Source organism: Arthrobacter sp. CG_A4 (assembly GCF_035985125.1).
Taxonomy (GTDB): domain Bacteria; phylum Actinomycetota; class Actinomycetes; order Actinomycetales; family Micrococcaceae; genus Arthrobacter.
This window is the reverse complement of sequence record NZ_JAXCID010000009.1, coordinates 57,672-109,630: the sequence shown is the minus strand read 5'-3', so window position 1 is coordinate 109,630 and position 51,959 is coordinate 57,672. Positions and strand designations below refer to the sequence as shown.

The following is a 51,959-nucleotide window of genomic DNA, read 5'->3' as shown; positions in this document are numbered from 1 at the left end:
TTGCTGAATCCGGCCGAGCCGCCTGCGCTGCTGACGCAGCTGTTGCTGAATCCGGCCGAGCCGCCTGCGCTGCTGACGCAGCTGTTGCTGAATCCGGCCGAGCCGCCTGCGCTGCTGACGCAGCTGTTGCTGAATCCTGGCCGCGGGTTCCCGTCTCGGAGGTGGTCATAGGGCCGAATCTACACGATTGTTCCAAAGTTGAATCGTCAGATTGTTGAACAATCTGCCAATGTGATGCATCCTTGGATGGAGCAATCATGAGATGAGGATCACAAATGGCAACCATCGACCTCAACAGCGACGTCGGCGAGTCCTACGGCCGGTGGTCGTTAGGCGATGACACCGCAATGTTCCGCTCGGTGTCCAGCGCCAACGTCGCCTGCGGCTTCCACGCCGGCGACCCCAGCGTCATCCGCAACACGTGCCGCGGGGCCGTTGCGGCCGGCGTCGTAATCGGCGCCCACGTGGGCTACCGCGACCTCGCTGGTTTTGGCCGCCGGTTCCTGGACATCGATCCCCTCGAACTGGCGGACGACGTCGTCTACCAGATCGGCGCGCTGCAGGCGCTGGCCGCCGCAGAAGGCGGCACAGTCCGGTATGTGAAACCGCACGGCGGCCTCTACAACGCGATCGTGGCGCACACCGGCCAGGCCCAAGCCGTCGTCGACGCCGTCAAGTCCGTTGATCCGACCCTGCCCATCCTCGGCCTGCCTGGTTCGGAAGTGCTGCGCCTGGCCGAGGCCGCCGGACTCCGGGCCGTGACAGAAGCCTTCGCCGACCGTGCCTACAACCCGGACGGAACGCTAGTTTCCCGCACGCTCCCCGGAGCCGTCCTGCACGAGAACGCGGAGGTCACGGAGCACGTCCTTAGGATGGTCACCGATTCCGCCGTCCGCACCATCGACGGCTCCATCCTAAAGATCCGCGCAGAGAGCATCTGCGTCCACGGCGACACCCCGGGAGCCGTCACCATGGCCGCCGCGGTCCGCGAGGCCCTCACTGCCGCCGGCATCGCTACCGCGGCGTTCGTCTAGTCAGGCGTTTGCCTAGCCACCCGTTCGCCCGGCCAAGCATTTGCCCAGCCCGGCGTTTGCCCAACCGTGCAGGGCATCTCCCCGGTTCCGCCGGGACCAGCCGTACTCACACCAAGCGACGGGCAGCACCCGCGCACCTGGAGGAACACCATGACCGCACCGCACCGGGCCGCCCCGGACGCCACCAAGAAGGCCACAGAAAAGAAGTTGCCGCCCGGCGCCCTCAAGGCCTATGTCGCCAGCCTCACGGGCACCTCGCTGGAGTATTACGACTTCGCGATCTACTCCGTGGCCTCGGCCCTGGTGTTCCCCAAAATCTTCTTCCCGGGCAACGACGAATTCGTCGGCCTGTTGCTCTCTTTCTCCGCCTTCGCGGTGGGCTACCTCGCCCGCCCCATCGGCGGCGTGATCTTCGGCCGGCTTGGTGACAAGATCGGCCGCAAGCACGTCCTCGTCGTCACCCTGCTGCTGATCGGAATCGCCACGGTGCTGATCGGGTTGCTTCCGGACTACTCCATGATCGGCGTCGCCGCCCCGATCATCCTGGTGCTGCTGCGCCTGGCCCAGGGCATCGGCGTCGGCGGCGAATGGGGCGGTGCTGTCCTGCTCTCCAGCGAATTCGGCGACGCCAACAAGCGCGGCTTCTGGTCCTCCGCCGCGCAGATCGGCCCACCCGCCGGGAACCTGATGGCCAACGGCGTCCTGGCCCTGCTCGCCGCGACCCTCAGCAACGAAGCCTTCCTCTCCTGGGGCTGGCGGGTCGCCTTCCTCGCCTCCGCCCTTCTGGTGGTCTTCGGCCTCGTGATCCGGCTCAAGCTCGAGGAAACCCCCGTTTTTAAGGCCATCCAGGCCCACGGCGAGCAGCCGAAGGCCCCTATCAAAGAGGTCTTCACCAAGGAACCGCGCGCCCTCGTGGCCGCCGCCCTCTCCCGGGTCTGCCCCGACGTGCTTTATGCCCTGTTCACCGTCTTCGTGGCCGTCTACGCCACCAGGCAGCTGGGCATGACCACCGGCAACGTCCTCGGCGCGATCCTGATCGGCTCCGCTTTCCAGATCTTCCTGATCCCGGCGGCCGGCGCCCTCACCGACCGGTTCAACCGCCGCCTGGTCTACGGCATCGCCGCCGTCGGCACGGCCCTCTACATCCCGCTGTTCTTCCTTATGATTCAAGGCAAATCCGTCGCCATGCTCACCATCGGCGTCGTGATCGGCCTGGCCTTCCACGCCTTTATGTACGGCCCGCAGGCCGCCTACATCACGGAGCAGTTCCCGGCTCGGCTGCGCTACGCCGGCAGCTCGCTGGCCTACACCCTCGCCGGCGTGATCGGCGGCGCCGTCGCACCGCTGATCTTCACCGCCCTCTACCTGGCCACCGGCAACTGGTACCTGATCGCCGGCTACCTTGGCGTCGCCTCGCTCGTGACCGTCGTCGGACTGGCCCTGGGCCGCAACCCGCACACCGACGAGGAAGAGCGGCTCCTGCAGAAAGCGCACGCCTGAGCCGTGCGGACCCTTCCCGCCGGCAACAGGCATGATGAAAGCAACTGATGATCGAGACAGCAGGGGAAATCCCGGCAGGACAGCAGGCGGCAGCGCACAAAGTGAGTTCTGTGCGGGCGGTGGGAACCCGCGCGGTCCTCGCCGAGCTCTCCGGCCCCCAGGATGTGCTCGCCCTGCAGGTGCTGTTGCTCGAAAACCCGCTGCCGGGCCAGCTTGACGTCCTGGCCGCCGCCGAGACGGTCCTGGTCACCGCGGACTCGCCGGCTTCGGCCCGGCGGATCGCCGCCCGGCTGCTCCGTTTCGAGCTCACTGCCCCCGTTCAGCGGGACGGCGAGCTGGTGGTCATTGACACCGTGTACGACGGCGGGGACCTCGCCGAGGTGGGGGAGCTGACCGGACTCGGAACGGACGGGGTGATCGCAGCCCACACCGGGCAGATCTGGACCGTTGCCTTCGCCGGCTTCGCCCCGGGCTTCGGCTACATGGTGGGGGAGAACCAGGCGCTTGAGGTGCCGCGGCGCAGCTCCCCGCGCACCGCCGTCCCCTCCGGTTCGGTGGCGCTGGCCGGGAATTACTCAGCCGTGTACCCGCGACGTTCACCCGGCGGCTGGCAGCTGATCGGCCGCACCGGCGCGAAAATGTGGGACCTGGACCGGGAGCAGCCTGCCCTGGCTGCCCCCGGCCAACGCGTGCAGTTCCGCGCCGTCCGGGATGCCGTGGCGCTGGCGGAACCAGCCGCGGTTCCCGCGAAAGCTCCGTCGCCGGATGCTGGGGCGCCGAACGCTGCGTCGCCGAAAGCTGCGTCGCCGGATGCGGTGTCGCCGGAAAGGTCGACTCCGCAAGGTTCTTCCCCGGACATTGCCTCCGGTCTCCGGATCGTGTTCCCGGGCCTGCACAGCCTCATCCAGGATCTCGGCCGGCACGGCTATTCCGCCCTGGGCGTCTCCGCGGCGGGGGCACTGGACCGGGCTTCGCTCCGCCGGGCCAACCGCCTCGTCGGCAACGAACCCTCGGCGGCCGCGATCGAGACCGTCGCCGGGGGCCTGTTGATCCGGGCCGTCGGGGACCAGATTCTCGCCGTTGCCGGGGCGCCGTCGGAGCTGACCATCGGCCCGCCGCCGGAGGTCTATTCCGACGGGGAAGCCGTGCAAGCCGTGCAAGACGGGGAAGCCGGGCCAGCCGGGCAGCGGGCCGTCCCGATGGCCACCCCCTTCGCCCTGCTGGACGGCGAAATCCTGAGTATCGGCCAGCCCCGGACCGGCTTTCGCAGCTACGTGGCAATCCGCGGCGGCGTGGACGCCTTGCCGGTGCTGGGCAGCCGTTCCACCGACACCATGTCCGGCATCGGACCGCCCCCACTGGCCGCAGGCCAGCTCATCGCCGCCGGCGGCGAAGCCGAATCCGGCGTCGTGGGACACCCCGAACTGCAGCCGGACTACCCGGGCACCGGGGTGACTGTGTTCGACGTCGTCCCCGGCCCACGTGCCGACTGGTTCGATCAGGCCGCCCTGGATTCCTTGACCGGCCAGGACTGGGAGGTAAAGCCGCAGTCCAACCGGGTGGGCATGCGCTTGACTGGGACCCCGCTGGCGCGCAGCCGGAGCGGTGAACTTCCCAGCGAGGGCACTGTCGCCGGGGCCATCCAGATTCCGCCGGAAGGGCTGCCAGTGCTTTTCCTGGCCGACCACCCCGTCACCGGCGGCTACCCGGTGATCGCCGTCGTGGTGGACCACCAGCTCGACACCGCAGCCCAGGTCCCGATCGGCGGCAGGATTCGCTTCCGTTGGGCTCCCGGCCGGATGTCCCTCGAACAGATGTCTCCCGAACAGTCCGCCCCCAAACGAAAAGCGAACAACTGACGCGACAGGTCCTGATCGCTGAACGCGGAGAAAATAGCCATCCGGAGTGCCCGGGCCTTCGACGGCGCGCAGCCGGCCTCCGTTACTGCTGGAGCGGTGCTGGCCCTGATCGAGTAGCGGCTGATTGCTGCGCCTGTGACGGCAGTACCCCGGCCTCCTGCGTCTCCGGCTGCTGGGTCGCGGCCCAGCTGGCGAGCACCCGAACGGCGTCCTCGGTGGTCGAGCCGGGCTCGGCGGTATAAACGAGCAGCGACAGCCCGGCGTCGGCCGAGAGGTCCAGGGCCTCATACATGAGGTGGAGGTCACCGACCACAGGGTGCCGGAGATGCTTGAGCCCGGTGTAGTGCTGGCGCACGTTGTGGGCGGCCCACCGGGTACGGAACTCCTCGCTACGGGTGGACAGTTCCCCCACCAGGTCGGTCAGGCCGCGGTCGTACGGGTCCCGACCGGCCTCGGTGCGCAGGATGGCCACCGTGTCATTGGCGGCGCGGTCCCATTCCGGGTAGAGGCCGACCGAACGGTGGTCGAGGAAGATGAAACGGGCGTGGTTGGCCGGCCGGACGGGGCTGACGTACATCTCGGAATACAGGGCAAATCCGAGCTGGTTGGCGGCGAGGACGTCAAGGCGCCCGTTGTGAACGAACGCCGGTGCGTTGGTGATCGCGTCGAGCATGAGTTGCACGCCCGCGCGGACGGGCTGGGCGGTGGCGCGGCGGCGCGGCCGCTTGCGGGCGGTGCTCGCGGCCCGGGCCAGATCGAACAGGTGCGCCTGTTCCGCCTCATCCAGCTGCAGCGCCCTCGCCAGGGATTCCAGGATGCCCTCGGAGACGCCGGAGAGGTTTCCCCGTTCCAGCCGGGTGTAATACTCCACACTGACTCCGGCCAGCATGGCGACTTCCCCGCGCCGCAGTCCTGGTACCCGCCGGGTACCGCCGTAGGAGGGCAGTCCCGCCTGCTGGGGCGTGATTTTGGCCCGCCGGGTGGCCAGGAAGTCACGCGTCTCGCTCTGATTGTCCATGCCTTTAACGTTAGGGGGTGCGGCGCCGTGAGGGAGGCCCTGCCAGTACCCCTATCAGCAGGGCCTCCCTCACGGGCAGCCATTCGTGTTTGCTGGATACTGCCCCCGATGACGTCCGGGCCGAAAGGCCGCACCTGACCGGTGCCGAGCGCCGGGGCAAACCCCTGAACCATCCACATGCAGGAGATCCATGCTGACCGTTAACGCTTACGCCGCCACCTCGGCGACGGAACCCCTCGTTCCCACCACCATCGAGCGCCGGGACGTGGGCCCGAACGACGTCCTGATCGACATCAAGTTCGCCGGCATCTGCCACTCGGACATCCACACCGCCCGCGGCGACTGGGGACCGGCCAGCTACCCGCTGGTTCCTGGCCACGAAATCGCCGGCATCGTCAGCGAGGTCGGCCCGGCCGTCACCAGGCACGCCGTCGGCGACCGGGTGGGCGTCGGCTGCATGGTCAACTCCTGCCGCGAATGCGTCAACTGCCTGAAGGGCGAAGAGCAGTTCTGCGTGCAGGGCAACATCGGCACCTACGGCGTCGTGGACAGTGACGGCACCGTCACCCAGGGCGGCTACTCCACGCACGTTGTGGTCACCGAGGACTTCGTGGTGCGGATCCCGGAAGGCCTGGAGCTCGACGTCGCGGCGCCGCTGCTTTGCGCCGGCATCACCACGTTCTCGCCGCTGAACCACTGGGGTGCCGGCCCCGGCAAGAAGGTCGCGATCGTGGGGCTTGGCGGGCTGGGCCACGTCGGGGTCAAGATCGCGCCTGCGATGGGCGCCGAGGTCACGGTGCTGTCGCAGTCGCTGAAGAAGCAGGAGGACGGGCTGCGCCTGGGCGCGGACCACTACTTCGCCACCAACGATGAGTCCACGTTCGAGCAGCTGGCCGGCTCCTTCGACCTGATCCTGAACACGGTCAGCGCGAAGATCGACCTGAACGCCTACCTGTCCCTGCTTGCCGTTGACGGAGCTATGGTCAACGTCGGCGCTCCGGCGGAGCCGCTCTCCCTCAACGTGTTCTCGCTGATCGGCGGCCGGCGGTCGTTCGCCGGCTCGCTGATCGGCGGCATCCGGGAGACCCAGGAAATGCTCGACTTCTGCGCCGAGCACAAGCTGGGCGCCGAGATCGAGGTCATCCCGGCGGGGAAGATCAATGAGGCCTACGAGCGGGTGCTCGCCTCCGATGTGCGGTACCGCTTTGTGATTGATACCTCCACCCTGGTGTAGTCCACTCCATGAGAAGGGGGCCCGGCCGGTTCGAACCGGCCGGACCCCCTTTTGTTCTCCGCCGGGACGGACGTTGTTCCATGCCCGCGCCTGTTCGACGGTAACACTGCAGGACAGCGGCGGGGCGCGGATGCCGCCTGCGGAGCCCTGACTGCTGGCCTGTTGTCTCGATGCTTGATCTTGTATCTTTGCTCGTGTGGGGAAGGGTGGGACCATGCGGACAATGCACATTTCTCGGTCCATCACGCTGGCCGCGCTATTGGCTGCTGCAGCATGCACGGTGCCCAATAAGAACCCCACCGAGCCGTCGCCACCGGATGCTCCGGCTGAACAAAGCCTTCGATCTAATTTGAGTTGCCAGGACGCCTGGAGCGGGACTGTGCCCAGCGTCCCAGATGCCTCGACAGGGTCTGGAGTCTCATCGTCAGCGCGGCAGGGCAGTCCTCCCGGCTACGCATGGCCGATAGAAGACTCCACTGACGGGCCCCTATACGGCGAATGGCGGAACGAACTACGGGGGCTGGAAGGACACCCGTCGCAATTGACCCCGGAACTGGCACGCGGGCAATCAGCATCGAAAGTCCCGCGGATGCTGCCATCATCGTTGCCTCCGCAGGGGTCTGGGAAGCCAACGAAGCATTGCGCGAGGGACGGCTCCATCTGCCCGACTGTTACACCGTCACGGCGTGCTCTGACCGATCAGCTGTGTTTCCGGGAATGACTCTCGTCCGAAGGCCCGCCTGTGTCGTCATAAGGGTCGCCGACCCTGCTACGGGAGAATCATCGACAGCGTCGATGCCGATGTACGGGGCATCCTGCCCCTAAAATCCCTGCCCTTAAATCCCTGCCCCTAAATCCGTCAACGCCGGTGCAGTGAAGGGCGTGAACGCGCGGGCGTTTGCCGTGCTGACGTCTATCGTGTCAATGGCCAATGGACTGTGCCCACGGGAGGCCAGCAGAAATCTTCCAGTAGGGTGTGGCTGCCGAGTGGCGGGCCGGTCATGGCACCCGTCCTGATCCTCGGTTGGGGTTCCCGCACAGGAACGCTCCGATCGCTCGCTCAGCTCGTCGCCCTCCCCGTCCTCGTCTTTAGGGGGATCGGGTCAGACAGGGGCCTGGTTCGACCGGGGCTTGATGCTCTGCATGGGACAGACGGCTTCACCGCTTAGAATTCACAACCGCGCGGAACTGCGCAGTTAGCGAGCAGCAACGGGCACTCTCCGCCATTGCGCCGCGTGCACGACGACGAGCGCGAGCAGCACCACCTCGATGACGCTGCCGAAGACGTAGTACCCCCATTCGCCGATCGCGGCGCCGATGATGGTGACGCCGTAGAGCGCGGGGAGCACGATGTTCACGATTCGGTTGGCCCGGTGCGGCAGAACCAGGCTGAGATAGACCATCGAGGCGGGCACCGCAACGTAGACGGTGACGAGAAGCAGGAAGAGTTGACCGACGTCGAACACCGCGATGGTCCCCTGCTCCAGGCCGGCGCGCACGTCCGGGCGGTAGAGGGAGAACAAATCGACGTAGGCGAAGACGAGCATCGTGGCGGCCCAAAGCGCAGCGATCCGCAGGCGCACGTCGATCCGTGGCAGGCGGCCGGCGGCCTTGGATGCCGCGGCGGCATCGGGGGCGGTGGTGGTGGTTCTGGACATGATGGACCTCTCGGGGTTCGTCAAACACAAGACTTACGGGCGTAAGGGTCGATCACGAGTTTAGTCTTACGCCCGTAAGTGCGCAAGGATGGGACTATGTCGCCTCGCACACCCCTGAGCAGAGACCGGATCGTCAACGCCGCCGCCGCCGTCGCCGACCGCGCGGGTGTCCCCGCCGTGAGCATGCGCAGTGTCGCGAAAGTGCTCGGCGTGGAGGCGATGTCGCTCTACCACCACATCCCAAACAAAGAGGCGCTGCTTGATGACCTGGCCGACTGGGTGTTCGAGAGGATCGAGATGCCCGAGGTCGGCGACACCTGGCGGGAGGCGATGACGGCCCGGGCACGATCGGCGCGGTCGGTGCTCACCGCTCATCCGTGGGCGCTCGGGATGATGGAATCGCGCCCCAACCCGGGCCCGGCGCTGCTGCAGCACCACGACCGGCTGATTGGTGTGCTGATGACCGAGGGCTTCAGCGCCGCGCTCGCGACACACGCGTTCTCCGCGATCGACGCCTACGTGTACGGGTTCGCGCTGACCGAGACGAGCCTGCCGTTCGAACCGGGGGACGGCGCCGAGGGGGCGTTTGCCGCCAAGGTCGCGCCGTCGGCGGAGCTGTATCCGTACCTCGTGCGCTCGCTCGCCGAACTGCTGGGCGATGGCGGTTACGCGTTCGCGAACGAGTTCGACTACGGGTTGGAGTTGCTGCTGGAGGGCCTGGAGAGTCGGGTCGCCGACGCGAACTCCGGGCTGCGCGAGCATTAGCACAACCACCACAGGACCTCGCGCCGAAGCGGGGTGACCCCCAAGGCGGCGGAAACACCGCGCCTGATTCCGGGGTGCGCGGCCAGGCCGGGGCAGGATGAGCGGGTGACTTCCGATGATGAGCGACTCTTTCTGGGCCATATCCAAAGGAATCCGGTCAACCGGCAGATCCTTCAATTGGCGCCGCGGCTCGGTGTCGGGGACTGGTGGCTGACTGCCGGGGCGCTGTTCCAGACCGTTTGGAACGTACTGGACGGACGGGACCCCGGTGCCGGCATCCGGGACTACGATCTGTTCTATTTTGACGAGGACACCTCGTATGAGGCCGAAGACGCGGTGATCCGCCGGGCGCGACAACTTTTCAGGGACCTGGGCGCAGAGGTCGAAGTCCGCAACGAAGCCCGCGTGCATCTCTGGTACGAGGAGCATTTCGGGGTCCCCGCGGTGCCGTTCACCAGCACCGCCGACGCCATAGATCACTTCGCCGCGAAGACCTGTTGCTTCGCAGTCACGGCGGACGAAAACGGTGGTCTCACGACGTATGCGCCGCACGGTTACGATGACCTCTTTGCCCGCAAAGTGGTGCCGAACCCAGTGCTGGCGCCCAGGGACGTGTACTTGACCAAAACCAGGCGGTGGAGCACGGAATGGCCCTCGCTGACGGTCCTGCCGTGGCCCGCGGTACAGGTTTAGGAACGCGCCCGCCGCCCCGCCCGGCGCCCGCCGCCGCGCGACAGCTCTCTCCGTCTGGACGCGGCTCCGAAACCGTTCCAGGTTCCGCGAAGTGCATAGCAAGGCCGCCATTTCAGGCTGCGATTTAGCCGCCGCACAAAGTTCACAGTCATAGCCGGGCGTCCGAAGCGCGCTGTTGGTCAGCCCCATCGCGCTGACCTGCCGATCGTCTGCCGCCCACGGCCTGCATCAGGCCAGGTTCCGGCCCAGGAACGAGACGACATCCGGGCGGATGGATCGCCAGTAGCTGGTGTCGTGGCCGCCGTGCTGGAAACCTCCCGAGTGCTCACCCGGGAGGTCCTGCACATAGTCCTTCACGCTGAAGAGCAGGTTGTCGGCTGTGCCACAGTCAATTCTCTTCGGCAGTGCCGTCAGCTCCGGCCGCAGGGCAAAGATGTCGTTGGACGCAAAGTCCGCGGCGCTGTCAAAATTGTCGGACCGGCCGGCGTCGTACAGGCTCCAGACTGCTGGGCTCATGGCGGCCACGGCGCGGAGACCTGGGAGGCGGTGCTGGGCGGCAAGGAGCAGGGCGCCGAAACCGCCCATCGACAGGCCGAAAACTGCGAGCCTGCCGGTGTCGATTCCCTGGCCTGCCAGCAACGGGAGGAATTCTTCCATCAGCATGGACGGCGTGTCTGTGCCTGAGGCGCGGCGGTGCCACCAGCTTTCGCCTCCGTCCACAGCCGCGATCGCGAAAGGCGTCCCGCCGCGCGCTATATGCCGTGCCAGGACTCGGTCCGCGTCCAGGTCGTCGAAGACCATACGGTGGTCCGCGTGCGCGCCATGCAGGAAGAGAGCCACTGGCAGGGAGCCGGGGACGGCGCCACCGGTGGAGTCCGGCATTGCCACGGACCAACCCGTAAGTACCCGCGGGCGAAACCGTGACGTGAAACTGCCGGCGCGCAATGCTACGGGCGGGGCATTGCTGGACGAGGTCCCGCTGGCGCATCCTGCGACCGACGCGGCGGCCACGGCGCCGAGCCCCAGCAGACGCCGTCGGGGAATTCCGGACGATCCCAGGACGCCGGTCATAAGTCCGGCGCAGCGGTACGGCAGTCCTGGCCGTGCGGGAGAAAGCTCCACTGCGGGGCTGGACGCACGGTCACCAGAATTTCTGCACGCCGGACACGGCGTCGTGTAGCTGGGAACTGTCAAGGGAAATGGAGCACTCCGCCAGGCCGAAGTCTTTCCACTCTGCGACCAGCCGGAGTTTCCCGGCCGCTGGCAGCGGCCAGAGCCAGAGCGCGCCCGAGCCGGATAACTCGTCGTCGCCGCCGTTCCCGCCTCCGTTTCGCAACAGGAGGACCGGCGGAGCCGGCTCCTCGGTGCCTTCGAACCATCCGAACGGGTGCGAGCCGGTGCTCGATTTTGAACCGTCAGAGAAAGCCGCGCCGAACAGGAGCATCGAAGCCCCGCCGGAGCCGTTGCGGGCGCCCGGCCAGTGCCGGAAGAACACGGCGTTGAGATCTGCCCACTCCTCATCCGTCTGTTCACCCCGACGGATGGTCCAGGACAGGTCGAACGAACAACCCGTTGAGAAGACGTCCGCGCTCTTGACGGCCATCACCATCGTGGGGCTCCGGTGCAGGAACTGACCGATGTGAACTACGCCCGGGAGTTCATCAGGCGGGGCGCCGGCCCAGGCCGGCGGCACGTTCGTCTCTGCCCGCCCACGCGGGGGAACAGGCGGCACCGGGAAGTCCTGGAAAAAGGTCATGGAAGATCCTTTTGTTGGTGGACGGCCGCGGTCACTGCGGCCGTACTGGTAGGCGAAGGGTGATGGATTGTGTTGCCATGGGACCGCCGCATTCCTCCGAGCCGCCCACCCTGGTCCATTCCAGCCGGGACTGCTGCTCGGCGGTCAGCGTGCCGCCTGTGGTGAGCACGCGAGTTGTGACTTCGCCGGGCAAATGGCCACGGACGGTGAACAACCAGGAATTGACCGCCGTCCGGGATACGGTGAAGGGGGCCGTGGACGGCGAAGGGTCCACCGGAGCGCTGGGAACCGCCGATTTCGGTGAAGCGGGCTGAGGCAGGGCTGCGTCGGGAACCGAGCAGCCCTCCGCGGTGCACAGTTCAACGCGGTCGACGGCGGTGATGTCGCCTTCGAGCCGCACAGTGATGGTGCTGACCCATCCCGCTGCCGGACAAACGACGTCGGTCACGCCGCAGGCGGTCAGCGGCAGGCCGGCAACCATGACGACGGCGGCAGAGCGGAAGATCCCCCAATTCGACCTCATTGCGCCAGTCTAGACAGATTCCCGACGGACCGCTTGAGTCCGCGCAGCGGGACCAGCGGTCTTTCGTGGAACGAAGGTGGCGCCCCTGGGACCGGAGCAAACGCCTGGCCGGCAACCCCCGACTCCGGATCCGGACGCTGCACCGCCGCTTTGCCGCCGCTGTACCGTGGAGGCCGATGACTACTTCGAAACAGCTCCTCATGGCCTACGATCAGCAGCTCCGAACGGATGCGGAGACCCCCGGCGCGATGGCCGTCAAGCGGTTGGGTCCCCTGCGTCTTGTGACCTTTGCCGGCGGGCGGGGTTTTGTGACTTATCAGGACCTGGACGGAGCCAGCGCCGAAACGATCGCGCAGTGGGTGGTGGACGCGCTTGCGTTCTACCGTGAGGATCCGGCAATCGTGCGGGTCGAGTGGAAGACCCGCGGTCACGATCATGCGCCCGGGCTCACTGCGGCGCTGCTCAAGAACGGATTTATGCCTGAAGAGGCAGAGTCGATCATGATCGGCCCGGCCAGCGCGCTGGGTGTGGATGTCACCCTCCCGCCCGGTGTGAGCCTGCGGAGAGTGACCGAAGAACCGGATATCCGGGCCATGAGCGCCATGCAGGACAAGGTTTTCAGCAGTCCCGTCTCCGACGGCAATGCTGACGCCATCCTGCGTCGGGTGGCCCACGACGACGGGATGGAATTGTGGGTGGCCGAATATCGGGGGCTGATTGTCAGTGCGGGCCGCCTGGAACCGGTTCCGGATACGGAATTCGCGGGCATCTGGGGCGGGGCTACACGCGAAGAATGGCGCGGCCGGGGGATTTACCGCGCCGTCACCGCGGCCCGGGCTCGAGCCGCCTTGTCGCTGGGCAAAAGGTTCATCCACAGCGATTCAACGGAATATTCGCGGCCGATTCTGGAACGCTACGGCCTGCTCCGAGTGTCAACGACGACGCCGTTCTGCTGGCGCCGCTGAGTCCCGCAGTTCGCCGGATTCCCGGACGCCCGGGTGACGAGGTATGACAGGGCCCGAGCGGTCCGCACGGTCACCGGACAAGGCTGGCTGCCAGGTGCGGTGCCCCAGCCCGCGTTGGTCCTGCCCGGCTATCACCGGATGCCGGGCCATGACAGACTGCGACCATGAGTATCGAGCAATGGTGGCCGAAGCTGCGGCCCTCGACGCGGGAACGGCTGATTGATAACAACGGCGACGCAGTTCCGGCGGAGACTCTTGTTGAGATCGCGAATGCCGGCGGCTCTGTCGCACTCGACGCCTGGTGGGTGGGGGAGATCGGGCCCTCTGGCTTTCATTTCTCGGACGAGGCCGTCGACTGGATTGAGGCCGTCGGAAACGGCGAAGCACCCGGCGATCGCTGAGGCAGCCTCAATTCACCAGCGGCAGGGGCTACCCTCGGGAGCATGACGCGGACGTGGGAGGCGGGGACGGAGGGAGTCCTCGAACTTCCCTCCGGCCGCCTCATCCGCGGCCGCGGCCTGCGCAGGCCGCTTCCGGCCGGCCCGCACCCCGGCTTTGGGCTCTACCTGCTGGGCAAAGCTCCGGAGCCGCCCGGCTGGGACTCCCGATGGGTCCGGTGGCGGGATCTCCGGCTGCCAGCCGACGACGCCGACACCCTTGTTGCGCTGACGGACGCCTGGCGCCGTGCCGCGGACGAGCGGGTTGAGGTCGCATGCCTGGGCGGCCGCGGGCGAACCGGTACCGCCCTCGCCTGTATCGCCATCCTGGACGGAGTGCCGGCAGCGGACGCGGTAGCCTTCGTCCGCCGGAACTACCTCCCGGGTGCTGTGGAGACACCCTGGCAGCGGCTGTACGTTGCGAGGTTCCGGGGCCCGGAGACATGACGCACGAACCCTCCCGCGACGCGCGAACCACCCCGCGACGCGCGAAATTCCTGGCGCGGCTTGAATTCCGGTAGCGCCAGGAATTTCGCGCGTCGAAGACGCGATCGGGCCGCGCCGGCCGCCGGCCCGTCACCCTCCGCGGGCCGGTCAGGACTGGGTCAGGGCCGGTGAGCACCGGAGAGGACCGCCCCGGCACCCCCGACAAATTAGCTCACACAATTGGGTCTTTTTGATTGCGCAGACCGGGCCTACCGTGGACTTAAGGAGCCGCCCAGCCCGGGTGGCCAGACCATGGAGGACCTTCCAATGAGCACTCACGTAGCCGACTGCAGCGTTAGCAATTGCTCTTTCAACGATCACTCTTCGTGCAACGCCGCCGCCATCACGGTGGGCGGTGCTGAAAATCACGCCTCCTGCGCCACATTCATCGATATCGGCGTCCACGGCGGCCTACCCAAGGTGCTGGCCGACGTCGGAGCTTGCCAACGCTCCGAATGTGCCAACAACGACCACTTGATGTGCAATGCCGCCGAGGTGCACGTCGGGCCCGGGGCGGACAATGCCGACTGCCTCACCTACGCCCACAGATAGGGCCGAGCACAGCGCCCGGAGGAATTAAGTCATACAAACTTGACGTTAAGGCCTGCCTAAGTAAGGGTTGGCTAAGTACTGACAACGTCAACCGAAGGATTCCTCTGTGACGCCTCGAACTCCTGTGCCCAATCACGCATCCCCGCCCGGGCCGGCGACCCTGTGCGACTCCCGGACGGAGCTGGTGAAATCGGCCACCGCCCACCTTTTCAATGCCCGCAACGCGGCCCGGTACTCGGCCCAGGTGCTGCAGGGTGTGGAGGCTGCGGCCGCCAAGGTATCGCGCTGCACGCGTCCGTTCACCGGTGTCACGCCCGGCGAGATGAAGTCCCGGGTCGACAGCGTGGATCTCGACACCCCGCTGCCCGACACTGCGGCTGCCCTCGAGGAACTGGAGGAGGTCTACCTCCGGGATGCCGTCTACTTCCACGACGCCAAGTACGCGGCCCACCTGAACTGTCCCGTCGTCATCCCGGCCCTCGTTGCCGAGGCTGTCCTGTCTGCGGTGAACTCCTCGATGGACACCTGGGATCAAAGCGCCGGTGCAACACTGATCGAGCGCAGGCTCATCGCCTGGGCCGCGGCGCAGCTTGGGCTGGGAGCAGCCGCGGACGGCGTCTTCACCTCGGGCGGGAGCCAGTCCAATTTCCAGGCCCTGCTGCTGGCCCGGAACCAGGCCGTGGAATGGCAGAGGCTGGATCCGGAAAATGACGGGTTCAGACTGCCGTCGCTCCTGGAGAAGCTGCGCATCTTCACGTCGGCGGACAGCCACTTCAGCATCGAGAAATCCGCGTCGATGCTGGGGCTGGGGTACGACGCCGTCGTGCCGGTGCCGTGCGGGCCGGACCACCGGATGGATCCCCGTGCCCTGACCGGCAAACTGGCCCGGGCCCGGGACGAGGGACTGGTGCCGATGGCGATTGTGGCCACGGCCGGCACCACCGACTTCGGCGCGATTGATCCCCTCGCGGAGCTGGCTGCAGCGGCGCGCGGGTCCGGCGCCTGGTTCCACGTGGATGCGGCGTACGGCGGCGGATTGATGGTGTCCGGCCGGCACCGGCACCTGCTGGACGGGATCCACCGGGCCGATTCCGTCACCGTCGACTTCCACAAAACGTTCTTCCAGCCGGTCAGTTCCAGTGCCCTCCTGGTCCGCGACGCGGCCACGCTCCGGCATGTGAGATACCACGCCGACTACCTGAACCCGGCCGCCGCCGTCGACCGCCCCAACCAGGTGGACAAGAGCATTCAGACCACCCGCCGTTTCGACGCCCTGAAACTCTGGCTGACGCTGCGGATCATGGGAGCCGGCCAGCTCGGCGCGCTCTTTGACCAGGCCATTGACCTGGCGTCGGGCGTGGGGGAGGTGCTGGCCTCGGACCCCGACTTTGAACTCGCCGCACCGCCGCAACTGAGCACCCTGGTGTTCCGCTTCCGGCCGCTTCACCCGGACGGCAGCCGCGTGTCCGACGAGGCCGCGGACGGCCTTAACCAGGACATCCGCTCCGCCGTCTTTGCCTCCGGCGAGGCCGTCGTGGCAGGTACAAAGGTGGCGGACCGGCACTACCTGAAGTTCACCTTGCTCAATGCCGAGGCGACGTTGGAGGACATCCGCGGCATCCTCGAGCTGCTGCGGTCCACCGGGGCATCGCTGCTCGCCCGGCCGGAGGCGAGGGCATGAGCGCCCGCAGCGCACAGGCGCCGCAGCGCGTCCACGACTTTGCCGCCGTCGGCGTCGGGCCCTTCAACCTCGGCCTCGCGGCGCTGAGCGAGCCCGTCGACGGGCTGGACGGCATCTTCCTGGAACGCCGGGAATCCTTCGACTGGCACCCCGGCATGATGCTGGAACCGGCCCACCTGCAGGTCCCCTTCCTGGCCGACCTCGTGACCCTCGCCGACCCGACGTCGCCCTTTTCCTTCCTGAACTTCCTGAAGCAGACGGGACGGCTCTACCGCTTCTACATCCGCGAAAGCTTCTACCCCCTGCGCGCCGAGTACAACCAGTACTGCCAGTGGGTGGCCGGCCAGCTGGAGTCCGTCCGCTTCGGCACGGACGTCCGGGGGATAACGCACGACGGCGGCGTGTACCGGCTGGCGGTGGACGGCCCGGACGGGCCGGAGGTGCTGCACGCTCGGCGGCTGGTGCTGGGCACCGGAACCTCGCCGTTGGTTCCGGCGGCCTGTGACGGCATCATCGACGGCGGCGGGCTGGTCCTCCACAACGCCGGGTACCTGCCCCGGAAGAGTGAACTCCAGCGCCAGCGGAGCATCACGATCGTGGGCAGCGGGCAAAGTGCCGCGGAAATCTACTACGAGCTGCTGCAGGAGATCGACGTCCATAACTACCAGCTGAACTGGGTCACCCGGTCCGGCCGGTTCTTCCCGCTCGAATACACCAAGCTGACGCTCGAGATGACGTCGCCGGAGTACGTGGACTACTTCCATACTCTCCCGCAGGAGCAGCGCGACGGCCTCATCAAGAGCCAGAAAAACCTCTACAAGGGCATTAATTCCGGGCTCATCGACGCCATCTACGACCTCCTGTACACCAAGAGCCTTTCCGGGATGGTGGATACCCGGCTGCTCACCCACTCGGAACTCACCGGAGCCTCCTGGGATGCGGCGGCGGGACTGCACACGCTGCGGCTGCGGCATGCGGAGACCGGCGCCGGCTACGCCTTGGAGACCGGGGCCGTGGTGCTCGCCACCGGCTACGCATACCGGGAACCGGCGTTCCTGGCGGGGGTACAGGACCGGATCGCGCGGGACAGTAACGGAAGGTTCGCCGTGGAGCGCAACTACAGCACCGGCGTTGAACCCGGCGAGATATTCGTCCAGAACGCAGAACTGCACACCCACGGCTTCGTCACGCCGGACCTGGGTATGGCCGCCTACCGCAACTCCTGCATCCTGCGCGAGATTACGGGCCGCGAGATCTATCCGGTGGAGCGCAGCATCGCGTTCCAGCACTTCGGCCCGCCGCCGCAGCCAGGATCCCCGGCGGGCTTCCCCGAAACAGCGGACGTTTCGGCATGAGCTTCACGTTCCGCTGCCTGGACCCAGTGGCCGACGCGCCGCTCCTCCACAGCTGGGTGACACGGGAGTACGCCGGTTTCTGGGGCATGCTCGGCTGCACCGTTGACGACGTCGTGGCGGAGTACTCAAGAATCCGGTCGAGCGGTCACCACCACGCGTTGCTGGGGCTCGACGACGGTGTCCCCGCCTTCCTGCTGGAGGAATACCGTCCGGCGCTGTCGCCGCTTGCCCCTGTGTACTCCGTCCAACCGGGGGATCTCGGGATGCACCTCCTGGTCGCCCCGCCGGCCGGCCCGGTCCGGACGGGCTTCACCGCCGCCGTCATGGAAGCCGCCCTGGAACGGCTTTTTGCCGCCACGGAGGTGGAGCGCGTTGTGGTGGAACCCGACGCCCGCAACACGAAAATCCACATTCTTAACGCACGGCTGGGCTTCGAGCCCGCCGGATTCGTGGAGCTACCCGGCAAGCGGGCGCTGCTCAGCTTCTGCACCCGGGAAGCCTTCCACTCGGCCCGCACCGGGCTTCACCTGTCCCCGACCCGCCAGGGAGCACCACTATGACCACCGCCGCACGTGAATCCGTTCTGACCTCCAGTACCGCCGCAGCCCATCTGACGCCGGAACGCTGGGCCGCCGCCAACCGGCATCTCATCCGCAAGGCACTCGCCGAGTTCTCGCACGAACGGATCCTGGTGCCGGAACTCGTGGTGCCGGAGGGGTGTGGAGCTGAAGGGTTCGGGCCTGGCGAACCTGGGCCGGTCGAATCCGGCCAGAACGTCCTGGGGGTTGCGCAGAAAGCGGCCGACTACCGCATCATCAGCGACGACGGCGCCGTGGAGTACCGCTTTACGGCCCGGAGACTGGAGCTCGACCATTGGTCCATCGCGGACATGTCCATCCGCCGCCTCGACGCGGGGGCATGTTCCGATCTGCCAGGTTCGGGGGCCGAAGAATGGGCATGTCCCGCGGAGGAGGGGCTTGAGCTCGATGCCCTGCGCTTCATCACGGAATTCCGGGGCACCCTGGGAATCCGCGAGGAGATGCTCCCGGTCTATCTCGAAGAAATCAGCAGCACGCTTGCCAGCCACGCGTACAAGCAGTGGAGGGGCCAGCCGTCTGCCGAGGAGCTGGCAGCCGGCGTGACCGGCGGGGCCAACGCCGCCGTCGACTTCCAGGCCATCGAGCGGAGCATGACCGAAGGCCACCCCTGCTTCGTGGCCAACAACGGACGGCTGGGCTTCGGTATTGCCGACTTCCGCGCCTTTGCGCCCGAGGCCGCAGCCCCCGTGCAGCTGGAGTGGATCGCGGTGCACCGGAGCAAGGCCGTCTTCACCGCCAGCGGGGGGCTCGGCTACCGGAACCACCTCGACGCGGAACTGGGGACGTCCGCCGTCGCGTACTTCACCGCAGAGCTCGGCGCCCGGGGCCTTGATCCGGCGGAGTACTTCCTGATGCCGGTCCACCCCTGGCAATGGGATAACAAGCTCACCGTGACCTTCGCCGCCGAATTAGCGCAGCGGCACATCGTCCATCTGGGGACCGGTGCGGACCGTTACCAGGCCCAGCAATCCATCCGCACGTTTTTCAACACGGTGTCGCCGGAGAAGTGCTACGTGAAGACGGCCATGTCCGTGCTGAACATGGGCTTCATGCGGGGCCTGTCGCCGCAGTACATGAAAGCCACGCCGGCCATCAACGACTGGCTCCACGGGCTGATCCACAGTGACGCCGCGCTGCAGAAGCGCGGCCTGAAAGTGATCCGGGAAGTGGCTGCCATCGGTTATCACAACGGCTACTACGAGGCGGCAACCGCCAAGGATTCGCCGTACCGGAAGATGCTCTCCGCGCTGTGGCGGGAGAGTCCGCTGCCGCTGCTGGAACAGGGGCAGCAACTGACCACCATGGCCGCCCTCCTTCACGTTGACGCCGCGGGCAAGCCGATGGTTTCCGCGCTGATCGAGCGTTCCGGCCTGGAACCCGCGGAGTGGCTGCGCCGATACTTCGAGGTTTATCTTGTGCCGCTGGCTCACTGCCTCTATTCCTACGAGCTGGCCTTTATGCCGCACGGCGAGAACGTCATCCTGATCCTGGAAAACGGCGTCCCCGTCAGTGCCGTCATGAAGGACATCGCCGAGGAGATCGTGGTCATGGGTGACCGGCTGGATCTGCCCGAAGACGTGGCACGGATTAAGGTGGAGATCCCCGACGAGGAGATGGTCCTCGCCATCTTCACCGACGTCTTCGACTGCATCTTCCGGTTCCTCAGCGCCCAGCTGGAGGAAGATGGCAAGCTCAGCGGCGACGAGTTCTGGCGGGCCGCCGCGGCCGTCCTCCGGAGCTACCAGGGCGAGCACCCCGAGCTCGCGGAGCAGTTTGCCCGGCATGAACTGTTCGCGGAGGACTTCGAATTGTCCTGCCTGAACCGTCTGCAGCTGCGCAACAACCTGCAGATGCTGGACCTCACCGACCCATCCGGTGGCCTGCAGAAATCCGGCCGGCTGCGGAACCCCCTGGCGCGCTTCGCCTGACCCCGACGCGCAACCCGCCCGGCGACGCGCAACCCGCCCGGCGACGCGCAAATAACCCGGCGCTACCGGAATTCCGGTAGCGCCGGGGGATTTGCGCATCGAAAAAGCCCGGGAGGCCCGGCCGCCTGTACGCTCGACTCCACCACCGCACTTCCCCGACCAAGGAGGACCCAGCTATGGCTGCCGAAAGCCCGACAATTCTTGCGACCTCCGGTGGCTACAAACCTGGGGCGCGGACACGGCTGCAATTCAACAAGCTGGTCCATCACGCGGTGGACTTGTCCGGTGCCACCGGCCGGGCGCCCAAAGTTGCCCACGTCGGCACCGCCAGCGGGGATCAGCGGTGGGGTGTCGGCCGGTTCGATCTGCTGGTTCGACGGCGGGACCACCGATTCGTTCGGACCCGAGCTTCGCGCTGTGGGCAACGGGCTGGGGCTGCTGCCGTACGACAACGGGGTCCACTACGACTCCGAAGCTGCACGCCGTCCCCTCGTGCACCGTCTGGTGGCGGACGGGACGTTAGGCGAGACCCACTGCACCGATGACGGCGTGGGCTTGCTCTACCGCGGGACCGAACTCGTCGAAGCGCTCACTGAAGTGCCAGACAAAGCCGCCTACCGGGTGCGGCTGGAAAAGTCCGGGGGCCCAACCGCTGAAGTGCTCGAGGAACGGCTGGAGCCAACCGCGCTCTAGGATCAGCGCGTTCCCTACCCCTGCGTCAGCCGGTACCGCTCAATCTGCTTCAGCCGCCGCAGGAGGCTGTCGCGCCGCGGGTGCGGGACGGCGTCGGCCGGTTCAGCGGTGAGTTCGATGTGTTTGGTGCCGTACTGCCAGAGCAGCAGGTCATCCAGCAGCCGGTCCGGGCCGGGAGAGTAGCGGTGGTCCAGGGCCTTGCGGACCTCGGTGATCCGGTTGGCTCTGAGCAGCCCGGCGAGCTGCATGGTCTGGTTGAGCCCGTGCGCCGCCATGAGTTCGGCGGCCCAGCCCCAGTCGTCGTCGACCTTCCGGTCCACGTGCGGCAGCAGCGTCCGCCACACGTCGCGGATCCGGTTCGGGGTGAGCGGCGCGGCCCCTTCGCCGTCCATGTCCCAGTAGCTGCGGACCTCCTCGTAGCGCTCGTGCAGGTCAGCGAACGCCCCTTCCACGGTTTCGAGCATGGCGGCCGTGGCGGTGAACTGGCGGTCGAAGTGCGGGGTCCAGGCACGCGGGTCCTCGGCCTTGAAACGGATGTCGTGTTCGATCTCGCTCCAGGCATGCGCGAACACGGTGCGGATCTGGCATTCGAAGAAGTAGCTGCCGTTCGGCTGGACATCAGGGTTGACAGCCTGCTGATACTCCTTGACGGCCTCGTTCTGGATGGTCCGCAGGATCAGGTGCCGGCTGGAGTAGCCGTAAGTCCCCGACTCGATGGAGCCGATGTCCTTTTCGCGGTCCCCGCGGCAGTCGAAGAGCTGACGCTGGCGCTTGATCAGGTTGGCCACCACCGCGTTTTCCGCCGGCAGTTTGGTGATCACGCGGATGCCCACCATGTCATTCAGGGTCCGGAACGGGTCGGGGAACTTAAGTACCGGAGGGCCGCCGGGCTCCAGCGGCTCCTCGGTGCGGGAGATCTTCTCGCGGAAGGATTCCACGGTCTTGGTGCGGCCGGTGACGAACAGCGGGGTCACCTCGGTGCCCTTCAGCATGGACCGCAGCGTCAGCAGGACCTCGCGGGTCACCAGTTTCAGGGCAGGACGGACCCGCTCGTAGAGTTCCACGTTGTCCTGCACGGATTCGCGCAGGCTCGGTTCCAGCCGGTCCCAGTTACTCGCCATGCGTCCAGCTTACGGCGGAGGTACGACGACGGCGCCGCCTTACGCACCGCCGCGCGGCACCCAAGGTAGGCTCTCCCCATGGCTGATGTGCGGCGTCGGGCTTTGATCGCGGCCGCAGCGGCCGCGACTCTGGGGGCAGTCTCCGCCGCCTGTTCAGCAGGCCCTGAGGAGGACACTGTGAAGCGGCACAAGTACAGCTACGGCGATGACTCCAGCCAGTGGGGGGAGCTCTTCCTGCCGGATCTTGCCGTGCCCAAGGGCGTGGTGGTGGTCATCCACGGCGGCTACTGGCGCTCGCAGTACGGTGCCGAACTCGGCGAACCCCTCGCTAAGGACCTTGCGGCGCACGGAATGGCCGCCTGGAACCTGGAGTACCGCCGCGCCGGCAACGGCGGCGGCTGGCCGAACACCTTTTCCGATGTGCTGGCCGGGATCGACAAACTGCGTGACGTAGCGGCTGACCACGGACTCGGACTTGACAGCGTGGTGGCCCTGGGCCACTCCGCCGGCGGCCACCTGGCCCTCTGGGCGGCCGGACGAAGCCGGCTCGGGCAGCTCGGTGCCCCGGACGCGGACCGCCAACTGCTGCGCAAGGACGACGACGGCGAGGTGAACCTCACGGGCGTCGTTAGTCAGTCAGGAGTGCTGAATCTGGCCGAGGCGGAAAGGCTGAACCTCAGCAACGGCGCGGTCAGCAACCTACTGGGCGGCTCCTCGGAAAAATACCCCAAACGGCATAAATACGTGGACCCCATGAGTGCGCTGCCGCTGGGCATCCCCGTATATGCCGTCCACGGCACAGAAGACGACACGGTTCCGGTGAGCCAGTCTGAGTCCTATGCCGCAGCGGCCAAGGCTGCCGGCGCCCCGGTCCAGCTGCTCAAGGTGCCGGGGGACCACTTCGCCCTGATTGACCCAAAGGCCGCCGCCTACCGGAAGTGCCGGGAACTTGTGCAGCAACTGCTGAGCAGAACCCCATCCGGTGCAGCCCCCGCCCGGTGGTAGCGTGACCCCTATGCAAGCTGAAGTTCCCGCGTTCCTGCACGCCCTGGCAACGGGCGTCACCAAGTTCGTCCGGTCCTTCGCGCCGCGCCACCCTGCCCAGGTGATCGTCCTCGGCTTCGCCGGTGCAGTGGCCGCCGGCACCGTACTGCTCCTGCTCCCGGTGGCCAAGGCAGGCGAGGGTGGGGCGACGTTTCTGCAAGCGCTGTTCACTGCCACCTCCTCGATCTGCGTCACCGGCCTGATTACCGTGGACACGCCGGTCTTCTGGACCGGATTCGGCCAGGTGGTCATCCTCGTCCTGATCCAGATCGGCGGTTTTGGTGTTATGTCGTTTGGCACGCTGCTGGGCGTCCTGACCGCCCGCAGGCTGGGGCTGAAGTCCCGGATATCCGCTGCCACGGAAACGAAGAGCAGCGGCTTCGGCGACGTCCGCCGCGTGCTGGTCGGCGTGCTGCTCATCAGCCTCGCCGTGGAAGCGGCCCTGGCGCTGATTCTCAGCATCCGGTTTATGGCCGGGTACGGCTATCCGCTGGGCAAGGCGGCCTGGCACGGGGTCTTCCACTCAATTTCGTCCTTCAACAACGCCGGCTTTGCCCTGTACTCGGACAACCTGATGGGGTTCGTCGGCGACCCCTGGATCTGCCTGCCGATAGCCGCCGCGGTGATCATCGGCGGACTCGGATTCCCGGTCCTCTTCGAACTGGGCCGACATTACCGGCGTCCGATCCACTGGAGCATGAACACGAAGCTCGTCCTCGTCGGTTCAGCCATCCTCCTGGTAGGCGGCACCGTGTTCCTCACCGCCGTCGAATGGGCGAATCCGGCAACCCTCGGCGGACTCCATCCTGCCGAGCGGGTGCTGGCCGGCTTCTTCCAGTCCGTCATTACCCGCACCGCGGGCTTCAACAGCGTCGATATAGCCCAGATGAATCCGGTTTCCTGGCTGGGCATGGACATCCTCATGTTCATCGGCGGCGGCCCGGCCGGTACTGCCGGAGGCCTGAAGATCACCACCTTCGCTGTGCTGTTCTTCATCCTCAGCACCGAACTGCGGGGTGGAACGGCCGTGAACATTTTCGGCAAGCGGCTGTCCCGCGCCGTCCACCGCCAGGCCATCACCGTGGTGCTCCTGGCGATCGCCCTGGTCACGGGATCCACGATGTTCCTGATGCTGATCACCGACTTCGGGCAGGAGCGGATTCTTTTCGAGGTCATCTCGGCCTTCGCCACGGTGGGGCTGTCCACCGGCATCACCGCCGCAATCCCTCCCGCGGGCCAGCTCGTCCTGATCCTGCTGATGTTTGTCGGGAGGCTGGGTCCGGTGACGCTCGGCGCGGCGCTGGCCCTGCGCGAACGACCCACACTCTACGAGTACCCCAAGGAAAGGCCCCTCATTGGCTAGGAATATCTTTTCGTCCCACTCCGCCGCCAGCGACAAGGCATCCTCGGTGGTGGTGATCGGCCTCGGCCGTTTTGGCGGTTCGCTGGCCCTGGAACTGGAGGCGCAGGGTACCGAAGTGCTCGGCATCGACTCCAACGAAGAAATCGTTCAGTCCTTTAATCGACGCCTCACGCATGTGGTCAGGGCCGATTCCACCAAGGAGGAGGTGCTGCGCCAGCTCTCCGTCCACGAATTCGACCGGGCGGTGGTCGGGATCGGCTCGGATATCGAAGCCAGCATCCTGACGACCTCCCGGATCCTGAAATTCCAGCATCCCCAGATCTGGGCCAAGGCCATCAGTGAACCGCACGCCGAGATCCTGGGCCAGCTCGGCGTCGAGCACGTCATCCGGCCGGAGCACGACATGGGCAAGCGCGTCGCGCACCTGGTCCTCGGCTCGATTCTTGACTATGTGGAATTCGAGGACGATTTCGTGATGATCCGGACCAGCCCGCCCGCCGGCGTACGCGACCGGCCGCTGGGAGTACTGGGCCTCCGGGACAAGTACGGCATCACCATCGTGGCAGTCAAACGTCCCGGCGGGATCTGGGGCCACACGACCGCGCAGACGGTGCTCTACGACGACGACCAGATCATCGTCCAGGGCAGCAAGGCCAAAGCCGAACGCTTCAGCACCCTGGCCTGACCCACTAGACTGGGGTGCAGGTGCGCCGGGAAGTCTGGTCGGCATAGTTCTGTCGACCCAACTTTTAGGACTCCCGTATGAGCCCCACACCTCCCCCCCGCCCCCGCCTCACCACAGTCCTGGGCCGCGGAAGCTACGCCGAATTCCTCCGGATCGGCGAGATCCTCCGCAAGGAGACGGTCGGCGGCGCCTTGCTCGTCGCAGCCGCCGTGATCGCCCTCATCTGGGCCAACTCGCCGGTTTCGGAGAGCTACTTCGCCCTGCGCGACTTCAAGATCGGCTACGAGCCGTGGCATCTTGAACTGAGCCTCGGCACGTGGGCCGCCGACGGGCTGCTCGCCATCTTCTTCTTCCTGGTGGGCCTTGAACTTAAACGCGAGTTCATTGCCGGGGACCTGCGGCAGCTGAGCAAGTCGATTGTGCCGGTCGCTGCGGCAGTGGGCGGCGTCATCATCCCGGCGGTTATCTACGCCGTCGTCAACCTCGCGAGCCCGGAGACCCTGCGGGGCTGGGCGATTCCCACTGCCACGGACATCGCGTTCGCCGTCGCCGTGCTGGCCATCATCGGCTCGCATCTGCCCAGCGCCCTGCGCATCTTCCTGCTCACTCTGGCTGTGGTGGACGACCTGATCGCCATCACCATCATCGCCATCTTCTACTCCAGTGACATCCAGGCCCTGCCGCTGCTGTGGGCGCTCATTCCGCTGGCCCTTTACACCTTCCTGGCCCAGAAGTACCGGCGGTTCTTCGGCGTCAACGCACAAGCCGCCTGGATCATCCTGCTGCCGCTGGGCCTCGCTACCTGGGTCCTGGTGCACGCCTCCGGGATCCACGCCACCGTGGCCGGCGTCCTGCTGGGGTTCGCCATCCCGGTGCTGCGGTCACAGGCGAGCGGCGGGCCGGACGCCGGACCCGGCCTGGCCGAAATCTTCGAACACCGCTCCCGCCCGATCTCCGCCGGAATCGCCGTCCCGATCTTTGCGTTCTTCTCCGCCGGAGTGGCCGTGGGTGGCTGGGAAGGACTCGGCTCGGCCCTGACTGACCCTGTGGCCGTTGGTATCATTCTGGCCCTCGTCCTGGGCAAACCAATCGGGATCCTGGGCACCACCTGGCTGCTGACCAAAGCCACCCGGGCAACGCTGGACAGCTCGCTTAAGTGGATCGACATCTTCGGCGTGGCACTTCTGGCCGGGATTGGTTTCACGGTTTCCCTGCTGGTGGCCGAGCTGAGCTTCGGGCACGGCAACATCCACGATGACCACGCCAAGGTGGGGATCCTCGCGGCCTCGGTGCTGGCCGCCCTGCTGGCCACCGCCGTGCTGCGCACCCGGAACCGCCACTACCGGAAGGCGGAGGAGGAAGAGAAGATCGACTCCGACCACGACGGCATTCCGGATGTCTACCAGCAGGGCGGCTCCGAACGATAGCCCGTCCAGCGGGGCCCCCGGGACTACCCCGGAAACGGCGCAGGAACTTTCGGGCGCCGGCAACATTGGCTTCGGCGAGACCGGCCGCTGGCGACATTGGCTTCGGCGATACTGACGCCCCGGGTCGGGGTTTTCTGGCAGAGTATGAGCATGCTCACAGTTATTGGCGAGGGCCTTGTTGATGTGGTCCAGCGTTCCACCGGTACCCAGGCCCACGTCGGCGGAAGCCCCCTCAATGTGGCGGTGGGGCTTGCGAGGCTGGACCATCCGGTGCAGTTCATCGGCCGCTACGGCCGCGACGCCTACGGTGAATCTGTTGCGGCGCACCTGAAGAGCAGTTCCGTGCTGTCCCCGATGGGGCCGGACGGGCTGCCGACGTCCGTGGCCACCGCCCTGATCGACGACGACGGCGCTGCCAGCTACACCTTCGACCTCGCCTGGGAGCTGCCCGGCCTCGCGGACCGGCTGCCGTTCCTGCTGCAGGGCACAACGCTGCTGCACACCGGCTCGATCGCCACCATGCTGGCGCCCGGCGCCGCCGAGGTGCTCGCCGCCGTCGAGCATGCCCATTCTTTGGCGACGATCAGCTTTGATCCGAACTGCCGGCCCAGCATCATCACGGACGTTGCCTACGCGCGCCGGCAGGCCGAAAAATTCGTTGCGCTGGCCGACGTGGTCAAGGCTTCCGACGAGGACCTTGAATGGCTGTATCCGGGTGCGGATCCGCTGGATTCGGCTCGCCGCTGGCTCTCACCCGCCGGTTCCGAAGGCCCGGCCATGGTGGTGGTAACCCGCGGTGCCAAAGGGCCCTGGGGCGTCACCGCTTCCGGCGAAACGCACTTCCCCGCGCCTTCCGTGACCGTGGCGGATACGGTCGGGGCCGGGGATTCCTTCATGGCGGCGTTGCTGTCCGGCGTGGTGGATCTGGGCCTGGTCGGGGCGCAGAACCGCAAGAACCTCCGTGGGATTTCCGCCGGCAGCCTCCGAAAACTCCTGGCCCGTGCCGCCTTCGCGGCAGCCGTGACGGTGTCCCGGGCCGGCGCCAACCCGCCCAGCCGCGCGGAACTGAACCGGATGGAGCAAAGGGCGCAGGCCCCGGACGGCACCGGCACCTAACAGGCCCGTTTCGACGGTTCCGTGCGCACTCGACGTAAACAAGCGTCGAGCGCGCACGGAACCGTCGAAATGGCGCCCGCAGGACGGTGGGCCCCCCATGCGCCAGGCTGCGCGGAATGGGAACCCGCCCCGGCCCGCCGACGTAGACTGGCGGTATGCGGCTGGTAGCAAGTGATATTGACGGAACGATCCTCGGCCACGATGGCAGAATCAGTGACCGGACGGTCCGGGCGTTCCATGCCTGCCGCGATGCCGGAGTGGAACTCGTCTTCGTCACCGGACGTCCGCCACGCTGGCTCCACCCCCTGCAGGACCGGCTGGGCCACACCGGAACCGTCATCTGCTCCAACGGCGCGGTGGTCTGGGACCTGGCGGCGGACCGGATGGTGTCGGCCCGGGGCCTACAGCTCGACGCCGTCTTCGAGGCCCGCCGGATCATCCAGCGCCTGCGCCCCGCGGCGTTGTTCGCGGCCGAAACGCTGACCGGCTTCCACCTCGAGCCGGGGTTCCTCGAGAACGGCTCAAGCAGGCTGCTCGCCGAATTCACCCCCGCGCCGCTGCACAGCACCCTCTCGGCGGACGACTCCGTGGTGAAGTTCCTCGCTATCGTCCGGGAGGGCAGCGCCGATGAATTCCTGGCCGAGGTGACGCCCGCCGTCGCGCATCTGGCTGCGGCCACCCACTCTGCGCCGAACATGGCACTCCTGGAACTCTCCCTCCCCGGGGTCAACAAGGCCGTCACCCTCGCAGAATACGCTGCCGGACTGGGTATCGGATCAAATGACGTGGTGGCATTCGGGGACATGCCCAACGACATTGAGATGCTGCGCTGGGCCGGTGACGGCTACGCGATGGCCAGTGGGCACCCGGAGGCCATCCGCGCCGCTGGCCAGCAGGCCCCGCATTTCGACGACGACGGTGTTGCCCAGATCCTCGAGGCCAAGCTCGCAGCCCTGGGCGTCCGGCTGCCCTGAGCCGGGATCGGCGGCCCGCGGCCCCCGCGGCCCGCGGCCCCCGCGGCCCCCGGCCCCCGCGGCCCCCGCGGCCCGCCGGCCGCCGCGGCCCGCCGGCCGCCGCGCCGCACCGCACCCGCGGCACCGACTCACGGCTTTCGGTCAACTGGCGTTCATCTTCGCCTCCTACGCTGAAGATTCGCGACAGATTATTCACTGATGGTGGGGAATTATGGCCAAGTACCGCACACACAACCTGCACGAACAGCCCCTGCGCCGGGTGGATCCGGATGCCCGGTGGCGGAGCCTTCGGCAGGGTGACCGCATCCGCGTGCGCCTGGCGCCGGGCTATGAAACGGGCGGCCAGGTACATGCCGTCACTTCGGATCACACCGCCGTCTGGGTAGACCTCGACGGCGGACGCGGCCGCACGCTGCTGCACTGCAGCGATGGCGTCGAAATCCTCCCGCACGCTTCCTGATCCGGACACCCGGGCGGACTGCTCCGGTACGCTTCAGGGGTGACGAACCCGCATCCCTTTTTCGCCCCCGGCGGCCCGGGCGACGACGGTGATGCCGTGCCGGGAGTACCCCTCGCCATGGCTCACCGCGGTTTTTCCCGGGACGGCTTGGAAAACTCCATGGCCGCGTTCCGCGCCGCCGTCGAACTGGGGTACCGGCACCTGGAAACCGATGTCCACACCACCGCCGACGGCGTCCTGCTGTTGTTCCACGACGACACCCTGGACCGTGTCACGGACGGCAGCGGCCGGATCTCGGAGCTTTCCGCCGAGACTGTTGCCCGCGCCAGGATCAGCGGGGCCGAGCCCATCCCGCTTTTCGAGGAACTCGTCACTGCCTTTCCGGAGGTCCGACTAAATCTCGACGTCAAGGACTGGAGGTCGGTGGACGCCCTGGCTGCGGCGATCGAACGTTACGGACTGCATGACCGCGTGCTGATTGCCAGCTTCTCGGACCGCCGACGCCGTGCCGTGCTGAAACAGCTGAGCCGGCCCGCCGCGGGCTCGGCCGGAATCGTGTCCAATGCCTTGTTTGTCCTGCTCGGCCCGGTGCTGCCGGATCCCTTCCTGCGCCTCGTGGCGGCACGCGCGCTCCGCGGCGTCCACGCCCTGCAGGTCCCCGTCAGTTACGGCGCCGTAACTGTGGTGACGCCAGGATTCGTCCGGCGGGCCCACCGGCACGGCCTGCACGTGCATGTCTGGACCGTCAATGATCCCGCCGAAATGCACCGGCTCCTGAACCTCGGCGTTGACGGGATCGTCACGGACCGCGCCGACCTGCTCAAGGAAGTCCTGCAGGAACGCGGCAGCTGGCGGCCCTAACGGCCGGGCGCCTGACGCCTGGCGCCTGGCGCACACCGGACGACGGCCGGCCGGGCAGCCGCTGTCTGCGGCTGCTGGCAGGATAGAGCCATGCGTATCCTCATCGCCCCGGACAAGTTCAAGGGCTCCCTCACCGCCGCCGAAGCCGCCGCAGCCATCGCCGAAGGCGCCCTGCGCGTCTACCCCGACGCCGAGGCTCTCCAGTTTCCGGTCGCCGACGGCGGCGAAGGGACGCTTGACGCGGCTATCGCCGCCGGATACGAAGAGCGGATTAACGCCGTCGTCGGCCCGATCCTGGCGCCCGTCGGCGCCGCGTGGGCCCTCCGCCAGGACGCCTTTGGCGGCGGCACCGCAGTGATCGAAACCGCGCAGGCTTCCGGACTGGCGCACATGGACCCGACTCCGGCCAATGCCCTGCGCGCCCACAGCTACGGCTGCGGCCAGCTTATCGCCGCGGCACTGGACGCCGGCGCCACCGAGATTGTGCTGGGCTTGGGCGGCTCGGCCATGAGCGACGGCGGAAGCGGCGCCCTCCGCGCGCTGGGACTCAAGCCGCTCGACGCCGCCGGCAACGTGGTCCCGCTGGGCGGCGGTTTCCTCGCGGACGTGGTCTCGGTGGATACCAGCGGCCTCGACCCGCGGCTGACCGCCGTGCGGTTCCGGATCGCCGTCGACGTCCGGAACCCGCTGTTCGGCAGTGACGGAGCCGCCCATGTCTTCGCCCCGCAGAAGGGTGCGGACGGGGATGCCGTGGAACTGCTTGACGCAGGTCTGCGGAACTGGGCCTCGGTGCTGCGCGGTGCGACCGGCCGGGACGTCAACGTTCCGGGCGCCGGTGCGGCCGGCGGCTTCCCGGCGTCGTTCATGGCCTTTGGCAACGCGGCGCTGGAAGGCGGCTTCGAGCTGGTCGCCGGACTCACCGGCCTCGCCGGGAAGCTCGCCCGGGCGGACCTCGTGATCACCGGTGAGGGTTCGCTGGACTCCCAGTCGCTCACCGGCAAGGCACCGATTGCGCTGGCCGACGCAGCGCAGAAACTGGGGATCCCGGTGATCGTGGTGGCCGGGCGGATCTTGGTCACTCCGGAGGACCTCGCCAGACACGGCGTGGTAGCCGCCGTGCAACTGCTGGACCTCGCCGGAAGCCCGGCCGACGCCGTCGCCAATGCCGCGAAGTACCTCACCCGGGCTACCAGCCAGGCACTCGAAGGGGCCTGATGCAGGCCGCGGCGCGCGAGGGACCCCGGGACCCCGAATGATTCGAGCCAGTACTAAGGTTGCTGATTATGTTTCGGATAGGGTGGAACTGTTGACTACGAAGGAAAAGATCCGAGCGGCCGGTTTGCGCCGGTCGCCGGGGAAACTCCCTCGAAAACCGACACCTTGGGCAGGCGGACAATGTGTGATGGAGGATCGAAATGACTCAGGACAACCAGCATGAGCCCCTCGAAGAGACCGGCGGCTATGGAACGCCGACGGCAGAACAGGAATTGCCCGGCGGAGATGCGAAGAACTTCGCCCAGCCCCGTGAGGAAGAGGCCTTCGACGCCGCCGGACTCAGCCAGGACAGCCCGGACGGGGAGACCTACCCGGCCGGTGCCCCGGACCTGAGCCAGTTCGGCGCCGAAGACCAGGACAGTGCAGGAGAACCCGGGGCAGGACGCTTCGGAGGAACGGAGGACCAAATGAGTTCAGAGAACGCCAGCACAACTCCCGGCTACGACGCCGACGCTTCGGAGAATTCCGAGGTGGCCATGCCGTCAGCGGAGGCCGAGATGGATGACTCCAACACCGAAGAGCCCGACGCCGGGCGGCCGTTCTCCTCGGAGCCCGGCCAGGACGCCGCGGGACTGCCCGACGGCTCCGGGACGGACCAGCCGGAGAGTGAGACTCCGAACGACGCCAGTGACGAAGAGGCACCGTTCGACGCCGGCTAACCCGCTCGGCGGCTGGGGGCCGGCACCCTGCCAGCATCCGGTGGCAGGACGCCGGCCTGTCCGCTGGGTCCGGGAGCGCTTAGCGCCGTTTCTTGGGCGCACGCTTCGCCGCAGCGTTGGCGGCGGCTTTCGACGCAGCCACAGCAGCGGGCTCCTCGGTTTCCGGCTCCGCGACCGTGCCGCGGGCTTTCGCGATGGCCTTCATACCGTGGTAGATCACCAGCGCCGCGGCAGAACCCAGTGCGATACCGGTGAACTTCAGGTCCCCGATGGTCCAGGTGTAGTCCGCGATGCCGACGATCAGCGCTACGGCGGCCGTGGTCAGGTTGATGGGATTGGAGAAGTTCACTTTGTTCTGCACCCAGATCTTCACGCCCAGGACCCCGATCATGCCGTACAGCATGGTGGCCGCACCGCCCAGCACGCCGGCCGGGACGGTGGCGATGAGTTCGCCGAACTTCGGCGAGAAGCTCAGGACTACGGCGAAGACGCCGGCCACCCAGTAGGCCGCCGTCGAATACACCTTGGTGGCGGCCATCACGCCGATGTTTTCCGCGTAGGTGGTGGTGCCCGATCCGCCGCCCAGGCCTGCCAGTACGGTGGCGGCGCCGTCGGCCATCAGCGCACGTCCGGAGACGCCGTCGAGGTTCTGGCCGGTCATGGCCGCAACGGATTTCACATGGCCGATGTTCTCGGCCACAAGTACCAGCACCACCGGTACGAATAGGCCGATGACGCCGGGGTGGAACTCGGGGGTCTGGAAGTGCGGCAGCCCCACCCACGCCGCTGCGTCGATCTTCGAGAAATCCACTTCGCCGCGGAGCATCGCCACAAGGTAGCCCACCACGACGCCTACCAGGATGCTCAGCCGGCCCACGATGCCGCGGAAGAACACACTCACCAGGATGATCGTGGCCAGCGTGATCAGGGCCGTGATCGGGGCGGCGTCGAAATTGTTCTTCGCGGCGGGGGCGAGGTTGAGGCCGATCAGCCCCACGATGGCGCCGGTGACGATCGGCGGCATCAGCCGGTTGATCCACCCCGCGCCGAACTTCTGCACCACTGCACCGATGATCGCCAGCGCGACGCCGGCCAGCACCACGCCGCCGAGCGCACCGGCGACGCCGTACTGCTGCTGTGAGGCCATGATCGGGGCGATAAAAGCGAAACTGGAGCCCAGGTAGCTGGGCACGCGGCCTCTGGTGATGACCAGGAACAGCAGCGTTCCGATGCCCGAGAAGAACAAGGTGGTGGCCGGAGGCATGCCCGTGATGATCGGGACCAGGAAGGTGGCGCCGAACATAGCGACAACGTGCTGCATCCCCACGCCGATGGTCAGCGGCCAGGCAAGGCGCTCATCCGGTTTGACGACCTCGCCGGGGCGGATGGACTTGCCGTCGCCGTGGAGCTTCCATTTGGTACCGAGCATGCTCATGGCGGGCCTTTCAAAGAATCAGCGGCGGGGCGGGATGGAATCGTCCGGAGCAACTTTACCGTGCCCGGGTTTCCCGGGAATCCCCAACCCGTCAGGTGCCTCCGGCGGGACCTGACGCGGAGGTGCCCCCGGCACCATGGGGGACAGGCCGGAGGCACTCGGGACGCAATTCTGCGGTTGAGCGCAAGGCCGCATCCGGGGCCGCTTTCCAGTTTAGTCCGGATCCGGGCCTTATCTAGAGGGTAGGCGGTCCGGCTGCGCCAGCTCCGTGGCAGACTTTTTCCCATGCGGAACCTGATTGTTGTGGCCTTTCTGGAGCCCGTTGCCGAGGGGTTCGAATTCCTCCGTGATGACTGGCCGATGCACATCACGCTGGTCAGGTTCGACGTCGCCGATCAGCCACCCGCACCCGCACCCGCACCCGCACCCGCGGGCGAAGCGGACCGGGTGCCGGCCGCCGGCGACCCTCTCGCAGAACGAATTGCCGGACGCCTGACGGAACCGGTCGCGGTGGCGCTCGGCAGCCGGATCACGGCCGGGGGTGAATCAGGTTTCGGCCGGTCCGGGGTCGTCCCGGTCACCCTGATCGCACCGAGCTTGCCGCTGCAGGAACTGCACGAGGCGCTGGTGGCGGTCGTGGCGGAGCTGTCCGGCCGGATCCCCACCCCCGGGTACACGCTGGCGGGATACCGCCCGCATGTGTCCCACCGGGGAGGCGACAGGGTCAGCGAGGGCGACGAACTGGTCCTGAGCTGGATCGCGCTCCTGGACATGGCGCCCGACGGCGGCCACACGACCCGCCGGATCCTCAAGCTCTGGAGCGCCTAAGCAGGGTGTCGTAACAAGCCGCAAAAACAGGCCGTCCGAACTCGGCGGGCGGCCACCGGGCCCAACAGCCTCCGGTGAGGGTCTTGCGGAACTTTTCGGGCGATATGCATGGTTCATTGGCCGGGGTGCGATACTGATGGAAATCGCGGCGCTGGTCGAAACGATCTTGTGTCAACTACGCGCGGACCGGGGGCCTCGATATGGTACTGGACACCTCGACCGTTCGTGTCGTGTTCGCTGTTGTGGCGCTGACGCTGCTGCTGCTGTTCTACTTCCTCAGTTTCCGCCGGACGCGTGCCGCCTACAGCGGCTGGTGGTGTGCGTCGCTGATCCTGCTCCTCACCGGGTCCGCCGCATACCTGCCGGATGGCACGGCGCATCAAGTCTGGGCCAACCCGCTGGGGAACGTGCTGCTGGTCGCCGGCGCCGCGAGTGTGTGGGCCGGTGCCCGTTCACTTCGGACAGCCGCACCCAGGATTTCTTCCCTTGCGGCCGGGCCCGTCGTGGTTGCCGTGGCCTCCGTGCTGGAAAACCCGGCCACCAACAACTGGGCTGGTGGTGCCGTGCTTCTCGGTCTCATGAGCCTGTTGATCGGGCTGTCATCCCGGGAACTCTTCCTGCTGGACTCCACGTACTCCCGGGTGCACCGCACGCTGGCCGTGGGCACGGGCGTCCTGTCCGTCTACTACCTCGGCCGTCTGCTGGCCTTCCTCGTGGAAGGGCGCAACGGTCCGGCGTTCACGACCGTTTTCGGATCCGCGGCCACCACCATCTTCGCCGCCGTGCTGCTGGTGGTGGCATCGTTCACTATGGCCGAACTCAGCTTTGAACAGCAGACCCGGGATCTCCGTGCCCGCGCCACCCTGGATGGGCTGACTGGGCTGTTGAACCGCTCGGCTTTCCTGGACCTTGCCGAGGATGAACTGCGCCGCCTCGACCGCGCCAGAACCACGGCGTCGCTGATCCTGGCCGACCTGGACCATTTCAAGGCCATCAACGACGAGTTCGGGCATTCAGCGGGGGACACGGCACTGCAGGCGTTTGCTGATGCCTGCACCTCCACGGTGCGCTCCTCGGACCTCGTGGGCAGGTACGGCGGAGAGGAATTCATCATCCTGCTGCCGGGCGTGACACCCGACCGGGCCGGGGAAATTGCGGCGGATATCAGTCGCCGGCTCCGGGCCTCCCCGTCAAAACTGATCCCCCGCCTGCCAACCTCAAGCTACGGGATCGCGTCGACGGCGCCGGGCCGGGTGGATCTCGAAGCGATGATCGCCGCTGCGGACGCCGCCCTCTACGAGGCCAAGGCGCTGGGCCGGGACCGCGCGGTGCTGGCCGGCAGCCTCCCGGAGGGTAAATCAGCCTGACTGCCGGTGCCGGCGGCCGCGGTGCGTGGAGGAACGATCCTAGGAAATGACGCCGTCCACCAGTGCCTTTGCCTCGGCCTGGACCTGCTTGAGGTGCTCGGCTCCCTTGAAGGACTCGGCGTAGATCTTGTAGACGTCCTCGGTGCCGGAGGGGCGGGCCGCGAACCAGGCGTTCTCGGTGACCACCTTGAGCCCGCCGATCGCGGCGCCGTTGCCCGGTGCTTCGGTGAGCTTCGCAGTGATGGTCTCGCCGGCGAGTTCCGTGGCGGTGACGTCCGACGCCGAGAGCTTACCCAGCGCTGCCTTCTGCTCCCGGGTGGCCGCGGCATCGATCCTTGCGTACACGGGGTCGCCGAACTGGTCAGTGAGGCCCTTGTAGAGCTGGGACGGCGACTTCCCTGTCACGGCGGTGATTTCCGAGGCCAGCAGGGCCAGCAGGATGCCGTCCTTGTCCGTGGTCCAGACGCTGCCGTCTTTTCTGTTGAAGGACGCGCCGGCGGATTCCTCGCCGCCGAAAGCACCCTCGCCGGAGAGCAGCCCGGGAACGAACCACTTGAAGCCGACCGGGACCTCCACGAGCTTCCGGCCCAGGCTGGCGGCTACACGGTCGATGATCGAGGAAGACACCAGGGTCTTTCCGATCACGGATTGCGGGTTCCAGCCGGTCCGGTGCCGGTAAAGGTAATCGATCGCGACGGCGAGGTAGTGGTTCGGGTTCATCAGCCCGCCGTGTCCATCAACAAAAGGTGTGACGATACCGTGGCGGTCGGCGTCGGCGTCGTTGCCGGTGGCGACGTCAAACGCCGTCTTGCCGGGACCGGCCTCTGACATCCGGTTGATGAGGGAGGCCATCGCTGACGGCGAGGAGCAGTCCATCCTGATCTTTTCGTCCCAGTCGAGGGTCATAAAGGCCCACTGCGGGTCGACAGTGGGGTTGACCACGGTGAGATCCAGGTGGTGTCGTTCGCCGATCTCGCCCCAGTAGTCCACCGAGGCGCCGCCCATCGGGTCGGCGCCGATCCGGACGCCGGCTTCGCGGATCGCGTTGAGGTCCAGGACCGACGGGAGATCATCCACATAGCTGCTGAGGAAGTCGAACTTGCCGGTGGTGCCGGCGCCGAGGGCTTCGGCGAGGGGGGTGCGCTTCACCCCGCGCAGCCCGTTCTCGAGCAATTCGTTGGCGCGGTTGGCGATCCAGCCCGTGGCGTCCGAGTCTGCGGGCCCGCCGTGCGGGGGGTTGTACTTGAAGCCGCCGTCTCCGGGCGGGTTGTGGCTCGGCGTGACAACGATACCGTCGGCCTGCGGAGCCCCGGCGGGGGAATTGTTGTTGTGCGTGAGGATCGCATGGCTCAGCGACGGCGTGGGCGTGTAGCCGTGGCGGGCATCGATCAGCACGTTGACGCCATTCGCCGCGAGCACTTCCAGGGCGGAATTCTGCGCCGGTTCGCTCAGCGCATGGGTGTCCTTGGCCAGGTAAAGCGGGCCGGTGATGCCCTGGCCTGCCCGGTATTCCACGATCGCCTGCGTAATGGCGAGGATGTGCGGTTCGTTGAAGGAGGCTTTCAGACTTGAGCCCCGGTGGCCGGAAGTCCCAAAAACCACCCGCTGGCCCGGGTCCGTCAGATCCGGGGTCACGTCGTAGTACGCATCCAGGAGTGCAGTGAGATCAACAAGGTCTTGGGGTTGGGCAACAGTGCCCGCGCGGCTAGCCATTGCACCAGCATGCCAGACGACGACGGGCCGCAACACGGTTTAGCCGCATTCCGGCCCCTATGACGCAATCATCAGGATCTTTTGAGCGGCGCGGCGGTACCCTGAAGTCAGACACTTCAAAAGGGGAAAACCATGACTGACCAGCCGAAACAGGGCAACGACGGGACACCGGAGGGCTACCAGCCGCCGTCGGACAGTCCGCCTCAGGGGTCCGGCGAGCAGTACACCCAGCCGGCGCCTGAGTACACCCAGCCCGCGGATCCTTTCGGCGCGACGGGCAGCACAGCACCGCAGCAGCCCTACGGTGCCTGGAGCGGGCAGCCGTCTGGCCAGGAGCAGTACAGTGCGCCGGCACAGTATGGCCAGCCGGGCAGCCCGTTCAACGCTTACGGCCAGCCGGCCTACTACGGGCTGCCGCCGGAACCAAAGAGCCTGAGCATCGCCAGCCTGTGCTGCGGCATCGCCGTCTTTGTGGGGCCGGGCTTCTTCCTCCTGCCGCAGCTTGCTGCGGTCATCCTCGGGCACATGGCGCTCAGGCGAGAGCCGGCGGGCAGGGGCATGGCCAGTGCCGGCCTGGTCCTGGGGTATGTGGGGATCGCGCTGACCGTAATGGTGATCGTGCTCATCGCGTTGGTGCTGGCCATGGGGGCTTCCGGCGGCACGGCCTACAGGGCATAAGACCGCCAAACCATCGGTCTTCCGCTCCGGTCAGATGGTGTAGGCATTCTCCAAGCTTGCCGACAAAGAGAAGCCAGCTCCGGCCAGGGCACAGTTGTATGATATGTTCCTGAATGCAAAGCCTTTGGGGGGGCTCATGTCTGCTTGGCAGATGCATGATCGACAATTTGCCCTCAAAGAATAGTCCTGAAATTCTCTGAGAGGAATTTAGTTGTCCAATCTGCATTTTGCCCCGGGCGAGTCCAACGTCCACACCACGAAGTTCAGCCCGTCCGTCATCCTGTTCTGGATCAAGACCGAGATGGGCGTGACGAACACCCGCGTTGTGTCGCGGCGTGCGAACACCCTCCTGGGTGCGATTCCCTTGGGATACGCAGAGGAGACCTTCCCCCTGGCCAACACGGCCGCGACTGCCGTGGACGTCAAATTTTCTTTGGGTCGGGCAGTCTTCGGGCTCATCTTCTTCCTGGTCAGCTTCCAGATGCTCAACAATGTTTTCGGCTGGATCTTGCTGCTCCTGGGCATTTCCATGCTCTTGAACGCACTCAGCGCCCGCCTCAAAATAACCAACAACGGCGGCGGAAGCACATTTCTCCAGGTGTCAATTCTTGAAAAAGCCAAAATGGAGCAGTTCCGCAATGAGATCAATGCGCGCCTTTTCGCAGATCATCAGGGACTCCGGCACGAGGAGACCATGGATATGCATACCAAGAATCTCCTCAACCAGCAGGCCCAGATCAACCTGCAGCAGCAGCTGAATTCCAACTTGGCTGGAAACACTCAGGCAGGCGTTCCGCCGGTCCCTGATTCCCTGCCCAACCGCTAGATTCTGCCACCGGGCCGAATAGCAGCTGCCGCTTCAACGTGAGGCCGGGACCTCCCGGGGACAGGCTGGTCCGCGGGGGTCTCGTTCCTGGCGCGGCTGGTGCGGACGTCGGATCATTCCGCCCGCCCGGCCACACCACGCCGGCGGTGACAAACACCACGCCGGCGGTGAGATGGCCCGCCCGCTTGAGTTCGACGTCGGACGCCTCACCTGTCGCCCCGCCGGCTGCGGGGACGTAACTGCCGGACTCAACCGGCGGCGGGCGCCTTGAACTCAGTGGCTCAGCGAACGCCGCCCATGAGCTTCTTGATCGCCGGCGAGGCCGCAGCCAGGCCGACGGCCAGCAGCATAGCGGTGCCGCCGATGCCGATGAAGTACGGCAGTTCGTCCGTCGGGTTGTACAGGCCGGACAGGATGCCGGCCAGTGTGGTGCCCAGGGACACCGAGAGGAAAAACAGCGCCACCATCTGGGTGCGGAAGGCCTCCGGAGCCAGCTTGGTGGTCACGGACAAGCCGATAGGGGAGAGGAACAGCTCCGCGAGGGTGAACAGGAGCAGGATCCCCACCAGCGCCAGCAGCGGCGTCTTGCCCTCACCTGCCAGCGGGATGAACGCCAGGAACGCCAGGCCCATCGTGAACAGGCCGATCGAGAACTTCAGCGCCGAGCCCGGCTGCTTGCGGCCCAAGCGGGTCCACAAAGCGGCCAGGACGCCGGCGAAGATGATAATGAACACCGGGTTGATGGACTGCACCCAGGCCGCCGGCATTTCCCAGCCGAACAGGAAGCGGTCCAGCTTTTCCTCCGAGTACACTGCGATGAAGGTGAACTGCTGTTGGAACAGGGCCCAGAACGCTGCGGAAGCGATATACAGCGGGATGAAGGCCGCCACTCGGCGGCGTTCGGTGCCATTGACTTTTTTGCTGCTGAAAATCAGGGCGAAGTACAGAACGGACGCGGCGATGGCCGCGTACGCCATGGACATGGCCAGGTTCCCGGCGTTCACGATGCCGGTGGCGAGCAGCACGGCGATCGCGGCGGCGATACCGGCGAACCGGAGGCCGTACTTGGTGCGCTCGGCGGCGGGCAGCGGGTTATGCACCCGGTGCGCCTCCGCGGGCAGCTTTTTGCGGCCGAACGCATAGATGCCCAGCCCCACGGCCATGCCGACGGCGGCGGCACCGAAGCCCCAGTGGAACCCCCGGCTTTCCTGCAGCCAGCCGGTCACCAGCGGACCGATCAGGGCGCCGGCGTTGATGCCCATGTAGAAGATGGAGAAGCCGGCGTCCCGGCGTTCGTCCTTCTCGCGGTACAGGCTGCCCACCAGCGCCGTGGCGTTGGCCTTGAGCCCGCCGGAGCCGACGCCCACCAGCACCAGGCCGGTAATCAGGCCGGGGATGCCTGGAAGCAGGGCCAGCGCGATGTGGCCGGCCATGATCATGACGGCCGAGCCGAACAGTACGCGCTCGGATCCGAAGAGCCGGTCCGCGAGCCACGCGCCGAGGATGGTGGAGAGGTAGACGCCGCCACCGTAGGCGCCGATAAGGCCGGCGGCCAGGCCCTTCTCAATCTCCAGGCCACCCTCAGCGGCGGAGAAGTACATGTAGTAGAGGAGGATGCCCTGCATTCCGTAAAAGGAGAAGCGCTCCCACATTTCTACGGTGAAGAGGCTGGCCAGCATCTTTGGGTGGCCAAAAAAGGAGGTATCGCCCTGCGTGGTAGCGGGGGGCTTTGGTAAATGAGTAGTGCTCATTTACTTAATGCTGACAGTGTTACGCGCGATTGTCACATTCACAGCCGCCCTGGGCAAGCCGCCCGGGGCAAGTCACACGCGCACTCCGCCCCACTCCGCCCGTTGACCTATCAGTAGATGTCGCTCTGGACCAGGGATAGCACCTGCAAGTGATAGCGCAACCCGGATGCGGGGCTACCCGGCGTCGAACATGATGACCTGGCGGACGGCTTTCCCGTCGGCGAGCTGGTCCATCGCCTGGTTGATGTCCGCCAGCGCGATGCGGGCGGAAATCAGCTCCTCGACCGGCAGGTTCCCTTCCCGCCAAAGCTGGGCGTACTTGGGGATGTCCCGGGCCGGTACCGCGGAGCCGAGGTAGCTGCCGACGATTGTCCGTGCCTCGGCGGTGATGGTCAGCGGGGAGATCCGGGCGCGGGCATCCGGGTGCGGCAGGCCGGCGGTGATCGTGGTCCCGCCGACGGCGGTGGCGGCGAAGGCGGTCTCAAAGGCGCGCGGGTTGCCGGCGCATTCGATCACGTACTTCGCCTTGACCCCCTGTTCGATGACCTGCTGCGGGGTGTAAGTCTCGTGGGCGCCCAGCCGGCCGGCGTGTTCGAGTTTTTCATCCAGGGTGTCCACGGCGACGATCCGGGAGACGTTCTGGGAGACGGCCGTGATCAGGGCCGCCATGCCGACGCCGCCGAGCCCCACGACCATGATGCTGTCCTCCGGCCGGGGCCGGGCCGCGTTGAGGACGGCCCCGCCTCCGGTGAGCACGGCGCAGCCGAGGACGGCGGCGATGTCGGCGGGGATGTCGTCGTCGACCGGCACAGCCGAGGCCCGGTCCACAACGGCGTGCGTGGCGAAGCCCGAAACACCGAGGTGGTGGTAAACCTTCTCACCGGCCCGGCTGAGGTGCATCGAGCCGTGCAGCAGTGTCCCCTCGCCGTTGCTCCTCGAGCCTGCGGTGCAGGGGAGCCGGCCGTCCTCGGCGCAGTTCTCGCACTGTTCGCAGCGCGGCAGGAAGGACATCACCACACGCTGCCCCGGCTGCAGGTCCGTGACGTCCGGGCCGACCTCGACGACGCGTCCGGCGGCCTCGTGCCCCAGCAGCATCGGGACGGGGCGCAGGCGGTTGCCGTCAACGACGCTCAGGTCCGAGTGGCAGATTCCGGCGGCTTCGATTCGGACCAGGATCTCGGTGGGTCCGGGACGGGCCAGCTCCAGTTCGGAGATGGTGATGGGCCTGGAGTCCGCGAACGGGCGCGGGCGGCCGGCTTCTTCAAGTACTGCACCGGTGATCTTCATCGATCCCTCTCGTGTTTCAGCTCGTGTCGCTTCACGTTCGTGTCGCCTCAAGTTCGTGTCGCCTCAAGGCGTCGCCTCAAGGCGTCGCGATGCCATCACGCAGCCCTGCTAAACCGTAGCGGTTCCCGGCCGGGAATTCGCCGTGCCCCACCGGCCGGCTGCTAGAACCCCAGCTGCGCCGCCACCTGCAGCAGCAGCGCCTCGGATCCCATCGGACCGATCAGTTGGATACCCAGCGGCAATCCGGACCCTTGGGCCCCGCCGGTCCAGTGCACCGGAATGCTGATGGCGGGCAGCCCGCACACATTCACCATCGAGGACCAGGGCGCGTACTCGCACTGCTTGCGGTAGTCGCCGTCGGCGTCTCCCGCCCACTCGGCCGCCGGCCAGTAGCCGTCACCGTGGGCCGCGCCGGTGAACCAGCCCACCGGGCGCGGGGTCTGGGCCAGCGCCGGCATCAGGATGAGGTCCCAGGCGGCGTACTGGGCGATGGTGTCGTACTGGAACTGCCGCAGGAAGCCGAGGGACTCGTTAAGCCTGGCCGGGCTGCGCTGCTGGGCGCGGCGCCGGAACGTCCGGGTCAGCGGGGTCAGGAGCGCCTCGCGCTGCGGGATAATCCGGGCGCTTCCGACGCCGGCGGTCCAGGCCGTGGTGAACGCATCGGGGTAGCGGTTGTCATAGCGGATCACGGCTTCGCTGGTTTCGTGGCCGGCCGCCTCCAGCAGCCTGACCCCTGCGGCCAGGGCATCAAGGGCCTCGGGCTCCGGTACGAAAGGAAAGATGGTCTGCCACGGGCTGTCCAGGCTCACGCCGATCCTCAGCCTGCGCGGCTCGTGGGCGGCGAGTTCGAGGTAGCCCGGTGCGGAACCGCCCTGCGTCCCTTGCGTCCCCTGTGGGCGGGGGACCAGCGCATCGAGCAGCAGCGCGGCATCCGTGGCCGAGCGCGCCAGCGGCCCGGTGACCACCAGGCCGGCGGGATCCCCGGTGCTTTCCCCCGCGGGGACGAGCCCCCGGCCAGGTTTGAGTCCGACGAGTCCGCACGCCGCGGCCGGAATGCGGACGGAGCCGCCGCCGTCGGACCCGGGAGCGAAGGGCACCAGCCTGGCGGCCACAGCGGCTGCGCTGCCTCCGGAGGAGCCGCCCGAGCTGCGGCTGGGCGCGTGCGGGTTACGCGACGGCGGCGCGATCCGGTTCTCGCTGTACGCCGTGAGTCCAAACTCCGGAACCTGCGTCTTGCCCAGTGAGATGACGCCGGCACTTTTGAGCGTGGCGGCCAGGGCGCCGTCAAGCAATGCGGGCTTGTGCTCCAGGGCGGCACTGCCATGCGTCGTGATGACACCCGCGACGTCCGTCAGGTCCTTGAAGGCCACCGGCATGCCATGCAGCAGCGGAAGCCCGGTCCCATCGCGGGTGGAGCGGGCGTGGATCCCGTCCGACGCGGCCGCGTCCCTGAGGGCCTGCTCCGCGGTGACGGTGATGAACGCGCCGAGGTGCGGGTTCTCGGCCGTGATGCGGTCCAGGAAGTGCCCCGCTGCATCGCGCGCCGAGACTTCGCCGGATCGCAGGGCATCGCGCAGTTCGACGGCTGAAAGCTCATGGATGTCAGCCAAGGAAACGCGGCTCCGGCGCACCCGCGCGCTCCGCGGGACATGTCCAGCCCTCGAGCGGGAGGGCGGACATGGTGGCACTGTGTCCGGTCCCGGCGGCCGGGGGTGGGCATGTCCCGCGGGGGCGCGGCGGGATGGTGGGCCGGTCAGCTGCCATGGGGTCTCCTTTGCGACATCCCAGAAGCGTAACCTGCCGGCTGCGGGCGGGCGGCTGCGGGCGGCTGGCGATACGCTGGAGGAAGACCTTGCATCCTGCGGAAAGGACCACCATGAGCGACTTTGACACTGTCACCGTGTCCGGCATCCCCGGGGGCGCCAAGATCCTCGACGTCCGCGAAGACTACGAATGGGCCGCGGGCCACGCCGAAAGTGCCCTGCACATTCCGCTGGACCAGCTCCCGGAGCGGATCGATGAAGTGGATCCCGACGAGGACCTCTACGTCATCTGCCGCACCGGCGGCCGGTCATCCCGTGCCGCGCAATGGCTCGTGGGGCGCGGCTATTCCGCCCTCAACGTCGCCGGCGGCATGGACCAATGGCTTGAAACCGGAATGCCGCTGGTGTCCGACAACGGGCTCAAGCCCGTCATCCTGTAATCGAAGAAGGTAGCGCCGATGCCCGTATCACCCGTTACGTACACGTTCCTCGGACCCGCCGGCACGTTCACTGAGGCCGCCCTGATGCAGGTTCCGGGCGCGGCGGACGCCATCCGTGTCCCGTCGTCGAATGTGAACACGGCCTTGGACAAGGTCCGGAACGGCTCGGCGGACGCGGCCATGGTACCGATTGAGAACTCCGTGGAAGGCGGCGTCACGGCAACCTTGGACGCCATCGCCACCGGGCCGGAGCTGCGGATCCTCCGTGAGGTCTTGGTCCCGATCAGTTTCGTCCTGGTGGCCGGGCCCGGCGTGCGGATCGCGGACGTCCGGCGGGTCTCCACCCACGGCCATGCCTGGGCCCAGTGCAGGCTCTGGGTGGAGAAGAATATTCCGAATGCGGAATACATCCCCGGATCTTCGACGGCGGCAGCCGCCATGGGGCTCCTCGAGGACGGCGCCCACTACGACGCGGCGATCTGCGCTCCGACCGTGGCCACAGAGCAGCCCGGACTCGGGGTGCTCGCGGAGAACATCGGGGATAATCCGGGCGCCGTCACCCGCTTCGTGCTCGTTGGCCGCCCCGGCGAGCTCCCCGAGCCGACCGGTGCGGACAAGACAACCGTAGTCGTCCCGCTCCCGGAAGACCGGCCCGGTGCGCTGATGGAAATCCTGGACCAGTTCGCCACGCGCGGCGTGAACCTAAGCCGGATCGAGTCGCGGCCCACCGGACAGTATTTGGGACATTATTTCTTCAGCATCGACGCCGACGGCCACATTGCCGACGCACGGGTTGCGGATGCCCTCGCCGGACTTCACCGGATCAGCCCAGCCACGCGTTTCCTGGGTTCCTACAGCCGCGCGGATGGCCAACGGTCCGACGTGGCCCCGCACACCTCGGACCAGGCATTCCGGGCGGCACATGCATGGGTCGAAAACATACTCTCGGGAGCATCCGTGGTGCCGGGCTTTGCACCCGTCGCTTCGCCCAGAGCGTAGACGAATGCCTCATCAGGTACTTCCACCCCCCTGAAACTGTGCGTATGCTTACCTGATTCACATGGGGGACGTCCCCTAACGGAGGGAGCAGATCATGTCAGGTACCAGCCTTGAAAATGACGGCCAGGGAATGATCGTGAATCCCAAGCCGACGGCTGACAACCAGGACTGGGACGGCGACGACGCCGATCGCGCGGACCGCCTGCGCTTCGAAGAGGAGCAGGCCATGATCCGCGAGCAGTCCGAAGCCCGCGCCGCCAGGGCGGCCGCGGAAGCAAAAAAATCCGCTGAGGCGGCGAAGGAAGCCGCCAAGTAAGCCGGCCCCTAGTCTCCTGCGGTGCCGTCCTGGACGCGCACCAGCAGCGAGCCCGGGGCAACCTGCACGGTGACTTTGGTTGCCGCGCCGGACGGATCGCCGTCGACCTGGGTGGGCATTGGCTCCGCAGAGCGGATGGTGATCTTACCGGAGCGGTAGTACGTCATCACCGGCAGGTTTCTCTTGTGCTTGAGGACAATTTTCCAGTACATGGCCAGCCAGCCGATCGCGCTGCGGGGGCTCATCACCACCACGTCCAGCATGCCGTCGTCGATCATGGCCTGGGGGATGAAGTCGATACCGCCGGGGATCAGCCCGCAGTTCGCGAAGAGCACGCTCCGGATCTTCCGGGACTGCTCGGGCTGGTCGTCAAGGGCGATTGAGACCTTCTTGCGGCGCCCCGGCAGGTGCCGGACCCCGGCCTCCGTGTAAGCCAGCCAGCCCACGGCCCTCTTGAGCCCGTCGTTGGTATCGCCGATCACCTCGGCGTCCATGCCGATACCCGCCATCACCAGGAAGGTGTGCTCGGCGGATCCGCCGGTCCGGGAATTTTCCACCCGCATGCGCGCCGTATCGATAAACCGCTGGTGACCGAAGAGCGCCGTCCGCACGCAGCCGGGCAGGTCGTACAGATCGAGGTGCACATTGCGGGCCAGTAAGTTGCCGGTGCCGAGCGGGATCAGGCCCATGGCGGTGTCCGTGCCGGCGAGGATCTCGGCCACCACGCGCACGGTGCCGTCACCGCCGCCCACAAGGACGACGTCGGCCCCGTACTCCACGGCGGCACGCGCCTGGCCGAAACCGGGATCGCCGGCGGTGGTGTCGAAGAAACGGGGCGGTTCCCAGCCGGCCGAGGCGCAGGCGCTGGTGATCAGCCCGCGGGCTTCGGCGGATTTGGCCTTGATCGGGTTCATGACCACCGCGACCCTCTGCTGGCCGGGTCCGGGGCTGTGGGTTTCCTCCCAGACGGCGCTGCGCGTGTGTTTGGCCTTCAGCCTGCGCACTCCCCACCAACTGGAGGCGGCAAACGCAAGGACTCCAGCGATGACGAGGTACGGCAGCCAGTCGCGCATTGTGTTCCAACACTATCCCGCCGGTCCCCGGCGGCCGGATTGCCCTGGACAGGCTGCCGGATTGGATACTCTAGTCAGGTGATCGACGTAAAAGCCCTCAGTGAAAATCCGGACAAGTTCCGTGCCAGCCAGCGCGCCCGCGGCGCCGACGAATCCGTGGTGGATGCGATCATGGCCGCAGACTCCGCCCGGCGCGCGGCCCTGATCCGCTTCGAGAACTTGCGGGCCGAGCAGAACGTCTTCGGAAAAAAGGTCGCGCAGGCCAAGGGCGAGGAGAAACAGGCCCTGCTGGCAGAGGTCAAGGTCCTCGCCGGCGAGGTCAAGGCCGCCTCGGCCGAGGCCGACGCCGCACAGGCCTCCCACGAGGAGCTGCTCCGGGTGATCCCCAACCTCATCGAGGACGGCGTCCCGGAAGGCGGTGAAGACGACTACATCGTGGTCAAGACCGTTGGAACCCCGCGCGAATTCCCCGACTTCAAGCCCAGGGACCACCTCGAAATCGGTGAACTGATCGGCGCGATCGACATGGAACGTGGCGCTAAGGTTTCCGGTTCACGGTTCTATTTCCTCCGCGGGCCCGGTGCCCGGCTGGAAATGGCGCTGCTGCAGATGGCGATGGAGCAGGCCATCGACGCCGGCTTCGTGCCGATGATCACCCCGACGCTGGTGCGACCGGAAACCATGCAGGGCACCGGTTTCGACGTCAAGCACGACGCCGAGATCTACCGTCTCGCCGAAGACGACCTGTACCTCGTGGGCACCTCGGAAGTGGCTCTGGCCGGTTACCATGCGGATGAGATCCTGGACCTCTCCGCCGGACCGATCCGTTACGCGGGGCAGAGTTCCTGCTATCGCCGCGAGGCCGGTTCGCACGGCAAGGACACCCGCGGCATCATCCGGGTCCACCAGTTCAACAAGGTTGAAATGTTCGTCTACACCACGATTGACGAGGCTGCCGCCGAGCACGCCCGCCTGCTGGCCTGGGAAGAGGAAATGCTGGCCAAGTGTGAGCTCCCGTACCGCGTGATCGACACCGCCGCAGGCGACCTCGGCAACTCCGCGGCCCGAAAGTTCGACTGCGAGGCGTGGGTCCCCACCCAGGGCGCCTACCGCGAGCTGACTTCCACCTCCAACTGCACCACCTTCCAGTCTCGCCGCCTCAACATCCGCGAACGCGTGCTGAACGACGGCGGCGCTGCCAAGGGCACCCGCGCCGTGGCCACGCTCAACGGCACCCTGGCCACCACCCGCTGGATCGTGGCCATCCTGGAACACCACCAGAACCCGGACGGCTCCGTCAACGTTCCCCAGGCACTGCAGAAATACCTCGGCGGGATGACGGTCTTCCCCGTCATCTGATCCGTTTCACCCTGCGACGCGCGAAGCACCCCGCCCTGCGACGCGCAATTTCCCCCGCGACACCCAAACGCCCCCGCGACACCGGAATTCCGGTGTCGCGGGGGCGTTTGCGCAGCGCCAGGAAGAAACGGTTTCGCCGGCGGGATGTTCACTCCTTGTTCACGGCGCGCTGTGGCCTGGATCCTAGCCGCTGTCAGGGGTGTCTGCTCTACTAGGTAGATGACAACATTGACTGAAACCTCAGTCGCCGGCAACGATGACCGGCGAAATAGCAACCAGAACGGCAAGCAGAACGGCACGCAGAACACTATGCAGAACGGCGACCAGGACGGCGCCGGCCGGAAGATTACCGGCGGAAAGATGATGATCGCCCTCGACGTTGACGGCACCCTTGTCGACCATGACGGCCACATGTCCGTTCCCGTCCGCGAAGCCGCACAGGACGTCGTGGCCGCCGGCCACCATGTCATGATCGCGACGGGTCGGTCACTGAACGCCACGCTGCCCATCATCGAGCACATCGGCATCGACAACGGCTACGCCGTGTGCTCCAACGGCGGCGTGACCCTGCGCCTCGATTCGAGCCTGTCCGACGGCTACGAGATCCTGCACAAGGCAACCTTCGATCCGGGTCCGGCCCTTCGCGCCCTGAGGAAAAGGCTGCCATCGGCCAAGTACGCCCTGGAGGACGAACACGGCAACTTCCTCTCCACGGAACGCTTCCAGGACGCCAGCTTCGGCGTCGAGGCGATCGGCGTCGACTTCCAGACCATGCTGGAGGCCACCGCCGTGCGCGTGGTGGTGTTCAGTTCGGAGAACACTCCCGAGGAGTTCGACACCGCCATCCGCCACATCGGCCTGGCCGGCGTGACCTACTCGGTGGGCTGGACCGCGTGGCTCGATATTGCCGGCGCCGGCGTCAATAAGGCCAGCGCCCTGGAACACCTCCGCGGCCGGCTCAGCATTGAGGCCCACCGCACCATCGCCGTCGGTGACGGACGCAACGACATCGAGATGCTCACCTGGGCCGCGCGCGGTGTCGCCATGGGACAGGCGCCCCAGGAAGTCATCGCTGCCGCAAACGAGGTCACGCATTCCGTCTTCGAGGACGGCGCGGCCCACGTGCTGCGCAGCATTCTGCTTTAGCCGGCTCCTTTAGCCGGTTCCGCGGACCGGGGGTGGGGGCAGGGCCGTCGGACCAGGGCCGTCCTAGACTGGGGCTGTGCTCTACGAGGAGTGGCCCGCACCGCCGGACCTGCAGCCCTATGTGGCTGCGTTCTGGCTGGTCCGCGGCCGGCCGGCGGCCCGCTACGAGAAGATCCTGCCCGGCCCCTTTGCGCACCTCGTGCTCAATCTCTCGGAGCCCTACCGGTTAATCGAGACCCACCCGCGAGATCCCGCTTCCGGCAGCACGTCGGGCCACCGTGCCACGGAGGTGGCCGTCGGCTTTTACTCAGGGCTGCAGCGGAGCTTCCTGATCAGCGAGAACCCTGCGCGGATCTTCAACATCGGCGCGGTGCTGGCGCCGTTCGGGCTCGCCGCCTTCACCGCGGAGCCGCCGTCGGCACTGCAGGGCACGGTGGTCGATGCGGAGCGTATCTTCCCCGGCTTCAGCTCGCTGCGAGCCGGGCTGGCGGATCCGACGCCGAGCCAAGCCTTCGCCGCGCTAGGCACCTTCCTGGCGGCAAGGCTGCGCCCCGGGTTCCACACCGATCAGCGGGCCGTCAGCGCGGCGTCCGCCCTGGCCGCGGAGGACCTGCGCGTGGCGGCGCTGGCAGCCCGGCTCGGCGTCAACGAATCGACACTGGAGCGGATCATGCTCCGTGACTGCGGCGTCGGGCCCAAGACATACTCAGACGTTTGCCGCTTCCACCGCTTCGTCACCGCGGCCGCTGCGCTCCCGAAAGGAGCCGCTGCCGGACGCGCGCTGCTGGCTCTGGCCGACTACTACGACCAGCCGCACCTGATCCGGGCGTTCCGGCGCTTCGCCGGGTACACGCCGTCGGAATACCTGAAGGTGGTGCATGACTACGGTCCCGAATACGCCACGTTTGTGCCGCTCGAAGACGTGCCGGGCATGGCGCCGGGGGAGCGGACGGGAACTGTCCCCGGCGGTGCGGGATTTATACAAGACCGCCGGGCAGCCGGCCGCTAGCGTGAAGGCATCGCCCCGACCCGGAGGCGATTCACGCGGGAGGTCGAAATGAACATCAACATCAGCTGGTTGGCGGTTCTGCTGGCTGCGCTAACAGGTTTCCTGGTGGGCGGGCTCTGGTACACCGTCCTGTTTCCGAAAGTATGGCAGCGCGAAGCCGGGGTCAGCGATGACCAACTCAAACGCGGCACGGTAAGGGTCTTTGCAGGCTCGTTCATGCTGTCCGGGGTGGCGAGTCTCGTCCTGTCCGCGTTCATCGGCGCCGCCGGCGTCGGGTTCGGGGCGCTGGCCGGGCTGGCTGTCGGGGCCGGGTGGGTGGCCGCCGCGGTGGGCATCAACTACCTTTTTGAACGGCGGAGCCTGGCGCTGTTCGCCATCAACGCCGGCTACAACATTGTGACCTTCACGGCCATGGGCGCCATCATCGGGGCTTTGCAGTAGACGCGTTGCAGTGGGCGCTTTGCAGTAGGCGCCGGGCGCGCGACCGCAGCTGCCATCGGGGGTCAGCGGACCTCGAGGATGAGGCCCAGCAGCCGGGCCGCGGCGGGCCGTGCGGCGTGTTCCTCGTTCCACTGCGCCCGGGCGACAGCCTTGCTGACGGCCTGGGTGGTAATGCCGAGTTCCTCCGCGACGGCTTTCTGCTGCCCGCGCACGCCGGGGGTCAGCAGGTCCAGGACCCGCCATTCGGCGGGGCTGCGATCGTGGACGATGTGGCCAAGCAGCCGCAGCACCGCCTCCGAATCCGCCGCAAGGTCCGCGAGCGGGCCCTCCACCGCCACCGGGACGCGCTCCTTGCCGTTGCGCAGCCGGTCAACGGCCCGGCGCGCATAGATCAGCCCGTGGCCGGAGGCATCTTTGATCTGGTTCGGCAGAGGTTCGTTGACCGGGCCGACGCCGATTCCGACGTACCAGCTGCCGGTGCGCAACGCGATCATCGCTGCCTCTACGGCCTGGTTCGGGGTGTCCACAATGCCCTGGACCTCATCCTCCACCGAGCGGTCGAAATCGAGGCGCGCCGGGATGTGCCGCAGGTCCTTGAGGAGCTGCGGCACGCAGTCGCCATCGCGCCTGCTGTCCGTTTGGTTGATGGTCAGAGTGAACATTCTGGGACAACACTACCCGGTGGTAGGAGGTAGGCAAATGTCGGGAACGCCCGGTAATCTCCCCGCCAACTCCCAGCGAATTCCCCGGCAGCTACGTGGCCGTGAGGTCGGCGAGCGGGCCGGAGGGGAGGTGGATCCAGCCCTCCGTCAGGGCCCGTGCGGCCTGTTCGGCCGGGGGGCGCAATGTTTTCCCGACACTCACGGCGCGGGCCGTGAGTGAGGCGATGACGGCGTCGAACATGTCGTCGGAGGCAGCAAGGTCATCGCGGTAACCCGCGAGGTCCAGCCACGGTGCGGCCTCAGTCAGGGCATCGAGGATCCTGGACAGCTTCTCCACCTCCGGGGCACCACGGCCCTTGTAGCCTCGGGCAGGGATCCCCCACAGTTTCAGTGACGCCGCCGGGTAGACCTCGGCCAGACGGCCGGATCCGTCCCGGGCCTGCGGCGCCACATCCCGGGCAATCTTGGCCTGGATGACGGCGCATCTCATGGCAGGGTGGGCCAGCCGGTCGGCGGAGACGCTGAGCGGAATCAGCCCGGTCCGGCCCGTGACAAACCGGTCGGTGTCCCGGTAGGCCAACAGGCGGCGGCCCTCGATCCCGTCGTGGTCCAGCACCGGATGGGCGGCGAAGTTCAGGTGCCCCGCCAGGAACGGCAGGAAAGCGGCCGGCCAACCCACCGGACAGTCGATTCCCGTCATCGCGCTGGTGGTGAATAGTCGGACGATCTCGCCGTCGGCCACGTCCAGGGACAGGTCGACAAGCCTGGCCGCGCCGTCGGTCCATTCGATGACGGCGGTGGCGGTTTTCTTGGTGGCCGCGGCGAGATCGACGCCCAGGGTTCTCAAGGCAGGCCCGGCTCAGACCGAGCGGTACCGGAGCGCGCCGGGTATTTCGCCCCGGCTGTCCAGGCCGCTCCCGGAGGCAAACCGGGCCCACACGGCGCGGAGGGCCCGGCCCTGGGCGTTGATTTCTTCCCAGCTGGCGCCTGCGAGGAGCCCCGCTCCCTCCCAGGTCCGCTGGTCTCCGAACAACAGTGGCAGATCAACGGTGTGCGCGGCCCCGTAGACGTTGCCCGGCGCACCCCAGGAAATCACGTAGCGGTACGCCGTGCCGCCCGCCTGGGCATGCCGCCGGGCAAACTTC

The 51,959-nt window shown here is 67.1% G+C and carries 50 protein-coding genes and 1 pseudogene (1 of these 51 only partly in view); 36 read left to right on the top strand and 15 right to left on the bottom strand.

Annotated elements, in window-relative coordinates; genetic code table 11:
• Nucleotides 1–275: 275 nt before the first annotated feature.
• The 3 genes from RCH07_RS06145 to RCH07_RS06135 all read left to right on the top strand — a co-directional run bounded on the left by RCH07_RS06145 (nt 276) and on the right by RCH07_RS06135 (nt 4,393).
• On the top strand, nt 276–1,034 hold the full coding sequence (locus tag RCH07_RS06145; RefSeq protein ID WP_326966591.1) for a LamB/YcsF family protein: 759 nt from the start codon (nt 276–278) through the stop codon (nt 1,032–1,034).
• A gap of 150 nt (nt 1,035–1,184) precedes the next feature.
• Complete coding sequence (locus RCH07_RS06140; RefSeq protein WP_326966590.1) at nt 1,185–2,534, top strand: MFS transporter; 1,350 nt, start codon at nt 1,185–1,187, stop codon at nt 2,532–2,534.
• A gap of 47 nt (nt 2,535–2,581) precedes the next feature.
• A complete protein-coding gene (locus RCH07_RS06135) occupies nt 2,582–4,393 on the top strand; it encodes a 5-oxoprolinase/urea amidolyase family protein (protein ID WP_326966589.1) in 1,812 nt (603 codons plus the stop codon).
• 82 nt (nt 4,394–4,475) lie between these two features.
• Here the strand turns inward: RCH07_RS06135 and RCH07_RS06130 are convergent, their stop codons facing one another.
• A complete protein-coding gene (locus tag RCH07_RS06130; RefSeq protein WP_326966588.1) occupies nt 4,476–5,411 on the bottom strand; it encodes a helix-turn-helix transcriptional regulator in 936 nt (311 codons plus the stop codon).
• Nucleotides 5,412–5,601: 190 nt separating this feature from the next.
• On the opposite strand from RCH07_RS06130, the gene RCH07_RS06125 reads away from it, so the two are divergent.
• Nucleotides 5,602–6,645: an NAD(P)-dependent alcohol dehydrogenase gene (locus RCH07_RS06125; RefSeq protein ID WP_326966587.1), complete on the top strand. Its 1,044-nt coding sequence runs from the start codon at nt 5,602–5,604 to the stop codon at nt 6,643–6,645.
• 1,196 nt (nt 6,646–7,841) lie between these two features.
• On the opposite strand, the gene RCH07_RS06120 is transcribed toward RCH07_RS06125, so the two are convergent.
• Nucleotides 7,842–8,303, bottom strand: coding sequence for a DUF6326 family protein (locus RCH07_RS06120; RefSeq protein ID WP_326966586.1), 462 nt, complete (start codon nt 8,301–8,303; stop codon nt 7,842–7,844).
• A gap of 96 nt (nt 8,304–8,399) precedes the next feature.
• On the opposite strand from RCH07_RS06120, the gene RCH07_RS06115 reads away from it, so the two are divergent.
• Nucleotides 8,400–9,068 carry a TetR/AcrR family transcriptional regulator C-terminal domain-containing protein gene (locus RCH07_RS06115; protein ID WP_326966585.1) on the top strand — a complete coding sequence of 223 codons (669 nt, stop codon included), beginning with the start codon at nt 8,400–8,402 and terminating at the stop codon, nt 9,066–9,068.
• A gap of 105 nt (nt 9,069–9,173) precedes the next feature.
• Nucleotides 9,174–9,761 carry a nucleotidyltransferase family protein gene (locus RCH07_RS06110; RefSeq protein WP_326966584.1) on the top strand — a complete coding sequence of 196 codons (588 nt, stop codon included), beginning with the start codon at nt 9,174–9,176 and terminating at the stop codon, nt 9,759–9,761.
• Between the two features lie 228 nt (nt 9,762–9,989).
• Here RCH07_RS06110 and RCH07_RS06105 read toward each other — a convergent pair whose 3' ends face one another.
• The 3 genes from RCH07_RS06105 to RCH07_RS06095 all read right to left on the bottom strand — a co-directional run bounded on the left by RCH07_RS06105 (nt 9,990) and on the right by RCH07_RS06095 (nt 12,040).
• A complete protein-coding gene (locus RCH07_RS06105; protein WP_326966596.1) occupies nt 9,990–10,643 on the bottom strand; it encodes an alpha/beta hydrolase in 654 nt (217 codons plus the stop codon).
• Nucleotides 10,644–10,902: 259 nt separating this feature from the next.
• Nucleotides 10,903–11,517, bottom strand: coding sequence for a hypothetical protein (locus tag RCH07_RS06100; RefSeq protein ID WP_326966583.1), 615 nt, complete (start codon nt 11,515–11,517; stop codon nt 10,903–10,905).
• A 31-nt stretch (nt 11,518–11,548) separates the two neighbouring features.
• Nucleotides 11,549–12,040 carry a hypothetical protein gene (locus RCH07_RS06095; protein WP_326966582.1) on the bottom strand — a complete coding sequence of 164 codons (492 nt, stop codon included), beginning with the start codon at nt 12,038–12,040 and terminating at the stop codon, nt 11,549–11,551.
• 176 nt (nt 12,041–12,216) lie between these two features.
• Here RCH07_RS06095 and RCH07_RS06090 point away from each other — a divergent pair, with 176 nt between their 5' ends.
• The 9 genes and pseudogenes from RCH07_RS06090 to RCH07_RS06050 all read left to right on the top strand — a co-directional run bounded on the left by RCH07_RS06090 (nt 12,217) and on the right by RCH07_RS06050 (nt 20,736).
• Nucleotides 12,217–13,005, top strand: a complete 789-nt coding sequence (locus tag RCH07_RS06090) for a GNAT family N-acetyltransferase (protein ID WP_326966581.1) — start codon at nt 12,217–12,219, stop codon at nt 13,003–13,005.
• A gap of 164 nt (nt 13,006–13,169) precedes the next feature.
• Entirely contained in the window at nt 13,170–13,406 is a 237-nt protein-coding gene (locus RCH07_RS06085) for a hypothetical protein (RefSeq protein ID WP_326966580.1), read from the top strand.
• 42 nt (nt 13,407–13,448) lie between these two features.
• The gene (locus RCH07_RS06080) at nt 13,449–13,889 is read left to right on the top strand and encodes a protein-tyrosine phosphatase family protein (protein ID WP_326966579.1); all 441 of its coding nucleotides are present in this window, start codon (nt 13,449–13,451) and stop codon (nt 13,887–13,889) included.
• Between the two features lie 306 nt (nt 13,890–14,195).
• Nucleotides 14,196–14,480 (top strand): DUF1540 domain-containing protein, encoded by a 285-nt coding sequence (locus RCH07_RS06075; protein WP_326966578.1) that lies wholly within the window; start codon nt 14,196–14,198, stop codon nt 14,478–14,480.
• A gap of 124 nt (nt 14,481–14,604) precedes the next feature.
• Complete coding sequence (locus RCH07_RS06070; RefSeq protein WP_326966595.1) at nt 14,605–16,161, top strand: pyridoxal phosphate-dependent decarboxylase family protein; 1,557 nt, start codon at nt 14,605–14,607, stop codon at nt 16,159–16,161.
• Complete coding sequence (locus RCH07_RS06065) at nt 16,158–17,516, top strand: lysine N(6)-hydroxylase/L-ornithine N(5)-oxygenase family protein (protein WP_326966577.1); 1,359 nt, start codon at nt 16,158–16,160, stop codon at nt 17,514–17,516. Before RCH07_RS06070 ends, RCH07_RS06065 begins: the two co-directional genes overlap by 4 nt.
• Nucleotides 17,513–18,076 (top strand): GNAT family N-acetyltransferase, encoded by a 564-nt coding sequence (locus RCH07_RS06060; RefSeq protein WP_326966576.1) that lies wholly within the window; start codon nt 17,513–17,515, stop codon nt 18,074–18,076. Before RCH07_RS06065 ends, RCH07_RS06060 begins: the two co-directional genes overlap by 4 nt.
• Nucleotides 18,073–20,043 carry an IucA/IucC family protein gene (locus RCH07_RS06055; RefSeq protein ID WP_326966575.1) on the top strand — a complete coding sequence of 657 codons (1,971 nt, stop codon included), beginning with the start codon at nt 18,073–18,075 and terminating at the stop codon, nt 20,041–20,043. The genes RCH07_RS06060 and RCH07_RS06055 overlap by 4 nt, the downstream gene beginning before the upstream one ends.
• Before the next feature lie 176 nt (nt 20,044–20,219).
• Nucleotides 20,220–20,736, top strand: a pseudogene (locus RCH07_RS06050) (Type 1 glutamine amidotransferase-like domain-containing protein).
• Between the two features lie 14 nt (nt 20,737–20,750).
• Here RCH07_RS06050 and RCH07_RS06045 read toward each other — a convergent pair.
• Nucleotides 20,751–21,857 carry a GTP pyrophosphokinase gene (locus RCH07_RS06045; RefSeq protein ID WP_326966574.1) on the bottom strand — a complete coding sequence of 369 codons (1,107 nt, stop codon included), beginning with the start codon at nt 21,855–21,857 and terminating at the stop codon, nt 20,751–20,753.
• Nucleotides 21,858–22,034: 177 nt separating this feature from the next.
• Here RCH07_RS06045 and RCH07_RS06040 point away from each other — a divergent pair, with 177 nt between their 5' ends.
• From RCH07_RS06040 to RCH07_RS05995, 10 genes are all read left to right on the top strand, one after another.
• Nucleotides 22,035–22,862, top strand: a complete 828-nt coding sequence (locus tag RCH07_RS06040; protein ID WP_326966573.1) for an alpha/beta hydrolase — start codon at nt 22,035–22,037, stop codon at nt 22,860–22,862.
• A gap of 10 nt (nt 22,863–22,872) precedes the next feature.
• Nucleotides 22,873–24,264: a TrkH family potassium uptake protein gene (locus tag RCH07_RS06035; protein WP_326966572.1), complete on the top strand. Its 1,392-nt coding sequence runs from the start codon at nt 22,873–22,875 to the stop codon at nt 24,262–24,264.
• Nucleotides 24,257–24,949, top strand: a complete 693-nt coding sequence (locus RCH07_RS06030) for a potassium channel family protein (RefSeq protein WP_326966571.1) — start codon at nt 24,257–24,259, stop codon at nt 24,947–24,949. The genes RCH07_RS06035 and RCH07_RS06030 overlap by 8 nt, the downstream gene beginning before the upstream one ends.
• Before the next feature lie 77 nt (nt 24,950–25,026).
• On the top strand, nt 25,027–26,376 hold the full coding sequence (gene nhaA, locus RCH07_RS06025) for a Na+/H+ antiporter NhaA (protein ID WP_326966570.1): 1,350 nt from the start codon (nt 25,027–25,029) through the stop codon (nt 26,374–26,376).
• A gap of 150 nt (nt 26,377–26,526) precedes the next feature.
• Nucleotides 26,527–27,492: a carbohydrate kinase family protein gene (locus RCH07_RS06020; RefSeq protein ID WP_326966569.1), complete on the top strand. Its 966-nt coding sequence runs from the start codon at nt 26,527–26,529 to the stop codon at nt 27,490–27,492.
• Between the two features lie 155 nt (nt 27,493–27,647).
• Nucleotides 27,648–28,466 carry an HAD family hydrolase gene (locus tag RCH07_RS06015; protein WP_326966568.1) on the top strand — a complete coding sequence of 273 codons (819 nt, stop codon included), beginning with the start codon at nt 27,648–27,650 and terminating at the stop codon, nt 28,464–28,466.
• 211 nt (nt 28,467–28,677) lie between these two features.
• Nucleotides 28,678–28,926: a hypothetical protein gene (locus tag RCH07_RS06010; RefSeq protein WP_326966567.1), complete on the top strand. Its 249-nt coding sequence runs from the start codon at nt 28,678–28,680 to the stop codon at nt 28,924–28,926.
• Nucleotides 28,927–28,965: 39 nt separating this feature from the next.
• Nucleotides 28,966–29,787 carry a glycerophosphodiester phosphodiesterase gene (locus tag RCH07_RS06005; protein WP_442784778.1) on the top strand — a complete coding sequence of 274 codons (822 nt, stop codon included), beginning with the start codon at nt 28,966–28,968 and terminating at the stop codon, nt 29,785–29,787.
• Nucleotides 29,788–29,877: 90 nt separating this feature from the next.
• The gene (locus RCH07_RS06000) at nt 29,878–31,002 is read left to right on the top strand and encodes a glycerate kinase (RefSeq protein ID WP_326966566.1); all 1,125 of its coding nucleotides are present in this window, start codon (nt 29,878–29,880) and stop codon (nt 31,000–31,002) included.
• A gap of 200 nt (nt 31,003–31,202) precedes the next feature.
• Nucleotides 31,203–31,721 carry a hypothetical protein gene (locus tag RCH07_RS05995; RefSeq protein ID WP_326966565.1) on the top strand — a complete coding sequence of 173 codons (519 nt, stop codon included), beginning with the start codon at nt 31,203–31,205 and terminating at the stop codon, nt 31,719–31,721.
• A gap of 79 nt (nt 31,722–31,800) precedes the next feature.
• Here RCH07_RS05995 and RCH07_RS05990 read toward each other — a convergent pair whose 3' ends face one another.
• A complete protein-coding gene (locus RCH07_RS05990; protein ID WP_326966564.1) occupies nt 31,801–33,156 on the bottom strand; it encodes a uracil-xanthine permease family protein in 1,356 nt (451 codons plus the stop codon).
• Nucleotides 33,157–33,441: 285 nt separating this feature from the next.
• Here RCH07_RS05990 and RCH07_RS05985 point away from each other — a divergent pair, with 285 nt between their 5' ends.
• Both RCH07_RS05985 and RCH07_RS05980 read left to right on the top strand, forming a co-directional pair.
• Complete coding sequence (locus RCH07_RS05985; protein ID WP_326966563.1) at nt 33,442–33,984, top strand: 2'-5' RNA ligase family protein; 543 nt, start codon at nt 33,442–33,444, stop codon at nt 33,982–33,984.
• 200 nt (nt 33,985–34,184) lie between these two features.
• The gene (locus tag RCH07_RS05980; protein ID WP_326966562.1) at nt 34,185–35,351 is read left to right on the top strand and encodes a GGDEF domain-containing protein; all 1,167 of its coding nucleotides are present in this window, start codon (nt 34,185–34,187) and stop codon (nt 35,349–35,351) included.
• Nucleotides 35,352–35,390: 39 nt separating this feature from the next.
• Here the strand turns inward: RCH07_RS05980 and pgm are convergent, their stop codons facing one another.
• A complete protein-coding gene (gene pgm, locus RCH07_RS05975; RefSeq protein ID WP_326966561.1) occupies nt 35,391–37,064 on the bottom strand; it encodes a phosphoglucomutase (alpha-D-glucose-1,6-bisphosphate-dependent) in 1,674 nt (557 codons plus the stop codon).
• 132 nt (nt 37,065–37,196) lie between these two features.
• Here pgm and RCH07_RS05970 point away from each other — a divergent pair, with 132 nt between their 5' ends.
• Nucleotides 37,197–37,742: a DUF4190 domain-containing protein gene (locus RCH07_RS05970; RefSeq protein ID WP_326966560.1), complete on the top strand. Its 546-nt coding sequence runs from the start codon at nt 37,197–37,199 to the stop codon at nt 37,740–37,742.
• A 211-nt stretch (nt 37,743–37,953) separates the two neighbouring features.
• The gene (locus RCH07_RS05965) at nt 37,954–38,568 is read left to right on the top strand and encodes a hypothetical protein (RefSeq protein ID WP_326966559.1); all 615 of its coding nucleotides are present in this window, start codon (nt 37,954–37,956) and stop codon (nt 38,566–38,568) included.
• A gap of 281 nt (nt 38,569–38,849) precedes the next feature.
• Here the strand turns inward: RCH07_RS05965 and RCH07_RS05960 are convergent, their stop codons facing one another.
• The 3 genes from RCH07_RS05960 to RCH07_RS05950 all read right to left on the bottom strand — a co-directional run bounded on the left by RCH07_RS05960 (nt 38,850) and on the right by RCH07_RS05950 (nt 43,216).
• A complete protein-coding gene (locus RCH07_RS05960) occupies nt 38,850–40,319 on the bottom strand; it encodes a peptide MFS transporter (protein ID WP_326966558.1) in 1,470 nt (489 codons plus the stop codon).
• Between the two features lie 174 nt (nt 40,320–40,493).
• Nucleotides 40,494–41,606: an alcohol dehydrogenase catalytic domain-containing protein gene (locus RCH07_RS05955; protein ID WP_326966557.1), complete on the bottom strand. Its 1,113-nt coding sequence runs from the start codon at nt 41,604–41,606 to the stop codon at nt 40,494–40,496.
• A gap of 161 nt (nt 41,607–41,767) precedes the next feature.
• A complete protein-coding gene (locus RCH07_RS05950; protein ID WP_326966556.1) occupies nt 41,768–43,216 on the bottom strand; it encodes an amidase in 1,449 nt (482 codons plus the stop codon).
• Nucleotides 43,217–43,482: 266 nt separating this feature from the next.
• Between RCH07_RS05950 and RCH07_RS05945 the strand changes: the two genes are divergently transcribed.
• The 3 genes from RCH07_RS05945 to RCH07_RS05935 all read left to right on the top strand — a co-directional run bounded on the left by RCH07_RS05945 (nt 43,483) and on the right by RCH07_RS05935 (nt 45,124).
• Complete coding sequence (locus tag RCH07_RS05945) at nt 43,483–43,809, top strand: rhodanese-like domain-containing protein (protein WP_326966555.1); 327 nt, start codon at nt 43,483–43,485, stop codon at nt 43,807–43,809.
• A gap of 18 nt (nt 43,810–43,827) precedes the next feature.
• Complete coding sequence (gene pheA / locus RCH07_RS05940) at nt 43,828–44,808, top strand: prephenate dehydratase (protein WP_326966554.1); 981 nt, start codon at nt 43,828–43,830, stop codon at nt 44,806–44,808.
• Between the two features lie 94 nt (nt 44,809–44,902).
• Entirely contained in the window at nt 44,903–45,124 is a 222-nt protein-coding gene (locus RCH07_RS05935; RefSeq protein ID WP_326966553.1) for a hypothetical protein, read from the top strand.
• Between the two features lie 8 nt (nt 45,125–45,132).
• Here the strand turns inward: RCH07_RS05935 and RCH07_RS05930 are convergent, their stop codons facing one another.
• The gene (locus tag RCH07_RS05930; protein WP_326966552.1) at nt 45,133–46,197 is read right to left on the bottom strand and encodes a diacylglycerol/lipid kinase family protein; all 1,065 of its coding nucleotides are present in this window, start codon (nt 46,195–46,197) and stop codon (nt 45,133–45,135) included.
• Between the two features lie 78 nt (nt 46,198–46,275).
• On the opposite strand from RCH07_RS05930, the gene serS reads away from it, so the two are divergent.
• The 4 genes from serS to RCH07_RS05910 all read left to right on the top strand — a co-directional run bounded on the left by serS (nt 46,276) and on the right by RCH07_RS05910 (nt 50,152).
• The gene (gene serS, locus RCH07_RS05925) at nt 46,276–47,556 is read left to right on the top strand and encodes a serine--tRNA ligase (protein WP_326966551.1); all 1,281 of its coding nucleotides are present in this window, start codon (nt 46,276–46,278) and stop codon (nt 47,554–47,556) included.
• Between the two features lie 219 nt (nt 47,557–47,775).
• Nucleotides 47,776–48,702: an HAD family hydrolase gene (locus tag RCH07_RS05920; protein WP_326966550.1), complete on the top strand. Its 927-nt coding sequence runs from the start codon at nt 47,776–47,778 to the stop codon at nt 48,700–48,702.
• Between the two features lie 76 nt (nt 48,703–48,778).
• Nucleotides 48,779–49,711, top strand: coding sequence for a helix-turn-helix domain-containing protein (locus RCH07_RS05915; protein ID WP_326966549.1), 933 nt, complete (start codon nt 48,779–48,781; stop codon nt 49,709–49,711).
• 48 nt (nt 49,712–49,759) lie between these two features.
• Nucleotides 49,760–50,152, top strand: a complete 393-nt coding sequence (locus RCH07_RS05910; protein ID WP_326966548.1) for a DUF1761 domain-containing protein — start codon at nt 49,760–49,762, stop codon at nt 50,150–50,152.
• A gap of 62 nt (nt 50,153–50,214) precedes the next feature.
• Here RCH07_RS05910 and RCH07_RS05905 read toward each other — a convergent pair whose 3' ends face one another.
• The 3 genes from RCH07_RS05905 to RCH07_RS05895 all read right to left on the bottom strand — a co-directional run.
• Nucleotides 50,215–50,814, bottom strand: a complete 600-nt coding sequence (locus RCH07_RS05905; protein WP_326966547.1) for a MarR family transcriptional regulator — start codon at nt 50,812–50,814, stop codon at nt 50,215–50,217.
• Between the two features lie 91 nt (nt 50,815–50,905).
• The gene (locus RCH07_RS05900) at nt 50,906–51,661 is read right to left on the bottom strand and encodes a DUF429 domain-containing protein (protein ID WP_326966546.1); all 756 of its coding nucleotides are present in this window, start codon (nt 51,659–51,661) and stop codon (nt 50,906–50,908) included.
• A gap of 12 nt (nt 51,662–51,673) precedes the next feature.
• Nucleotides 51,674–51,959, bottom strand: the end of a protein-coding gene (locus RCH07_RS05895) for a carboxylesterase family protein (RefSeq protein WP_326966545.1). Its footprint extends 1,040 nt past the window's final position; only the last 286 of its 1,326 coding nucleotides appear in the window; the start codon falls outside the window, past its right edge — the gene reads right to left on this strand; its stop codon occupies nt 51,674–51,676.

Excerpts from the sequence above, each read along its gene's own strand:
- RCH07_RS06145 (WP_326966591.1), top strand. The coding sequence starts at position 276 with ATGGCAACCATCGACCTCAACAGCGACGTCGGCGAGTCCTACGGCCGG.
- RCH07_RS06140 (WP_326966590.1), top strand. The coding sequence starts at position 1,185 with ATGACCGCACCGCACCGGGCCGCCCCGGACGCCACCAAGAAGGCCACA.
- RCH07_RS06135 (WP_326966589.1), top strand. The coding sequence starts at position 2,582 with ATGATCGAGACAGCAGGGGAAATCCCGGCAGGACAGCAGGCGGCAGCG.
- RCH07_RS06130 (WP_326966588.1), bottom strand. The coding sequence starts at position 5,411 with ATGGACAATCAGAGCGAGACGCGTGACTTCCTGGCCACCCGGCGGGCC.
- RCH07_RS06125 (WP_326966587.1), top strand. The coding sequence starts at position 5,602 with ATGCTGACCGTTAACGCTTACGCCGCCACCTCGGCGACGGAACCCCTC.
- RCH07_RS06120 (WP_326966586.1), bottom strand. The coding sequence starts at position 8,303 with ATGTCCAGAACCACCACCACCGCCCCCGATGCCGCCGCGGCATCCAAG.
- RCH07_RS06115 (WP_326966585.1), top strand. The coding sequence starts at position 8,400 with ATGTCGCCTCGCACACCCCTGAGCAGAGACCGGATCGTCAACGCCGCC.
- RCH07_RS06105 (WP_326966596.1), bottom strand. The coding sequence starts at position 10,643 with ATGCCGGACTCCACCGGTGGCGCCGTCCCCGGCTCCCTGCCAGTGGCT.
- RCH07_RS06100 (WP_326966583.1), bottom strand. The coding sequence starts at position 11,517 with ATGACCTTTTTCCAGGACTTCCCGGTGCCGCCTGTTCCCCCGCGTGGG.
- RCH07_RS06095 (WP_326966582.1), bottom strand. The coding sequence starts at position 12,040 with ATGAGGTCGAATTGGGGGATCTTCCGCTCTGCCGCCGTCGTCATGGTT.
- RCH07_RS06090 (WP_326966581.1), top strand. The coding sequence starts at position 12,217 with ATGACTACTTCGAAACAGCTCCTCATGGCCTACGATCAGCAGCTCCGA.
- RCH07_RS06085 (WP_326966580.1), top strand. The coding sequence starts at position 13,170 with ATGAGTATCGAGCAATGGTGGCCGAAGCTGCGGCCCTCGACGCGGGAA.
- RCH07_RS06080 (WP_326966579.1), top strand. The coding sequence starts at position 13,449 with ATGACGCGGACGTGGGAGGCGGGGACGGAGGGAGTCCTCGAACTTCCC.
- RCH07_RS06075 (WP_326966578.1), top strand. The coding sequence starts at position 14,196 with ATGAGCACTCACGTAGCCGACTGCAGCGTTAGCAATTGCTCTTTCAAC.
- RCH07_RS06065 (WP_326966577.1), top strand. The coding sequence starts at position 16,158 with ATGAGCGCCCGCAGCGCACAGGCGCCGCAGCGCGTCCACGACTTTGCC.
- RCH07_RS06060 (WP_326966576.1), top strand. The coding sequence starts at position 17,513 with ATGAGCTTCACGTTCCGCTGCCTGGACCCAGTGGCCGACGCGCCGCTC.
- RCH07_RS06055 (WP_326966575.1), top strand. The coding sequence starts at position 18,073 with ATGACCACCGCCGCACGTGAATCCGTTCTGACCTCCAGTACCGCCGCA.
- RCH07_RS06045 (WP_326966574.1), bottom strand. The coding sequence starts at position 21,857 with ATGGCGAGTAACTGGGACCGGCTGGAACCGAGCCTGCGCGAATCCGTG.
- RCH07_RS06035 (WP_326966572.1), top strand. The coding sequence starts at position 22,873 with ATGCAAGCTGAAGTTCCCGCGTTCCTGCACGCCCTGGCAACGGGCGTC.
- nhaA (WP_326966570.1), top strand. The coding sequence starts at position 25,027 with ATGAGCCCCACACCTCCCCCCCGCCCCCGCCTCACCACAGTCCTGGGC.
- RCH07_RS06020 (WP_326966569.1), top strand. The coding sequence starts at position 26,527 with ATGCTCACAGTTATTGGCGAGGGCCTTGTTGATGTGGTCCAGCGTTCC.
- RCH07_RS06015 (WP_326966568.1), top strand. The coding sequence starts at position 27,648 with ATGCGGCTGGTAGCAAGTGATATTGACGGAACGATCCTCGGCCACGAT.
- RCH07_RS06010 (WP_326966567.1), top strand. The coding sequence starts at position 28,678 with ATGGCCAAGTACCGCACACACAACCTGCACGAACAGCCCCTGCGCCGG.
- RCH07_RS06000 (WP_326966566.1), top strand. The coding sequence starts at position 29,878 with ATGCGTATCCTCATCGCCCCGGACAAGTTCAAGGGCTCCCTCACCGCC.
- RCH07_RS05995 (WP_326966565.1), top strand. The coding sequence starts at position 31,203 with ATGACTCAGGACAACCAGCATGAGCCCCTCGAAGAGACCGGCGGCTAT.
- RCH07_RS05990 (WP_326966564.1), bottom strand. The coding sequence starts at position 33,156 with ATGAGCATGCTCGGTACCAAATGGAAGCTCCACGGCGACGGCAAGTCC.
- RCH07_RS05985 (WP_326966563.1), top strand. The coding sequence starts at position 33,442 with ATGCGGAACCTGATTGTTGTGGCCTTTCTGGAGCCCGTTGCCGAGGGG.
- RCH07_RS05980 (WP_326966562.1), top strand. The coding sequence starts at position 34,185 with ATGGTACTGGACACCTCGACCGTTCGTGTCGTGTTCGCTGTTGTGGCG.
- pgm (WP_326966561.1), bottom strand. The coding sequence starts at position 37,064 with ATGGCTAGCCGCGCGGGCACTGTTGCCCAACCCCAAGACCTTGTTGAT.
- RCH07_RS05970 (WP_326966560.1), top strand. The coding sequence starts at position 37,197 with ATGACTGACCAGCCGAAACAGGGCAACGACGGGACACCGGAGGGCTAC.
- RCH07_RS05960 (WP_326966558.1), bottom strand. The coding sequence starts at position 40,319 with ATGAGCACTACTCATTTACCAAAGCCCCCCGCTACCACGCAGGGCGAT.
- RCH07_RS05955 (WP_326966557.1), bottom strand. The coding sequence starts at position 41,606 with ATGAAGATCACCGGTGCAGTACTTGAAGAAGCCGGCCGCCCGCGCCCG.
- RCH07_RS05945 (WP_326966555.1), top strand. The coding sequence starts at position 43,483 with ATGAGCGACTTTGACACTGTCACCGTGTCCGGCATCCCCGGGGGCGCC.
- pheA (WP_326966554.1), top strand. The coding sequence starts at position 43,828 with ATGCCCGTATCACCCGTTACGTACACGTTCCTCGGACCCGCCGGCACG.
- RCH07_RS05935 (WP_326966553.1), top strand. The coding sequence starts at position 44,903 with ATGTCAGGTACCAGCCTTGAAAATGACGGCCAGGGAATGATCGTGAAT.
- RCH07_RS05930 (WP_326966552.1), bottom strand. The coding sequence starts at position 46,197 with ATGCGCGACTGGCTGCCGTACCTCGTCATCGCTGGAGTCCTTGCGTTT.
- RCH07_RS05920 (WP_326966550.1), top strand. The coding sequence starts at position 47,776 with ATGACAACATTGACTGAAACCTCAGTCGCCGGCAACGATGACCGGCGA.
- RCH07_RS05910 (WP_326966548.1), top strand. The coding sequence starts at position 49,760 with ATGAACATCAACATCAGCTGGTTGGCGGTTCTGCTGGCTGCGCTAACA.
- RCH07_RS05905 (WP_326966547.1), bottom strand. The coding sequence starts at position 50,814 with ATGTTCACTCTGACCATCAACCAAACGGACAGCAGGCGCGATGGCGAC.